The organism is Clostridium acetireducens DSM 10703 (assembly GCF_001758365.1).
Classification (GTDB): domain Bacteria; phylum Bacillota; class Clostridia; order Clostridiales; family Clostridiaceae; genus Clostridium_C; species Clostridium_C acetireducens.
On record NZ_LZFO01000016.1, the window covers coordinates 1 to 51556 of the forward strand.

Annotated in this window: 49 protein-coding genes, 2 pseudogenes, 1 riboswitch and 2 other annotated features; of the genes and pseudogenes, 38 read left to right on the top strand and 13 right to left on the bottom strand. The window is 27.0% G+C overall.

Features of this window, described 5'->3' with window-relative positions; genetic code table 11:
- Window positions 1-363: 363 nt before the first annotated feature.
- The 6 genes from CLOACE_RS06455 (at window position 364) to CLOACE_RS06480 (ending at window position 5764) form a co-directional block, all read left to right on the top strand.
- On the top strand, window positions 364-918 hold the full coding sequence (locus tag CLOACE_RS06455; protein WP_084027568.1) for an HMA2 domain-containing protein: 555 nt from the start codon (window positions 364-366) through the stop codon (window positions 916-918).
- A 13-nt stretch (window positions 919-931) separates the two neighbouring features.
- Window positions 932-1315 (top strand): HMA2 domain-containing protein, encoded by a 384-nt coding sequence (locus CLOACE_RS06460; protein ID WP_070110289.1) that lies wholly within the window; start codon window positions 932-934, stop codon window positions 1313-1315.
- Window positions 1316-1327: 12 nt separating this feature from the next.
- The gene (locus CLOACE_RS06465) at window positions 1328-3526 is read left to right on the top strand and encodes a heavy metal translocating P-type ATPase (RefSeq protein WP_070110290.1); all 2199 of its coding nucleotides are present in this window, start codon (window positions 1328-1330) and stop codon (window positions 3524-3526) included.
- Window positions 3527-3531: 5 nt separating this feature from the next.
- The gene (locus CLOACE_RS06470) at window positions 3532-4359 is read left to right on the top strand and encodes a hypothetical protein (RefSeq protein ID WP_070110291.1); all 828 of its coding nucleotides are present in this window, start codon (window positions 3532-3534) and stop codon (window positions 4357-4359) included.
- Window positions 4360-4384: 25 nt separating this feature from the next.
- The gene (locus tag CLOACE_RS06475; RefSeq protein WP_070110292.1) at window positions 4385-4705 is read left to right on the top strand and encodes a hypothetical protein; all 321 of its coding nucleotides are present in this window, start codon (window positions 4385-4387) and stop codon (window positions 4703-4705) included.
- 468 nt (window positions 4706-5173) lie between these two features.
- Window positions 5174-5764, top strand: coding sequence for a DUF2238 domain-containing protein (locus CLOACE_RS06480; protein WP_070110293.1), 591 nt, complete (start codon window positions 5174-5176; stop codon window positions 5762-5764).
- Window positions 5765-5973: 209 nt separating this feature from the next.
- On the opposite strand, the gene CLOACE_RS06485 is transcribed toward CLOACE_RS06480, so the two are convergent.
- A complete protein-coding gene (locus CLOACE_RS06485) occupies window positions 5974-6219 on the bottom strand; it encodes an alpha/beta-type small acid-soluble spore protein (RefSeq protein ID WP_070110294.1) in 246 nt (81 codons plus the stop codon).
- A 214-nt stretch (window positions 6220-6433) separates the two neighbouring features.
- Window positions 6434-6636, top strand: a binding site (T-box leader).
- Window positions 6637-6689: 53 nt separating this feature from the next.
- On the opposite strand from CLOACE_RS06485, the gene CLOACE_RS06490 reads away from it, so the two are divergent.
- Window positions 6690-8003 carry a sodium-dependent transporter gene (locus CLOACE_RS06490; protein WP_070110295.1) on the top strand — a complete coding sequence of 438 codons (1314 nt, stop codon included), beginning with the start codon at window positions 6690-6692 and terminating at the stop codon, window positions 8001-8003.
- A gap of 320 nt (window positions 8004-8323) precedes the next feature.
- Here CLOACE_RS06490 and CLOACE_RS06495 read toward each other — a convergent pair whose 3' ends face one another.
- A complete protein-coding gene (locus CLOACE_RS06495) occupies window positions 8324-8875 on the bottom strand; it encodes a Uma2 family endonuclease (protein WP_070110296.1) in 552 nt (183 codons plus the stop codon).
- A gap of 707 nt (window positions 8876-9582) precedes the next feature.
- Between CLOACE_RS06495 and CLOACE_RS06500 the strand changes: the two genes are divergently transcribed.
- The 7 genes and pseudogenes from CLOACE_RS06500 to CLOACE_RS11960 form a co-directional block, all read left to right on the top strand.
- Window positions 9583-10080 carry a CPBP family intramembrane glutamic endopeptidase gene (locus CLOACE_RS06500; RefSeq protein ID WP_070110297.1) on the top strand — a complete coding sequence of 166 codons (498 nt, stop codon included), beginning with the start codon at window positions 9583-9585 and terminating at the stop codon, window positions 10078-10080.
- Window positions 10081-10148: 68 nt separating this feature from the next.
- Window positions 10149-10661, top strand: a complete 513-nt coding sequence (locus CLOACE_RS06505) for a GNAT family N-acetyltransferase (protein ID WP_070110298.1) — start codon at window positions 10149-10151, stop codon at window positions 10659-10661.
- Window positions 10662-10818: 157 nt separating this feature from the next.
- Window positions 10819-10925: riboswitch (SAM riboswitch) on the top strand.
- 124 nt (window positions 10926-11049) lie between these two features.
- On the top strand, window positions 11050-11943 hold the full coding sequence (gene metF / locus CLOACE_RS06510) for a methylenetetrahydrofolate reductase [NAD(P)H] (protein ID WP_070110299.1): 894 nt from the start codon (window positions 11050-11052) through the stop codon (window positions 11941-11943).
- 4 nt (window positions 11944-11947) lie between these two features.
- Window positions 11948-12616, top strand: coding sequence for a vitamin B12 dependent-methionine synthase activation domain-containing protein (locus CLOACE_RS06515; protein WP_101495398.1), 669 nt, complete (start codon window positions 11948-11950; stop codon window positions 12614-12616).
- Window positions 12606-14975, top strand: a complete 2370-nt coding sequence (locus CLOACE_RS06520; protein WP_070110301.1) for a homocysteine S-methyltransferase family protein — start codon at window positions 12606-12608, stop codon at window positions 14973-14975. Before CLOACE_RS06515 ends, CLOACE_RS06520 begins: the two co-directional genes overlap by 11 nt.
- Window positions 14976-15510: 535 nt before the next feature.
- Window positions 15511-16383: pseudogene (locus CLOACE_RS11955) on the top strand (cell wall-binding repeat-containing protein); the annotation flags it as partial.
- A 156-nt stretch (window positions 16384-16539) separates the two neighbouring features.
- Window positions 16540-17055 (top strand): annotated as a pseudogene (locus tag CLOACE_RS11960) (N-acetylmuramoyl-L-alanine amidase); the annotation flags it as partial.
- A 156-nt stretch (window positions 17056-17211) separates the two neighbouring features.
- Here CLOACE_RS11960 and CLOACE_RS06530 read toward each other — a convergent pair.
- The 3 genes from CLOACE_RS06530 to CLOACE_RS06540 form a co-directional block, all read right to left on the bottom strand.
- A complete protein-coding gene (locus CLOACE_RS06530; RefSeq protein ID WP_070110303.1) occupies window positions 17212-17553 on the bottom strand; it encodes a hypothetical protein in 342 nt (113 codons plus the stop codon).
- Between the two features lie 147 nt (window positions 17554-17700).
- Window positions 17701-18060 carry a hypothetical protein gene (locus CLOACE_RS06535; protein WP_070110304.1) on the bottom strand — a complete coding sequence of 120 codons (360 nt, stop codon included), beginning with the start codon at window positions 18058-18060 and terminating at the stop codon, window positions 17701-17703.
- Between the two features lie 29 nt (window positions 18061-18089).
- Window positions 18090-18527 carry a hypothetical protein gene (locus CLOACE_RS06540; protein WP_070110305.1) on the bottom strand — a complete coding sequence of 146 codons (438 nt, stop codon included), beginning with the start codon at window positions 18525-18527 and terminating at the stop codon, window positions 18090-18092.
- Between the two features lie 423 nt (window positions 18528-18950).
- On the opposite strand from CLOACE_RS06540, the gene CLOACE_RS06545 reads away from it, so the two are divergent.
- Window positions 18951-20396: an MFS transporter gene (locus CLOACE_RS06545; protein WP_070110306.1), complete on the top strand. Its 1446-nt coding sequence runs from the start codon at window positions 18951-18953 to the stop codon at window positions 20394-20396.
- A 385-nt stretch (window positions 20397-20781) separates the two neighbouring features.
- Here the strand turns inward: CLOACE_RS06545 and CLOACE_RS06550 are convergent, their stop codons facing one another.
- Window positions 20782-21483, bottom strand: a complete 702-nt coding sequence (locus CLOACE_RS06550; protein WP_070110307.1) for a FadR/GntR family transcriptional regulator — start codon at window positions 21481-21483, stop codon at window positions 20782-20784.
- A 762-nt stretch (window positions 21484-22245) separates the two neighbouring features.
- Between CLOACE_RS06550 and CLOACE_RS06555 the strand changes: the two genes are divergently transcribed.
- Complete coding sequence (locus CLOACE_RS06555; RefSeq protein WP_070110308.1) at window positions 22246-23202, top strand: L-lactate dehydrogenase; 957 nt, start codon at window positions 22246-22248, stop codon at window positions 23200-23202.
- Window positions 23203-23521: 319 nt separating this feature from the next.
- Window positions 23522-25183 carry an L-lactate permease gene (locus CLOACE_RS06560; protein ID WP_070110309.1) on the top strand — a complete coding sequence of 554 codons (1662 nt, stop codon included), beginning with the start codon at window positions 23522-23524 and terminating at the stop codon, window positions 25181-25183.
- A gap of 140 nt (window positions 25184-25323) precedes the next feature.
- Here the strand turns inward: CLOACE_RS06560 and CLOACE_RS06565 are convergent, their stop codons facing one another.
- The 5 genes from CLOACE_RS06565 to CLOACE_RS06585 all read right to left on the bottom strand — a co-directional run bounded on the left by CLOACE_RS06565 (window position 25324) and on the right by CLOACE_RS06585 (window position 29707).
- The gene (locus tag CLOACE_RS06565) at window positions 25324-26211 is read right to left on the bottom strand and encodes a glycine betaine ABC transporter substrate-binding protein (protein ID WP_070110310.1); all 888 of its coding nucleotides are present in this window, start codon (window positions 26209-26211) and stop codon (window positions 25324-25326) included.
- A 78-nt stretch (window positions 26212-26289) separates the two neighbouring features.
- Window positions 26290-27111, bottom strand: a complete 822-nt coding sequence (locus CLOACE_RS06570; RefSeq protein WP_070110311.1) for an ABC transporter permease — start codon at window positions 27109-27111, stop codon at window positions 26290-26292.
- The gene (locus CLOACE_RS06575; protein WP_070110312.1) at window positions 27111-28298 is read right to left on the bottom strand and encodes a quaternary amine ABC transporter ATP-binding protein; all 1188 of its coding nucleotides are present in this window, start codon (window positions 28296-28298) and stop codon (window positions 27111-27113) included. The genes CLOACE_RS06570 and CLOACE_RS06575 overlap by 1 nt, the downstream gene beginning before the upstream one ends.
- Before the next feature lie 326 nt (window positions 28299-28624).
- Window positions 28625-28999, bottom strand: coding sequence for a fluoride efflux transporter CrcB (gene crcB, locus CLOACE_RS06580; protein ID WP_070110313.1), 375 nt, complete (start codon window positions 28997-28999; stop codon window positions 28625-28627).
- A gap of 162 nt (window positions 29000-29161) precedes the next feature.
- A complete protein-coding gene (locus tag CLOACE_RS06585) occupies window positions 29162-29707 on the bottom strand; it encodes an NADH peroxidase (protein WP_070110314.1) in 546 nt (181 codons plus the stop codon).
- A gap of 314 nt (window positions 29708-30021) precedes the next feature.
- Between CLOACE_RS06585 and CLOACE_RS06590 the strand changes: the two genes are divergently transcribed.
- The 4 genes from CLOACE_RS06590 to CLOACE_RS06605 all read left to right on the top strand — a co-directional run bounded on the left by CLOACE_RS06590 (window position 30022) and on the right by CLOACE_RS06605 (window position 33351).
- Window positions 30022-30414: a bactofilin family protein gene (locus CLOACE_RS06590; protein ID WP_070110315.1), complete on the top strand. Its 393-nt coding sequence runs from the start codon at window positions 30022-30024 to the stop codon at window positions 30412-30414.
- A gap of 549 nt (window positions 30415-30963) precedes the next feature.
- On the top strand, window positions 30964-31350 hold the full coding sequence (locus tag CLOACE_RS06595) for a GntR family transcriptional regulator (protein WP_070110316.1): 387 nt from the start codon (window positions 30964-30966) through the stop codon (window positions 31348-31350).
- Between the two features lie 20 nt (window positions 31351-31370).
- Complete coding sequence (locus CLOACE_RS06600) at window positions 31371-32267, top strand: ABC transporter ATP-binding protein (protein ID WP_070110317.1); 897 nt, start codon at window positions 31371-31373, stop codon at window positions 32265-32267.
- The gene (locus tag CLOACE_RS06605; RefSeq protein ID WP_070110318.1) at window positions 32248-33351 is read left to right on the top strand and encodes a hypothetical protein; all 1104 of its coding nucleotides are present in this window, start codon (window positions 32248-32250) and stop codon (window positions 33349-33351) included. Before CLOACE_RS06600 ends, CLOACE_RS06605 begins: the two co-directional genes overlap by 20 nt.
- Window positions 33352-33567: 216 nt before the next feature.
- Here CLOACE_RS06605 and CLOACE_RS06610 read toward each other — a convergent pair whose 3' ends face one another.
- Window positions 33568-34122, bottom strand: coding sequence for a biotin transporter BioY (locus tag CLOACE_RS06610; protein ID WP_070110319.1), 555 nt, complete (start codon window positions 34120-34122; stop codon window positions 33568-33570).
- Window positions 34123-34551: 429 nt separating this feature from the next.
- On the opposite strand from CLOACE_RS06610, the gene CLOACE_RS11775 reads away from it, so the two are divergent.
- The 17 genes from CLOACE_RS11775 (at window position 34552) to CLOACE_RS06690 (ending at window position 50121) form a co-directional block, all read left to right on the top strand.
- Window positions 34552-34713 (top strand): hypothetical protein, encoded by a 162-nt coding sequence (locus tag CLOACE_RS11775; protein WP_175429444.1) that lies wholly within the window; start codon window positions 34552-34554, stop codon window positions 34711-34713.
- Between the two features lie 116 nt (window positions 34714-34829).
- Window positions 34830-35843: a 3-deoxy-7-phosphoheptulonate synthase gene (gene aroF, locus CLOACE_RS06615; protein WP_070110320.1), complete on the top strand. Its 1014-nt coding sequence runs from the start codon at window positions 34830-34832 to the stop codon at window positions 35841-35843.
- A gap of 13 nt (window positions 35844-35856) precedes the next feature.
- Window positions 35857-36702, top strand: coding sequence for a prephenate dehydrogenase (locus CLOACE_RS06620; protein ID WP_423230262.1), 846 nt, complete (start codon window positions 35857-35859; stop codon window positions 36700-36702).
- Window position 36703: 1 nt separating this feature from the next.
- Window positions 36704-37771, top strand: coding sequence for a 3-dehydroquinate synthase (gene aroB, locus CLOACE_RS06625; RefSeq protein ID WP_070110321.1), 1068 nt, complete (start codon window positions 36704-36706; stop codon window positions 37769-37771).
- A 151-nt stretch (window positions 37772-37922) separates the two neighbouring features.
- Window positions 37923-39200, top strand: a complete 1278-nt coding sequence (gene aroA / locus CLOACE_RS06630) for a 3-phosphoshikimate 1-carboxyvinyltransferase (protein WP_070110322.1) — start codon at window positions 37923-37925, stop codon at window positions 39198-39200.
- Window positions 39178-40257, top strand: a complete 1080-nt coding sequence (aroC, locus tag CLOACE_RS06635) for a chorismate synthase (RefSeq protein WP_070110323.1) — start codon at window positions 39178-39180, stop codon at window positions 40255-40257. Before aroA ends, aroC begins: the two co-directional genes overlap by 23 nt.
- A gap of 21 nt (window positions 40258-40278) precedes the next feature.
- Window positions 40279-40539, top strand: a complete 261-nt coding sequence (locus CLOACE_RS06640; RefSeq protein ID WP_070110324.1) for a chorismate mutase — start codon at window positions 40279-40281, stop codon at window positions 40537-40539.
- A 35-nt stretch (window positions 40540-40574) separates the two neighbouring features.
- Window positions 40575-41375, top strand: coding sequence for a shikimate dehydrogenase (gene aroE / locus CLOACE_RS06645; RefSeq protein ID WP_101495399.1), 801 nt, complete (start codon window positions 40575-40577; stop codon window positions 41373-41375).
- Window positions 41376-41461: 86 nt separating this feature from the next.
- Window positions 41462-41977 carry a shikimate kinase gene (locus tag CLOACE_RS06650; protein WP_070110326.1) on the top strand — a complete coding sequence of 172 codons (516 nt, stop codon included), beginning with the start codon at window positions 41462-41464 and terminating at the stop codon, window positions 41975-41977.
- Window positions 41974-42411 (top strand): type II 3-dehydroquinate dehydratase, encoded by a 438-nt coding sequence (aroQ, locus tag CLOACE_RS06655; protein WP_070110327.1) that lies wholly within the window; start codon window positions 41974-41976, stop codon window positions 42409-42411. The genes CLOACE_RS06650 and aroQ overlap by 4 nt, the downstream gene beginning before the upstream one ends.
- Window positions 42412-42452: 41 nt before the next feature.
- Window positions 42453-42723: a binding site (T-box leader), on the top strand.
- A gap of 54 nt (window positions 42724-42777) precedes the next feature.
- The gene (gene trpE / locus CLOACE_RS06660; protein ID WP_070110328.1) at window positions 42778-44208 is read left to right on the top strand and encodes an anthranilate synthase component I; all 1431 of its coding nucleotides are present in this window, start codon (window positions 42778-42780) and stop codon (window positions 44206-44208) included.
- Window positions 44209-44433: 225 nt separating this feature from the next.
- Entirely contained in the window at window positions 44434-45462 is a 1029-nt protein-coding gene (gene trpD / locus CLOACE_RS06665) for an anthranilate phosphoribosyltransferase (protein ID WP_070110329.1), read from the top strand.
- Window positions 45463-45488: 26 nt separating this feature from the next.
- A complete protein-coding gene (trpC, locus tag CLOACE_RS06670) occupies window positions 45489-46280 on the top strand; it encodes an indole-3-glycerol phosphate synthase TrpC (RefSeq protein WP_070110330.1) in 792 nt (263 codons plus the stop codon).
- A 3-nt stretch (window positions 46281-46283) separates the two neighbouring features.
- On the top strand, window positions 46284-46895 hold the full coding sequence (locus CLOACE_RS06675; RefSeq protein ID WP_070110331.1) for a phosphoribosylanthranilate isomerase: 612 nt from the start codon (window positions 46284-46286) through the stop codon (window positions 46893-46895).
- Window positions 46896-46897: 2 nt separating this feature from the next.
- Window positions 46898-48094: a tryptophan synthase subunit beta gene (gene trpB / locus CLOACE_RS06680; protein WP_070110332.1), complete on the top strand. Its 1197-nt coding sequence runs from the start codon at window positions 46898-46900 to the stop codon at window positions 48092-48094.
- Window positions 48095-48096: 2 nt separating this feature from the next.
- Window positions 48097-48864, top strand: coding sequence for a tryptophan synthase subunit alpha (trpA, locus tag CLOACE_RS06685; RefSeq protein WP_070110333.1), 768 nt, complete (start codon window positions 48097-48099; stop codon window positions 48862-48864).
- Between the two features lie 150 nt (window positions 48865-49014).
- Window positions 49015-50121, top strand: coding sequence for a helix-turn-helix domain-containing protein (locus CLOACE_RS06690; RefSeq protein WP_070110334.1), 1107 nt, complete (start codon window positions 49015-49017; stop codon window positions 50119-50121).
- A 349-nt stretch (window positions 50122-50470) separates the two neighbouring features.
- Here CLOACE_RS06690 and CLOACE_RS06695 read toward each other — a convergent pair whose 3' ends face one another.
- Entirely contained in the window at window positions 50471-51406 is a 936-nt protein-coding gene (locus CLOACE_RS06695; RefSeq protein ID WP_070110335.1) for a type II restriction endonuclease, read from the bottom strand.
- Between the last annotated feature and the right edge of the window lie 150 nt (window positions 51407-51556).

A 51556-nucleotide genomic window follows, 5' to 3' on the forward strand; every position in this document is an offset into this window, starting at 1 on the left:
AAACTCCGTAATTCATCACAGGACGTGATGAGCCAATTTCCGCCCCAAGGACGGGGCATAAATTGGGTAGGAGTTTTTTTATTTTTTATTCTTAGAGTGTCTTAATGAAATGACTTATTTACAAACTCTCTTTATGCCCTACTGTGCTTATTATTTTTAATCATTTTATATATTTAAATTATCTCAATGATTTTTTATTTAACAAACTATGTAAAATTATAAGGATTTTAATAGAAAATAAATATAAGGGGTATTTACAATATAAGAAATATGTGCTAAATTAATTTATGATAATGATTATCAATTTCACGATGTGAAAGGATTAAAGAGAATTGTAATTTACTAAAGAAGGGAGGAAATACTGTGTTATCAAGATTTATATTATATGGCTCTATATTGTCTTCTATAGTGCAACATCATAAAAATGATAAGAATTCTAAAGATAGATTACCTAATTTTAAAAATATTTTAGAAGTAAAGCATTTTTTACCAGGTAGGTTAAGGCTTTATTCTCCTAAAATTAAAAATAGGGAAGATATTAAAGAAATGCTTATATCTCAATTAATGAAAATACAATACATAAATTATGTAGAATTTAATACTATAACAGGAAGTGTGCTTATAAAATATGATAAAGAAAAATTAGATGCTGTAATTATTATTGCGGTTATTGTGAAATTATTAAACTTAGAAAAAGAAATAGAAAAAAAGCCTAAATCTATTATAAAAAAAGAAATAGTTAATATAAAAGATAGCCTAAATAGAGCAATATATGAAAAAACAAATGGAATAGTAGATTTAGAAACTATAATTTTATCACTATTACTTATTAGTGGAATTTATAGAGTAAAGACTAGACCAGATGTTATGCCTGGAGGAATTACTTTGCTTTGGTGGGCTAATTCTAATTTACGTTAGGAGTTATACAATTATGTTTGATTTAAAATTACTTATATTTAAGCATTTAAATAAAATTAAGGTAGTGCACAGTATACCTGGTAGATTAAGAGTAAAAGTTCCTTATTTAAAAAATTTATCACAGGAATTTAGAATATACGAAAAATATATTATTAAAGCTATAAAAATTCTTCCTGGAGTAGATGAAATAACTATTAATTATGTATTAGGTACTGTTTTAATAATGTACCAAAGTAATATTATAACAGAAGAAAAAATATTATCTTGGATAAAAAAAGTTGTGTCTTTTCAAGTAGATAACTTTGATTTTATAAAAGATAATATAGAAAGTAATTTTCAGATGGTTGTGGAATATTTAGAAAAAAACTTAAAAGAAGAAGTTAAATATATAAAATAAAAGGGTGATACTATGATTAAAAAAAGAATGCCTTTATTTAAATGTAATGTAATTCATAGTATTCCTGGAAGAATAAGATTAGGATGTAGGGCTTTAAAGTATCTTGATTTATATAAAGAAAAAATAAAGTTTCAGTTAGAGAATATTAGATATATAAAACAGTGTAGAGTTAATATAATAACTAAAAATTTGTTAATATATTACGATGATAAGCTTTTAAGTGACTGTGAGATATTAGAAATAGTAGAAGAAAGTTTATCCCAATATTCTTTAACAGCGTATAAATTGGAAAGAGAAGAATTGTACGAAAATACTATTAAAGAAAGAAGTATAGAAAAAGAGTCTGTAGGGGGTATTGCTAAAAGAATAACATTAACTGCAGGAGCACTTACTTATTCTATATTTAATAAAAAACAAGTAGTAGCATCTACTGTTTTAGAAAAGTTCACTACAGTTCCAGCTGTGGCTAGTATTTATTTATCTCTTCCATTTTTTAAAAGTGGATTATCAGCTTTAAAAAATTTTTTAAAACCTAATGCAGATACTTTAACGGCAACTTCTATTGTAGCTAGTATATTAGCAGGAAAAGATGTATCTGCTTTAACTATAATATTATTATCTGATGCAGCAGAGTTATTAACATCTTATACTATGGAAAAAACTAGAAATTCTATTAAGGATATGCTTTCTTTAAATGAACAATATGTGTGGAAAAAGTTAGAGGACGGTTCTGTTAAAAAGGTGAAAATAGATTTAATTAAAAAAGGGGATAATGTAGTTATACACACAGGAGAAAAAATATGTGTAGATGGTAATGTTTTAAGTGGAGAAGCAGTAGTGGATCAATCTGCTGTAACAGGGGAATTTATGCCTGCTATAAAGAGAACAGGGGATAAGGTATTTGCAGGTACTGTAGTTAAAAATGGAAATATAACTGTAGCTACAGAAAAAGCAGGAGATGATACTGTAGTATCTAGAATTGTAAGTCTTATAGAGGATGCTTCTCATAAAAAAGCTCCAATTCAAAATTATGCTGATAAATTTTCTAGTTATTTAATTCCTTTTAATTTTATGTTATCGGGAATTACATATTTAGTAACTAGAAGTGCAGAAAGAGCTTTAAACATGCTTGTTATAGATTATTCTTGTGGAATAAGATTGTCTACAGCAGCAGCATTTTCAGCATCTATAAATACAGCAGTTAAAAATGGAGTACTTGTTAAAGGTGGAAATTATATAGAAGCATTGTCAAATTCAGATACTTTAATATTAGATAAAACAGGAACATTAACCGAAGGAAAACCTCAAGTATCAAGTATAGAAACAGCTTCTACAGATATAACTGAAAAAGAGGTTATTGAAATAGCATCAGCAGCAGAAGAAACATCAAAACATCCAATGGCATTAGCAGTTTTAACAAAGGTTAGACAAAAAGGATATATTATTCCAAAGCATGGAGAAACTAAAACATATATTGCTAGAGGTACTGAAACTAATATAGGAGAAGATATAGTAAGGGTTGGAAGTAGAAAATTTATGATTGAAAATTATGTTAAAATAAATGATGTATTAAAAGATAGTGAACAGTATTTATTAGCAAAGGGTGAAAGTGTAATATATGTGGCTAAAAATGATTTGGTTATAGGTATTTTGGGTATACAAGATAAAATGAGAGAAAATATGAAAAAATCTTTAAATAATTTAAGATATCAAGGTATCAGTGATATTGTATTATTGACAGGAGATTGTAAAGAACAGGCAGAAATAGTAGCAGATAAAATGTATGTAGATAGCTTTGAAGCAGAATTGCTTCCAGAGGATAAAGCTAAGTCTGTTTTGAAACTTCAATCCAAAGGTTCAAAGGTTATTATGGTAGGAGATGGAGTTAATGATGCACCAGCTTTAGCGTATTCAGATGTAGGAGTGGCTTTAGGAAGAACTACAACAGATATAGCTATTGAGGTTTCAGATGTAACAATTCAAGGAGACGACCCTATGGTTTTACCTACAGTAGTGGATATGTCTAAGAAAACTATGAATATAATAAATGAAAATTTTGGACTAGTTATAAGTATAAATACCATAGGGCTTTTACTAGGAGCGGTAGGAGTACTTCCTGTATTTTGGGGAGCAGTACTTCATAATTCTAGTACTATATTTGTAATAGCTAACTCTTTAAGATTACTTTTTTATGATATGGAAAGAGGGTAGATAAAGTGGAATGTGCTTCTATTATAATAGTCCATACTTTACCTAATAGGATAAGAGTTAAAATATCCGAGCCTATAAAAAACATAGAAAATTTTCAGAGTATTTTTACAAAAGTGTCAGGAATAGAATGCTTCAAGTACAATAATATAACAAAATCTATATTGATTTATTTTAATCCAATTTATGTAGGAATGGACGAGTTAATAGTGAATTTAGCTTTAATATTTTCAAAAGAAAATAGATTAAAACCTATAAAAATAATATATAATTATCCTAAAAAAGGTATGTCTAATTTAGCATATTATTCTTTAATATCTATTTTAGTAGCAGGTGTATATAAAATAGCAAGTCCAACTAAAACTGCTGAAAATCTTTTAAATTGGATTGCAGTAGGAAGTACCGTAGCAGCCATTGGTAAGCATGCTTTAGTAGAAATAAGTGAAAAAGGTTCTTTTGACCCTGAAATAGTATCTGTTATGTATCTTATAAACTCAATAAATAAAGATAATTTCATAGAGGCTTCTGCAGTTACATGGTTAGCGGCTTTTGGAAGACATTTAATTGACTTTTCTTATGACCAAGTAACTCTTCAATTCAGAGAGCTAAGAGATACTTATACAGAGGAAGTTTATTACGATGTATCTTTATTAAGAGGAAATCAAGCATATGATAAAAAAGATTTTATGGAAACTTTAATTTCAAAGGTTATGGAAAGTGAAAATAAAGGTTTTTGTGATGTGAAAAATGTATTTTGCGGAAAAGGATTAAAACCTCAAAATGGACAAGCATTTTTTAGATTAAAAGCCAATAAAAAAGGCTTTCAATATATTTAAATTCATATAAAAAGGAGTGATACATATGTTATCAAGTATTAATAAAGACCATATTAAAGGAGCTTTAGTAGGCGTAGGTGTATGCGCAGTAGGTTATTATATTTACAAAAAAAATCAAAATCAAGTAGATAGTTTTTTAAGAAATCAAGGAATAAATGTTCCAACTTCTAGTTCAAAAGACTATTCAAGAATGTCTATAGAAGAACTTATGGAAACAAAAGAACTTTTAGAAGACATTATTGCAGAAAAAGAAATGAGCTGTAGTGAACAACAAGCAGCAGCACAAATTGAAGAAGCACCTTTACAAGAAGTTAAAGAAGAAACTGTAAACATAGAACAAGAATAATCTAATAGCTGTTGGTACTAGTATCAACAGCTATATATTATTTTAAATTGATATAAATAGAGAGAAAAAATAATTAAAAATAATCTATATAAAAATAATAAGCCTAGACCCATAAAGAGAGTTTGTAAATAAGTCATTTCATTAAGACACTCTAAGAATAAAAAATAAAAAAACTCCTACCCAATTTACGCCCCGCCCTTGGAGCGGAAATTGGCTCATCACGTCCTGTGATGAATTACGGAGTTTTTTTATTTTTTATTCTAAGACTGTCTAAAATTCATTCAAATCATTTATAAACTCTCTTTATGGGTCTAGGCTTATTATTTTCATATAGATTATTTTTAATTATTTAAATTATACAGTGAATATGTATTTTTGTAAAATTTAATAAATATTAAGTGAAATTTTAATAAAATTCTGTTAAAAGCATAAAATAAATTTAAATATTAGGAAAGTTTGAGGAATATTATGATTAAACTAAAGATTAATTTATATAATTTTTTGATTTTTGCTATTAGAGTTTTAGTATGTTTCAATATTATTAATAGTATTTTAACTAAAAACTATTATTTTTTATTAATTGGAATAGTTACATTATTTTTAACATTTCTCCCTAAAATATTAGGAAGATTACTAAAAAAAGAATGTAATAAAATTCTTTCCTTTTCTATAATATTTTTTGTATTTATATCCTTGTATCTTGGAACTTTAAAAAATTTTTATAGATATACTTGGTGGGATACAATGCTCCATATATTTTCTGGAGTAATACTTGGTGTTATAGCATTAATTATTATTGATAACTTTAATAAGTGTACAGATAGTAAAAATTTAATTTTAAATCCTATTTTTGTATTGATTTTTATAATTTCTTTTGCTACATTTTGTGGCGTTATTTGGGAAATATATGAATTTGCTATAGATAATTTAGTAGGTTTAGATATGCAAGGTGTAAAATTTTCCGGTGTTTCCGATACCATGGTAGATTTAATAGCAGATTTGTTAGGTTCTATAATACCTGGAGTATATGGATATATTATATTTAAAAAAAGAATGTAGCGTAATTTGAGAAAAAATAATTAAAAATAATAATACAGTAGCATAAAGAAATTTTGTAAATAATTCAAATAAATTTTAGACAATCTTAGAAAAAAATAAAAAAACTCCATAATTCATCACAGAACGTGATGAGTCAATTTCTGTACCAAGGACGGTGCATAAATTGGGTAGGAGTTTTTTTATTTTTTATTCAATAACCTAATTAAGTGTTACTTATTTTTATTTATTAAATTTTTTTCTGCTTCTTCTACCATTCTTCTAACCATTTCACCACCTACGTTACCGGAGTTAACTATTTTATTTACCATATTTGAAGGTAAATTTCCCATGTAAGGTCTATTTTTAGGCTTTGGGGAATTAAATTTATCTTCTAGTCCCATTTCACTTGCTACTTCCATTTTAAATTTATCTAATTCCTTTTCTACACCAGGAACTAAAGGTCTTTTTCTTGACATAAATTTTCTCCTTTCTTTAATTAAATTTTTTATAAAATATGTTAAAGTATGCTTATTTCTAAGGTTTTACAATAATTTAAAGAAGCATTATATATATTTTTTACTTATTACATTTTTATATGTAGGTAAAATTTTTAATTTTTTAGTATACAAATTCAATTTTTTATGATATAATTCAGGTATATTTATATAAAAAGTAAAATGGTAGTATAGAAGAATAACTAAGAAGGAATTAGTAACAATTTTTGTGTATTATGTAGAGAGCATAGTGGTTGGTGAAAATTATGTGTTACAAAAATTTGTGAATTGCGGTTCTGGAGTTTTAATGTGAAAGCATTACGGCTGTCATTCGATAAGTGACTAAGAGGCATTTAATATGCGAATTAAGGTGGTACCACGGGAGTTCTCGTCCTTTAAGGATAAGAGAAGTCTTTTTTTTTTATAAAAAAATATTTTAGGAGGAAGGCAGTATGGTAGAAAGAGAAAATTTCACTAGTAAAATAGGCTTTGTGTTAGCCTGCTTAGGTTCAGCCATAGGTTTAGGAAATATATGGATGTTTCCTTGGAAATTAGGACAATATGGGGGAGCAGCTTTTTTAATACCGTATTTTATATTTGTTTTTTTATTAGGAGTTACAGGACTTATAGGTGAATTTAGTTTTGGTAGATCAAGAAGAAGTGGATCTCTTAAAGGAATTAGAGAAGTATTTAAGGAAAAAAATAAACCTTTTGGAAATCAAATTAGTGTAATACCAACATTAGCCGTTTTTGGAACACTAATATTTTATGGAGTAGTAGTAGGATGGGTTTTCAGATATTTCTTTGCATCAGTAAAAGGAAGTTTTAATTATGTAGATATTCCAAAATACTTTGAGAATTTTGCAGGAACACAACAAAGTATAATTTGGCACTTTATAGCGGTAGTTTTCACTATAGCAATTGTAATATTAGGTGTCACCAAGGGAATTGAAAGAATGAATAAAATTTTAATGCCAGGACTATTTATAATATTTTTAATTTTATTAGTAAGAACTCTTACATTGCCTGGAGCAATGAAAGGTGTTGAGTACTTATTAATTCCAAGATGGTCATACTTATTAAAACCTGAAACTTGGATAATGGCTTTAGGACAAGCGTTTTTTACAGTATCCTTAAATGGAGCAGGAATGGTAGTTTACGGAAGTTATTTAAAAGATGATGTAGATATACCAAAGGCAGCAATTCAAGTAGCAATATTTGATACATTAGCAGCACTACTTGCAGCATTTGTAATTATACCGGCAGTTTTTGCATTTGGATTAGATCCATCAGCAGGACCATCTCTATTATTTATAACAATGCCATTTATATTTAAATCAATGCCACTAGGATACTTATTTGGAGTATTATTCTTCTTAAGCATAATATTTGCAGCAGTATCATCCTTAATTAATATGTTAGAAGCAAGTACTGAAGCTTATATGAATAGATTTGAAGTTTCAAGATTTAAAGGCTGCATAATAGTTGGATTAATTGCTTTTGCTATAGGAGTACCTTTAGATTTAAGCATGGCTAGATTTGGAATATGTGCAGACTTTATTACAATATTCTTAGCACCATTAGGTTCTATAATTGCTTCTATATGTTTCTTCTGGGTATACGGTTCTAATAAGGCTAGAGAAGATATAAATATTGGAGCAAAAAAGCCTTTAGGAAAGTGGTTTGAACCAGTTGCTAAATATGTATTTACAGGTGCAGGGATTTTAGTTCTAATACTTGGAGCTATATATAATGGAATAGGATAATAGATGTAATTTAGAATTATTGCCACATTAGAGGTAGGATATTATTATATGAAAATAGATTGGAAATTTTGAGGATATATAGCTAGAGTTCACCTTAAAAAAATTTGTAGCTTAAAAGCTAAAGCATAGAAAAAAACTTTTGCTAAACTTTTAAAACTCACGTTTGTTCAAACAGTTAAAAGTTCTTCACGCAAAAGTTTTTTTCTAGGGTAAGTTTTTATAGCAACAAATTTAATACAGGTTAATCTACCTATATAGCCTCATAATTTTTAAGCCATTTTTGTCTAATAATATCCTAATTTAAATTATAATAATCTATTCTAGAATTTAAATATATCTTCTAGGTTTATAGAGATATTTGGAAAAACTGTGCTTATATAATTATCATTATTCTTAAAAACATTTGTTATTTTATACTGATTATCTATTAATGAATATTGCACTATATACCCGTCTTGTTCAACTAGATTATATTCAAGAACACCAAATCTTTGATAAACATCTAACTTTGTTATATAGTCATGAGTGGCAGTACTTTTTGAAATAACTTCAAATATAACCTTTGGAGATGATGTGAAACTTTCACCTTGTCTATTAGATTTTTCACACATTACAAATACATCTGGTTTAAACTTATATACTTCTTCATTATTTCTAAAAATCACTTCAATAGATTCCGTATATACATCACATTTACTTTTATCAAGAAATGTCATTAATTTAAAATTTAATCTTGATATTATTTTATTATGCTGAATGGAAGTATTAGATGATAATATAATATATCCATTACTATATTCAGCTTTACCATTATAATTAGCCTGAATATTTTCAAAATCATCCTCTGTGTAATGTATATTCTTAGCATACATATTACTTCACCTCTCCATTACTCACTTTTTTATGCTATACACAATAACTACAATAATTATAACATAAAGACAATTTCTAAATCATCTTAACAGAAAAAATAAAAAAGAACTACATAACTTATTGCTTTAAGTGTTGTTATTTCATTTTCATTATCTATAGATCCTCTATACATAATGATACAAAACTTGATATATAGGCATTTATAGTATCATAAACTAAAGGAAACTCCTACTTCGCTACTCTACGTAGGAGTAAGTTCCGCTAACTAAATCAAAGATTTAGAGCGTCACTTAAATTATAGTTTATCTATGCACTAATTATAAATTAAGTAATAACAGTTTTCAACTAAATGACTATCGTCGTAAATAATTTTAAAATATAAAGTACTGTTATTAATCTTAGAAAATCAATAGCCCCAAATGCTATCGCATGAATTTTCTTATGAAAATTTTTTATAATCGCTGCCTTATTAATAACGAATCTTATCCAATAGATAGCGGAAAAGAAGAAAACATTGGTTTATTATAATAGTAAGAAATATCAATACTTCTTAATTAATTCGATAAAAAATGATACATACCTTTTAAATTTATTTAACTTTTTTATTACTCTTGCTCCTCGAATATACTACCGTTAATACAAAAATAATGATATTATTATTATGTAGGAAATATATAATTAAATTATAAAATTATAGGAGGAATATATGAATGAGAGATTAAGAAAAGTTAATAGTTATTTAAGCAGTTTATCACCTATAAAATTTATTATTGTAATGACAGCTTTAACATATTTAATAATAATTCCTTTTATACCGTTGTTTTATTTAGCTGAAAAACATATAGGTCCAATGGGGGGAGCAGCAGAGGATATAAACCAACTTTCGTTTATAGGTAAAATTTTAATTGCATCTATTTTAGCACCACTTCTTGAAACATTAGTATTTCAATATGGAGTTATTGAAGTATTGGATTTTATAAATTTTTCTAAGTATAGACAGGCTATTTTGATTGTTATATCATCTATTGCCTTTGGAATGTCGCATTGTTATAGTGTTATATATATGGTGTATGGGTTTTTAATAGGATTAGTATTGGCATATTCTTATATGCTTTATAAGAAAAAGGATTTTTCAGCTTTTGGGGTTGTGTTTTGGATACATTGTTTGAGAAATACAATTTCAACTTTGCTATATTTAATTTAAAATTTTAGTTTACATTGATAGCATATTATACTTAATAAATAATACCAATTGTTATGGGAGGAGTTAATATGGGAAAAGTTATAAATACAAGTATAGAAGGATATAGATTAAGATTTGCAGAGGAAAAGGATGTACCTTTAATACTTAAATTTATTAAGGAATTAGCGGATTATGAAAATCTTTTACATGAGGTTGTTGCAACGGAAGAAATACTTATGGATTCTTTATTTAAACGTAAGGCAGCAGAAGTTATTATTGGAGAATATAATGAGGAGCCAGTGGGTTTTGCATTGATTTTTTATAACTTTTCTACTTTTACAGGAAAGCCAGGAATATATTTAGAGGATTTATATGTAAGACCAGAAATGAGGGGAAAAGGATTTGGAAAGTGCTTACTTTCATTTTTAGGTAAATTGGCAGTGGAGAGAGATTGTAAAAGAGTTGAGTGGTGGTGCCTTGATTGGAATGAATCATCTATAGAGTTTTATAAAGAAATGGGAGCAATTCCTATGGATGAATGGACTGTTTATAGAGTTTGTGACGAAGGCTTAGACAAGTTAGCTAGAGAATTTCATAAATAAAAGGAAGTTTCTTTAAAAAATTAAATTTTAAAAATCATTTGACATATAATTATAGAAGTAATATAATTAACAAAAATAGATTAGTATTAGTTATAAAGTGTTTTTTATTTAATATATAAATATTTTAACATATTAATACATATAAAATATAATAGAGTTCTTATCAAGAGCGGTGGAGGGACTGGCCCTATGAAGCCCGACAACCGGTATTTATAATACATCGGTGTCAAATCCTGCAGAATCTTTGATTTTGAAAGATAAGAAAGATAGCGTTATTCAAGAAATTAAGCTGCTTTTCTTACTGAAGAGCAGCTTTTATTATATTTAAAAATATTGCAATTTTAATTAATAAGTATTTATTGTTTTTTTATTAAAAGGGGGATTATTTATGAGTTTAAAAAATTTATTTTCAAGTAAAAAACCAGTTATTTCTTTTGAGATATTTCCACCTAATAAGGCTTCTTCAATTAACACTATATATAAAACTATAGATAATTTAGCTGTTTTAAACCCAGATTATATAAGTGTAACCTATGGTGCTGGAGGAAGTTTAGTGGATAATAAAACTATAGAAATAGCATCTATAATTAAAAATCAGTATAATATAGAGCCTTTAGCACATTTAACTTGTGTTACTTCTACTAAGAAAGATATAAATTATGTGCTAGAAAAACTTCAGGAAAATAATGTGGAAAACATATTAGCTTTAAGAGGAGATTTACCAGAAGATGATAGTTTTGAATTTCCTAATCCACTTCACTTTACTTATGCTTCAGATTTAATTAATCATATAAAAAATAATAAGGATTTTTGCATAGCAGCAGCTTGTTATCCAGAAGCACATATAGATTGTAAGGATTTAAATACAGACTTAAAAAACCTTAAAAATAAAGTAGATATAGGAGTAGATTTTCTTATTACTCAGTTATTTTTTGATAATAAATTTTACTATGATTTTGAGAAAAGAGCTAGAGCTTTAGATATAAAAACTCCTATAGAAGTAGGAATTATGCCTGTGGTAAATAAGAAACAAATTGAAAGAATAGTAAAACTTTGTGGAGCATCTCTTCCAGAAAAATTTATTAAAATAATGAATAAGTATGAAAATAATCCAGAAGCTTTAAAAGATGCAGGTATAGCTTATGCAGTGGAACAAATAGTAGATTTGCTATCTTCAGGGGTTAGCGGAATTCATATATATACTATGAATAAACCAGATATAGCTAAAAGAATAGTGGATAGTATATATTCTATAGTTAAAGCTATAGAAAGGAGCAATTAAAATAGTGCATGTTGATAAAAAAGAAGTTTTAAGATATTTAGGATATAGAAATCAATATATTGATAGTAATTTAAATAATTTAATAGATGAGTCTATTGAAGAAATTAAGGCATATATAAAACCTAGATATACTTTTAAAATGTTTGATGTTGAAAAATATTTTAATGGAATAAAGCTTTTAGAAAGTAATTTAGTATTAAAAGGTAAAGATATAAAAAATCATTTAAAGAATTCAAGTAAATGTGCTGTTTTTGCTGCTACTTTAGGAAGTGTGGTAGATAGTAAAATAAGATATTATGAAAGAATAAATTTAACTAAAGCCTTGGTTTTAGATGCTTGTGCTACTGCTTATATAGAAAGTTTTTGTGATTTTGCTGAAAAAGAAATAGAAAAAGAAGCAAATAAATTAAATTTAAATATAACTTATAGATATAGTCCAGGTTACGGAGATTTGACTATAGATATTCAGGGAAATATATTAAATATGTTGGATGCTTATAGAAAAATAGGACTTACAGCTACAGAAGATTTTATTTTAATTCCAAGGAAATCTGTAACTGCTTTTATAGGATTTCAAAGTAAAAGTATTAAAAGGCAACATCCTAGTTGTAGAAATTGCAATAAGTACAGTAGTTGTATTTATAGAAAAGGAGGAAGCTATTGTGGGAATTAAAGAAGATTTATTAAATAAATTTTTATTCTTTGATGGCGCTATGGGTACTATGCTTCAAAATAGAGGGCTAAAAGCGGGAGAAATACCAGAGACTTATAACATATTACATCCTGAAATAATAAAGGATATTCACGAAAAATATATAGAAGCAGGGTCTAATATTATAATTACAAATACTTTTGGTGCTAATGAATTAAAACTTAAAAATACAGGTTATTCTGTAGAAGAAGTTATAACTGAGGCAGTTAATATAGCTAAAAGTGCTAAAGGAGAAAAATATATAGCTTTAGATATAGGACCTATTGGACAACTAATGGAACCTATAGGAACTTTAAAATTTGAAAAAGCTTATGAAATATTTAAAAGACAAGTTGTAGCGGGAAGCAAAGCAGGTTGCCATGTTATTTTAATAGAAACTATTTCTGACATTTATGAAGCTAAAGCAGCAGTATTAGCAGCTAAGGAAAACAGTAATTTGCCTGTATTTTGTACAATGACTTTTGCAGAAGATGGAAGAACTTTCACTGGCACAGATCCAATTACTATGGTAACAGTACTAGAAGGACTTGGAGTGGATGCTTTAGGATTAAATTGCTCTTTAGGTCCTAAAGAGATTATGCCTATAGTAGAGGAAATATTAAAGTATTCATCTATTCCAGTTATAGTACAACCTAATGCAGGATTACCTAGAGTAGATGGAAATAAAACAGTATATGATATTACAGAAGAAGAATTTGCTAGTTATATGAAAACCATAGCAGAAAAAGGTGCTAGAATTTTAGGAGGATGTTGTGGCACTAATGATGATTTTATTAGAAAAACTGTAGAAAAAGTTGAAAATATTAAAGTAAAAGAAATTGAGAAAAAAGAATTTACAGCTATAACATCCTATTCAAAAACAGTTTTATTAGGGGAAGAAGTAAAAATTATAGGAGAAAGAATAAATCCTACAGGAAAGAAAAAGTTTAAAGAAGCTTTAAAAACAAATAATATGGATTATATATTAAATGAAGCAATAATGCAAAAAGAAGCTAAAGCAGATATTTTAGATGTAAATGTAGGGCTTCCTGAAATTAATGAAGAAGAAGTAATGATTAAAGTTATTAGGGAAATACAATCTATTATTGATTTACCATTACAAATAGATAGCTCTAATTCAAAGGTTATAGAAAAAGCAGTGAGAATTTACAATGGAAAACCTATAATAAACTCTGTTAATGGAAAAGAAGAGGTTATGGAATCTATATTTCCTATTGCTAAAAAGTATGGAGCAGTAGTAATAGGTTTAACTTTAGATGAAAAAGGCATTCCTTCTAAAGCAGAAGATAGAGTTAAAATTGCAGAAAAAATCATAAATAAGGCTAATGAATATGGAATAGATAAAAAAGATATAATAATTGATTGTCTTGTACTTACAGTATCTGCTCAGCAAAAAGAAGTTATGGAGACAATAAAAGCAGTAAAAATGGTAAAAGATAAATTCAATGTAAAAACTACTCTTGGTGTAAGCAATGTATCTTTTGGACTTCCAAATAGAAGCATATTAAATAAAACTTTTTTAGCAATGGCTTTAGCTCAGGGACTAGATGCGCCTATACTAAATCCTAATAATAAAGATGTAATAGAAACTATAAATGCTTTTAAAGTTCTTGCAAATCAAGATAAAGATGCAAAAGACTATGTAAAAAATTATTCTAATATAGATGATAAAAAAGAAGTTAATAAAGAAAATAATACTAAAGATTTAAAAAATATAATAATAAGCGGAATAAAAGAAGAAGCAAAAGAAAAAACAAAGGAACTTTTAAAAATAAAGCAAAGCATGGAAATTGTAGATGAATATTTAATACCAGCCCTTGATATAGTAGGTAAAAAATATGAAAAAGGAGAAATATTTTTACCACAACTTATACAATCAGCAGAAACAGTAAAAAATGCTTTCGAAATTATAAGAGAAAAAATATCGATTGAAGGAAAAGTCAGCATATACAAAGGAAAAATTATTTTAGCTACTGTACAAGGTGATATACATGATATAGGGAAAAATATTGTTAAAGTTATTTTAGAAAACTATGGCTTTGAAGTTATAGATTTAGGAAAAGATGTTCCTATAAAAGTAGTAGTTGAAAAAGCCAAACAAAATAATATTAAACTAGTAGGACTAAGTGCACTTATGACAACTACTGTAAAAAGCATGGAAGAAACAATAAAAGCTCTTAGAAAAAATAATATTAATTGCAAAGTTTTTGTAGGTGGAGCAGTACTTAACGAAGAATATGCAAAAATGATAAAGGCAGATTATTATGCCAAAGATGCACAAGAGGCAGTTAAAATAGCTCAAAAAGAATTTAGATGTTAATAAAAAATTGATATAATTTAAAAGAAAAATAATTAAAAATAGTTTGTATAAAAATAATAACACAGACTCATAAAGAGATTTTGTAAATAAGTCATTTCATTAAGACAATCTAAGAATAAAAAATAAAAAAACTCCTACCTAATTTATGCACCGTCCTTGGTGCGGAAATTGGCTCATCACGTCCTGTGATGAATTACGGAGTTTTTTTATTTTTTTATTCTAAGATTGTCTAAAAGTCATTCTAATTATTTACAAAATCTCTTTATGAGTCTGTGTTATTATTTTTATACAAACTATTTTTAATTATTTTTCTTTTAAATTATATCAATTTTTTTATTAACATCTAAATTCTTTTTTTATAAATTATTAAAGAAATTAATATTTGTGTCGAAATATAACATAGAGTTATACAAAAAAAATGATTACATTTTTTTACTTAGGTATATTTAGAAAAGGAGGATTTATGTTGAATAAATTTTGTATGTTTAAAAAAAATTTAGCATTTGTGGTGTTTATTTTAACAATGGCTATAAGCATGAAGTTTAATAATGTAAGTGCTAAATACAATTTTCAAAAGATTAAGGGTCAAAATAGGTATGAAACATCTTTTGGTATTGCAAATGAATTTCAAAAGGGAAAGGTGGATAATGTTATATTAAGTAGCGGAAAAGATTTTCCAGATGCTCTTTCAGGAAGTGTGCTTTCTAAAAAATTAAATGCACCTATTCTTCTTGTGGAAAACAATTTATCAAAGAATTCTAGTGCAATAAAGTACATAAAAAATCATTTAGATAAAAGTGGAAAGATATATATTTTAGGGGGAAATGGATCAGTAAGTTATAGTTATGAAAGTTATTTTAAAAAGTTAGGATATAATAATGTGGAAAGGCTATGGGGAAAGGATAGATACGAAACTAATAAAAATGTAGTTAGAAAATTAAATGTACCTAAAGGAACACCTGTAGTAATAGTTAATGGACAAGCTTTTCCAGATGCTTTAAGTGTGTCTAGTGCTGCATCTATAAATGGATATCCTATATTATTAAATTCTAAAGGAGATTTATCTAATCAATGCAAAGAAATTTTAAAGAGTGTAAATCCTGATAGAGTATATTTAATAGGTGGACAAGGAGTATTAAGTAGTAATATAGAAAATGAAATTAAAATTTTAATAAGTAAAACTCCTATAAGAATATATGGAAAAGATAGATATGAGACTTGTTTAAGTGTAAATAAATATTTTAATACTAATTCTAGCAATGTTATATTAGCTAGTGGAGAGAATTTCCCAGATGCTTTATCTGGTACTTCTCTTGCATCTAAATTAAAAGCACCTATAATTTTAACTAATGGATATAATTTATCTAATCAAAAACAATATATAGATAGTATAAAATGCAGTAATATTATATTATTAGGTGCAGTAAATGAAAATATAGTGGATAAATTATCAAAAGTAGAAATAAAGCCAGAACCAAAACCAGAACCTAAGCCATCACCTAAGCCAGAGCCTAAACCAGAACCTAAGCCTGAAGAATTAAATTCAAAGCCAAAAGAATCTAGATTATTTAATGTAAATCCTGGACATACATTAACGGGAAGAGATACTGGAGCTCAAGGTATTAATGGATTAAGGGAAGAAGTATTAACTAGAGAATTAAGTGAAGAATTAATTAAAGAACTAAAAGCTGCAGGACAAAGTACAAATTTAGTCCGTGTAGACCATGCGGATTCTTTAGTAGAATCATTAAATAAACAAGTGGCTATTTGTGAATCTGTAAATGCAGATATGAATGTGGTAATACATTTTAATGTTTCTGGAGGTCAAGGAAATGGCATAGAAATATTTACTTATAGAGGACAATATGTAAAAGAAGCAGATAGGGTATTAAAAGAAATGGAGAAGCTAGGTTTTACAAATAGAGGAATAAAAAATAGATCTTTAGCTTTAATAAACAATACTAAAGCTACGACTATATATATAGAAGTTTGTTTTATAGATAATCCTCATGATGTGGAACTTTTAAATAAATATGGAATGAATGGAATAGCTAAAGCTATTGTAAGAGGTTTACTAGGAAAGTAACTAATATTATAAAATATATAAGCAGCCAATGTGTATTTAATATGTTTGCTAAATATACATTAGCTGTTTACATATTTTATAATACTAAAAATCTAATAGAATGTGATGTATTTTATTCTATTAGATTTTTTTATGATTTAGTATTAAGTTTTAAAATGGAATACATCTTTTACATATTAATAACAATATAAGTAGAATACATAAAATATCATTATTACAACAATGTTGACTAATTTCATTAACTTTAGTATGAGTAGGGGTTATAGAACTTAAAGAATTTATTAAACAAGCCATAGCTTTTTCTTTACAAGAGTAGGCACATAATATTTTTTTTATAATTTCTGCTTTTTTTTCAACACAATCAATTTTTTTTATGTCATGTACTAAATCACAGCAAAATAATTCGCTTAAGCATTTAGCCATTTCCGATTCAGATTTTAAAATATCAGTAGTATATTTTTCTTTACAGCTAATATTGCTAGGAATAGTCATTTTAAAACCTCCTATTTATAATAATGAGTCTATTTAGGCTATACTAAAATAGCCTAAATAGACTTTTTGCTAATGATAAAATTAATTTGTCACCAGCTTTATAATATCTATATCAAATATAGAATAATTCTATATTAATTTTCAAATTTAACAACCCATTTTTTGATTAAAATTAGATCTAGATTCATGTCTAGTCTTTCCACAGCATTTGCAACATACTTCACTTGGATCTAAGCCACAGTCTGCAGCATTCTTTCTAGCAGCTGCCATTATTACTTCAGCTATAGCTTTTTCTTTAGCAGAAAAACCACATAAAATTTTCTTTAATATTTTACCTTTTTTCATTACATCTTTATCTGAATATGCAAGATTATAACTTAAGTTACCAAATAAATCTACCATATCATCAAGTATTCCAGCTTCAGAGTATAGTATAAAATAAGTCATTAATTTATCCATATCGCATTCACCACAGTAACATCTTGATTTATTATAGTTATTTTCCATATACAATTACCCCCAATTTATTTATTAATTTAAAAATTGCAATCACAGTGGCAATCTGATTTTATTAGTCCTTTATTTACTGCAATTTTGCAAGCAAGGGAATTTAAAACATCAGCTATGGCTAGTTCTTTACATGCTAAAGAACATAAAACATCTTTTGCTACTTCAGCTTTTTCTTCTATGCATGGCAAGCACTTAATTTGATATAAGAAACCATAACTAAATAAAAGATACATATAGAAAAGCATTGTGGCTTCAGAACTAGCTATCCAATCTATTATACAAGATTCAGGCCACCATATTGCACCATATTTTTTATCAGCACTGGCAGATTTCATTTTGTCAACTTCAGATTTTACTTTATCAAAATGAGAGGAGAATTTTTCTGCATCAGATTGATATTTTGACATAAATTCTTTCATTAAATCAAATTCAGCTTCGTTTAAATTTATATCGTTATTTTCCATATACAATTACCCCCAATTTTTTCTATTTTAATAAAAAAACTTTATTTGTTTTTCTAGTATATAATATCAAGGTAATGAAAAATTGTTACATTAAATTTCATCTAGCGTATGAATATTTATAAAAGCATTAACATTTTTCGCAAATATCTATTTAAATAAGTGTTTTTGTCTACTAGTATAAAGAGTTGAATTTATTGTTTGAGTAAATTCAATAGTATTATATGTTTTTATAGAAACTATGTTATTTAAAATTTGTTTATTAGTGTGTAATTTTTTTAAATTCCTAAATATATGTGTAATACTATTCTAATTAACAAGAATATGGTTCACATAAATATGACTAAATGATATAATGTGGTAGTAATAAACGGATAATAAGTATAATATTTTAGCTTAAATTGATTAGCAATTAAGGAGGTTTTTATGGAAGCAAACTTACAGCAAGATAAAATTTATAAAAACAGATGGTTTATACTAGCTATAGTAGTAATGCAGCCTTTTATGGCTTGTTTAGATGGAAGTATAATAAATGTGGCGTTGCCAGTAATGGCTAAAAGTTTTAATGTATCCATGGCATCTATAGAATGGGTAGTTACTACATATCTTATAATGATATCTGCTACCATTTTAATTTTTGGAAGAATAGCAGATATAAAAGGCAAAGGAACTGTATTTAAATGTGGTCTTGTAATGTTTGCATTTGGATCTTTACTTTGTGGATTTCCTTTTTCATTAGAATTTTTAGTTTTTTCTAGAGTGGTACAGGCTCTTGGAGCATCTATGACTATGGCTACTAACCAAGGAATAATAACTCAAGTTTTTCCAAGCAATGAAAGGGGAAGAGCATTAGGGATTTCTGGAGTTTTTGTAGCTTTAGGTACTATGACAGGACCACCATTAGGTGGACTTATAATTTCTTTTTTTCATTGGAAGTATATATTTTTAATAAATGTTCCTGTAGGAATAATAACTTTTATATTTAGTATGAAGATACTTCCAAAGAATGAATTTCAAGATGAAAAAATGGATAGTAAGGGTGCATCTTTATTTTTTATATGCATAGTTACTTTATTTTTAGCTATGATAACAGGGCAGCAAGTAGGGTATAATAACATATTTATTATTATTTCATTTATACTTTCTTTATTTTCTTTTATATATTTCATATCAGTAGAAAAAAGGTCAGAGCAGCCAATGTTGGAACTTAGTATATTTAAAAATAAGGTTTTTTCTATAAATGTATTTTTAGCTTTTATAGCTTATAGTTCTTTAAGTTGCATAAATATAATACATCCTTTTTATTTGCAAGATGTTTTAAAAATATCACCGGGAAAAGCAGGATTAATAATGATAACTCATCCTGTAGTACTTTCTTTAGTAGCACCTATAAGTGGTTATGTGTCAGATAAAATAGGCTCAAAAATACTTACTTTAGCAGGTTTATTTTTTCAGGGTGCTGGAATATTTTTGCTGTCTACTTTAAAAGAAAATTCTGATTTAGCTTATATAATTGCGTTTATAGCAGTTTCAGCTTTAGGAAGCGGGTTATTTGAATCCCCTAATAATTCTTTAGTTATGTCTACTGTTCCTAAAAATAAGTTAGGAATAGCAGGAAGTATAAATGCTCTTGTAAGAAATCTTGGATTTATATTTGGAGTTTCTTGCGCTACTACTATTTTATATAACAAAATGAGTTATAAAATAGGATACAAAGTGCTTAGCTATGTACCAGGTAGAGATGATGTATTTATTTACGGAATGAAGTGGGTATATATATCAGCATCAATATTTTGCTTTATTGGATTTACCATATCCTTAATAGACAAAATTAAAATTAACAGCAAAAAATCCTCTGGAAAAGTAGCATAAAAAATTAGTGCCTTTTTCATTTAAAAAAATTCTGTAAATAAGTTACACCCAAAAATTGACGTAAAAAATTACAAAGTTAATAGTCAGTAAGTAATGTTGTAAATATTTGAATAAATTCTAGAGAGTCTTAGAAGAAAAAATAAAAAAACTCCGTAATTCATCACAGGACGTGATGAGCCAATTTCCGCCCCAAGGACGGGGCATAAATTGGGTAGGAGTTTTTTAATTTTTTATTCTTAGACTCTCTTAATGAAATGACTTATTTACAACATTACTTACTGACTATTAACTTTGTAATTTTTTACGTCAATTTTTGGGTGTAACTTATTTACAGAATTTTTTTAAATGAAAAAGGTACTAATTTTTTAGTACCTTTAAATAAAATTTAATGTATTCCTTTTTTCATTTGAGTATTAACGTATTGCAAATGTGTTGACATAGCTTTTTCAGCAGCATTGGAATCATGATTTTTTAATGCTGTGAAAATAGTTCTGTGTTGCTGTATAAGCATAGCTTTGTGTTCTTTTTCTGTTAGTATATTCTTTCTAGTGTTTTTAATAAAAGATTCAATTAAAAAGGATATAGCATTTAATATACTTACTATAAGAAAATTTTTAGAAGCTTGAGCTATTTTGTAATGGAAAGTTATGTCTACTTTAACTAACTCTTCTTCAGAATTTGAATTTTTAGCATTTTCAAAAAGTAAATCTATTTCTTCTAATTCTTCATGGGTTATTCTTTCTGCTGCTAATATAACAGAGCCTCTTTCAATAATATGTCTAAGTTCTAATATTTCTTCGGGATTACTTTCTTTTAATAGAAATATAGTTGATAAAGGTTCAAATAAATTATTTTCAAAGTTGTCTTTTATAAAATTTCCTTCACCTTGTCTAGATTCTATAATTCCCATTATTTCTAATTCTCTAAGAGCTTCTCTTATAGAAGTCCTACTAACTTTTAAACTTTCAGCCATTTCCCTTTCAGAAGGAAGTTTGTCACCCTTTTTAAAAGTACCTTTAGCAATCATTTCTTTAATTTGTTCTATAACTTTTTCATATACTTTTGTATTTTTTATAGGACTAAACATAAATATTCATCCCTTCTTAACTATATTCTTAACTATACTGATGAAAATGTTTTTATAAATATACAATGTAAATAATATATATTGCCCAATTCGAAATATTTATCAAGAATATTAACTATTTATCAATATATATTAATGTTTTTTAACACATTATAAAAATACTAATTATATTATTGTTAAATATTTATCGTTTATATTAAGATTATACTCTAAGCTTTAAGTTTGTGTCAAGTATATTAAAATAGGTTTTTTAGCATAATAAAAGCTTGCACTTTCCAGTGAAATGAAGGTTTCAGGTGCGTATTTTCTAAAGTTACACAATTATATTATTTCCAAATTATATAAAAAATTTCTATTATATTAATATCTAAAATGCATAAATATATAAAAAATTCCTATAAACAGACAATTATAATTATTGATTAGATAATATTACAGGTTTATTTGTGATAATTAAAATGTTAAAATTGTTACGTTTATAACAAACTTTCTTGATTTTTTAGTTTAAATAGTAGTATTTTATAATTTTTTTAATTTTTAATTAACTATGTAAACCATATTATTTCTTATAAATACCAAAAATAATATATAAAAAAATTAGTGTTAATTAATTAACTATTGTAGAAATTTATAAAATAATGTGATATTATATAAACAACGAGCTGGTAATACCACTAAACCGTAATACCAGTAAACCATAATACCAGTATTAAATTAAGATTAAAATAAAATTAAATTTAAATTTGCAGGGGGTAATTAAAAATGATGAAAAAAAGAAATACTACTAAAATTTCAGTTGTAGGAGCAGGTTCAGTAGGAGCAACTACTGCTTATGCATTAATGTTATCTGGAGTTGCTACAGAATTAGTATTAGTAGATGTTAACAAAGCAAAAACAGAAGGCGAAGCTATGGATTTATCTCATGGAGCAGATTTCGTAAAACCTGTAAACGTAATAAGCGGAGACTATAAGGATACAGAAGGTTCAGACATAGTTGTAATTACAGCAGGTCTTGCTCAAAAACCAGGAGAAACTAGACTTCAACTTGTAAACAAAAATATAAATATATTTAAATCTATAATTCCAGAAGTAGTTAAATACAATAAAGATGCTATATTATTAGTAGTTTCAAATCCAGTAGACGTATTAAGTTATGTAACTTATAAATTATCAGGATTCCCTAAAGAAAGAGTTATAGGATCTGGTACAGTTTTAGATACATCAAGACTTAAATATGAAATAGGAAAGAGATACGATGTAGACCCAAGAAATGTAAATACTTACATTATGGGAGAACATGGAGATTCCGAAATTGCTACTTGGAGTGTAACTAACATTCAAAATATTAAAATTGATGAATATGCTAAGAAAGAAAATCTTCCATACGATGATACTTTTAGAACAGAAGTTTATGAAAATGTTAAAAATGCTGCTTATGAAGTTATCAATAGAAAAGGTGCTACTTTCTATGCTATAGCTTTAGCAGTAACTCGTATTGTAGAAGCTATATTAGGAGATGAACAAACTATATTACCAGTTTCTACTCTAGTAGAAAATTACTATGGAATTAATGATGTTTATCTAGGATTACCATGTGTAGTAGGTGGAAATGGTGTTGAAAAAGCATTAGATATATCCTTAAGTGATGATGAAGTTGAAAAATTAGTTAAATCTGCAGATACTTTAAAAGAAACTTTAAATAATGCAGAAGGACTATAATATTAAATTGACAATATAACAAAAAAAATTGTAATAGTTTTGCAATTTCCCATACCTCTCCTTTGATTATATAAATTATAAGATTATAAAATTTAAAATTACTTTAAGAATAAAAAATTACTTAAAAAAATAATTCTGTTTGATGTTTGATAGCTGAATTTTTAAATTCCTTAAAAAATAATTGGTAGTGGGAAATTGCAAAATTTTATATGAAATTTTAAGTTGAAAATATAAAATTTTTGGTGAAAACCTTTAAATAGTTATTTGAAAAATTTGTATGTAATGTTGTTGTTTTTGAATGAAAGGAGGATATATTACTATGTTCGGACTTATTGCATTTATGCCAATTCTAGTAACAATAATCCTGATGGTAGGTTTTAATTGGTCTGCTAAAAAAGCTTTATCGCTAGCATGGGCTATTGCTGCAGTAATAGGATTAACTCTTTGGAAAATGACGTTTCACAATATTATGGCATATTCAGTATTTGGTTTGTTTAAAGCAGTAGATGTTATTATTATTATTTTTGGTGCTATATTAATTTTAAATACTTTAAAACAATCCGGTGCTATGGCTGCAATTAATAATGGTTTTAGTAATATTACAAAAGATAAACGTATACAAGCTATAATTATTGGATGGATGTTTGCAGCTTTTATAGAAGGGGCAGCAGGGTTTGGAACACCAGCAGCTTTAGCAGCACCACTTCTTGTAGGACTTGGGTTTCCTCCATTAGCAGCTGCTATGGTTACTCTTATTATGAATAGTACTCCAGTTCCTTATGGAGCAGTAGGTACTCCAACAGCTGCGGCAATGAGTACTATAGCAAGTAATATTAAAGCTATAGGGGTAAATCCAGAATTGTTTACAATTACTACATCAAAATGGATTGCTTTAATACATGGAACTATAGGAATATTTATTCCGTTAATAGCTATATGCATGATGACAAAATTTTTTGGAAAAGAAAAATCTATTAAACCTGCTTTAGAGGTGGCACCCTTTGCTATTTTTTCAGGATTAGCATTTAGTGTTCCTATGTTTTTAATAGCTAGTGTAGCAGGTCCAGAATTACCTGCATTATTAGGTGGTCTTATAGGACTTGTTATTACAATATTTGCTGTAAAAAAAGGATTCCTTATGCCTAAGAAAGTATGGGATTTTCCAAATCCATCTGAATGGGAAGAAGAATGGAAAGCTAAGAATAATGTAGAAGAAGAAAGTGATGAACAACCTGCCATGTCTTTAGTAAAAGCTTGGATTCCTTATGTATTAATTGCAGTAATATTAGTGTTAACACGTATTCCAGCTTTTGGATTAAAGCAAATATTAGTTAACCAAAAGATTGTAATACCAAATATATTAGGTACTAAAGGGTTAAACTATGAATTAGGTTGGGCTTACCTTCCAGGAATAATTCCATTTATGTTAGTTGCTTTAATTACTCATGTAATTCATAAAATGGATGGAAAGAGAGTAAAAGCATCTTGGTCAAATACTTTTAATCAAGTAAAAGATGCTGCAATTGCATTATTTGCAGGAGTGGCATTAGTACAATTAATGCTTAATTCTAATGTGAACGCTGCAGGACTTAGTAGTATGTTAACTGAAATGGCTAAATCTATTGCAGGTGTTGCAGGACAAGGATATGTTTTTGTTTCACCTCTTATAGGTATATTAGGTTCATTCATGTCAGGTTCTGCTACAGTATCAAATATCTTATTCTCATCTTTGCAATTTGAGACAGCTTCTATTTTGAATATGTCAAAAGTACTTATTATTGCGTTGCAAGTTATAGGTGGATGTATAGGAAATATGGTATGTATAAACAATATTGTTGCAGTTTGTGCAACAGTAGGTGTAGCTGGAGTTGAAGGAAAACTTATTAAAAGCAATTCAGTACCAGCTATAATTTATGCTGTAGCTTCAGCAGTGGCAGTAGCAATAATGATATATATGGGATTTAATCCCTTAAATATATAATATAAATTAAGTTAGCTAAAGAATATTTTATTCTTTTGCCATATAACTCTTAAATTTTCTTACACAATATAATTATATAAATAATTTTCTTACAAAAGAAAAAAAGGAGAACCCCTCCTTTTTTCTTTTTACATTTAAATTTATTTTTTTGGAATCCAACTATTAACTACATCTTCATTTTGCTTAATCCATTCCCTACAAACTTCTATAGGTTCTTTGTTAGGATTGTCATTTATCATTTTTAATAAAGTATTTAATTGTTTGTCATCCATTTTAAAATTTTTATAGAATTGGTATACTTCAGGCATATCTTCTTCTAGACCTTTTCTCGCTAATGTATGAACATCTTCTGGTTCACCATACATTTTTTTAGGGTCTTCTAAGAATTTTAAATCCCATTTTGCAAATTTCCAATGAGGTTTCCAGCCAGTTACCACTATAGGTTTTTTCTTATCTATAGCTGCTTTTAACATAGCTATCATAGTTGGTCCACTGCCTTCTACTAATTCAAAATCTAAGTTATAATCTTTTATAAGATTTTCTGTAACTTTCATAATACTTGCACCAGAATCAATACCTATAATTTTTTTATCAAATTCATCTTTCATAGAATTTAATTCCTCTATACTATTTATTTTAACATAAGAAGGAACTACCAATCCTACAGGTGCATTTTTATAGTTTATTCCTAAATCAACTATGCTATCTTTATACTTTTTCATGTAATCTGCATGAAGTTTAGGAAGCCAACCATCTAGGAAAACATCAGAATCTCCTTGAGATAATGATGTAAATATTATACCTACATCTCCCATAGTAGTTTCCACAGTATAGCCCATTTTATCTTCTAATATTGCTTTTGTTAAATTAGTAGTAGCAATACCTTCTACCCAGTTAGCGTATACAAGCTTAACAGTTTTCTTTTTACTGTCTGCTTTTTTTGAAGCACTATTACATCCTGCTGTAATAAATATCATAAGTATACAAACAGAAAATAATGCAATAAGTTTTTTTAGTTTTTTATTCATAAAATAACATTCCTCCCATAAAGTAATATTATTATTTAATAAGACTGTCTAAATTTATGACAGTCTTATTTTTAAAAGTTATTTTCTTACACCTAATCCTTGAGTAATCCTATCTAATATCATAGCTAAAATTACTACAGCAAGTCCACTTTCAAAACCTAATGCTATATTTAATTGAGTAATACCTGTTAGTACATCTTTACCTACACCACCGGCACCTATCATTGCAGATACAACTACCATGGATAAAGCTAGCATTATAGTTTGGTTTACACCAGCTAAAATAGTTGGAAGAGCAATAGGAAGCTGCACTTTGTAGAGCATTTGTTTTGATGTAGAACCAAAAGATTTAGCTGCTTCAATAACTTCTTTTGGAACTTGTCTTATACCTAAGTTAGTAAGTCTAACTGCTGGAGGCATAGCAAATATTACAGTAGCTATGGCACCAGGAACTTTTCCCATTCCAAAAAACAATACTGCTGGAATTAAGTATACAAAAGCAGGCATTGTTTGCATAAAATCTAAAATAGGCTTTACTATTTTATCTACCTTATCGTGTTTAGCTGCTGAAATTCCCAAAGGAATACCTATAACCAGAGCTATAAAAGTAGATACTAATACTAAAGCTAATGTTTTCATAGTTTGAGGCCATAATTCCATAGAATCAATAAATAAAAGCCCAAAAAAAGTAAAAGCAGTAACACCTTTAGTACATAACTTATAAGCTATTAATGTAAATATTAATATTATTACTATACTAGGTGGCCACAAAAGAATTTTTTCCAAGGATATTATTAAAAACTCATTTATTATTTTAATAATATCAAAAAAAGGTTCTATATTATCTTTAAGCCAATTTATTATTATTTCAAAAAAAGGACCTATATGAAAAGTAAACATTAATATTCCTCCTCCCCTAAAATACCAGCAATTATTGAAGATTTTTTTATGATTCCTAACATAGTATTATTTTTATCAACAACTACTATAGGATAATTAGAATGAAGAGCTTGAGATAATAAATCAGAAATAGGGGTATCGGGAGAAGTTGTTGGAACATCTTTTATAATTATGTTATCTAAATAGTGAATTCCTTTTTTAATTAAATCCACCACATCTTCTATTTTTACAATACCTTTTAATTTTCTATCTTTATCAATTACATATATACTAGCAATACCTTCTCTTTTCATAAGTCTCATTGCCACTTTAGGACCATCCTTAATAGATACTATTGCCTCTGATTTTTTTATTATAGAAGAAGCAGTTATTATGTTAGTTCTATTTACATCCTGTAGAAAAGCTTTTACATAATCTGTAGCAGGATTAGTTAATATTTCTTCAGGAGCACCTATTTGCTCTATAGCTCCGTCCTTCATAATAGCAATTCTATCTCCAAGTCTCAGGGCTTCATCTAAATCGTGAGTTATAAATATTATAGTTTTTTTCATTTTAGACTGAAGCTCCAATATTTCTTCTTGCATTTCTCTACGAATTAATGGGTCTAATGCACTAAAAGCTTCATCCATAAGTAAAATATCAGGATTTGTAGCTAAAGCTCTTGCAAGACCTACTCTTTGTTGCATACCTCCACTTAATTCACTAGGCATACTATTTTCATAGCCTTTTAATCCTACCAATTCTAAAGCTTCATAAGATTTACTTTTTCTAGTTTTTTCATCTACTCCTTGTATTTCTAAACCATAAGCTACATTGCTGCAAACATCTCTGTGTGGAAGCAATGCAAAGTTTTGAAATACCATAGCCATTTTTTTTCTTCTAATTTGAAGTAATTCTTTATCTGAACATTTGTTTATGTCTTTTCCATCAATTAAAATTTCTCCATAGGTCGGTTTTATTAAACGATTAAGACAGCGTATCAGAGTTGATTTTCCGCTTCCAGAAAGGCCCATTACCACAAAAAACTCGCCAGAATTTACTTGAAAATTTACATTGTTTATACCGATAGTATGATTTGTTTTTTGATGTATTTCATCTTTCGACAATCCTTTTTTTACCAGTGAAATAATTTTTTTAGGATGTTTACCGAAAATTTTGTATAAATTATTAATTTGAATTTTGTACATTAAATCCCCCCATGTATATAAAGTTTGGATTAATTGTGTGTGCATGCCCTTGCAATTATAATACAATAAACTAAATAATATTTCAAACAAAAACAGGGAAAATGGTATTAAAAACTACTTATACAGAATTATAATGAGAATACAAAAAATATATTTTGAATATAAGTAAATATGATGTAATATTCGAAAATATAGTATATATTTAATTTAAATATAAAGTTAAATTAAATATTGTTAAAAAAATATGAACAAAATTAGGTAAAATATAATTTTGTTCATTTAGATTATAAAAAAATTAAATATCTGTGTTTGAATAAATTACAAAATTATAAAATTTGTATAATATATTTTCCTATAAATACAAATAATAAACTTAGAAATAAATTTAAGCTAGCATTTATTGAAGCTAAAATATAATTTCCCTTTTGAAATATATTTACAGTTTCGTAACTAAAAGTTGAAAATGTAGTAAGACCCCCTAGTATTCCAGTAGTAAGGAAAATACGTAAATTTGGAGAAATTAAATTATATTTTATACTAACTTCCATTATTGCTCCCATTAGAAAAGCACCTAATATATTAACTACTAATGTTCCATAGGGTATATAATTGTAAAAATATTTTGATGCCATATTAGATATTAAATATCTAGTAGAAGCACCAATAAATCCTCCCAATCCTACAAAAAATATTTTTTCCATAATAAGACTCCTATAATATTTAAAATTATATAAAAAACTCCTACTTAAATTAAGTAGGAGTTTTAGTACATTCACTTAAATGTGAATTTCTTCACTAAAAGTATTGTACTATATATTTATATAATTTTAAAGGGGGTTAAGGTTATTATAGATTAATTTTTACTATTTAAAATATCTATTTAACAATCCTCTAAAAGCTGAACCGTGTCTAGCTTCATCTTTACACATTTCATGTACTGTATCATGAATTGCATCGTAGTTTAATTTTTTAGCTAAAGTTGCTAAGTCTTTCTTTCCTTGGCAAGCTCCATGTTCAGCTTCTACTCTAGCTTCTAAGTTTTTCTTTGTATCAGCGTCTACTACTTCTCCTAATAATTCTGCAAATTTAGCAGCATGTTCTGCTTCTTCAAAAGCTATTCTTTTGTAAGCTTCTGCAATTTCTGGGAAACCTTCTCTATCAGCTTGTCTACTCATTGCAAGATACATACCTACTTCTGTACATTCTCCTGTAAAGTTAGCTCTTAATCCTTCTAAAACCTCTTTATCTACATCTTTTGCAACTCCTATTTTATGTTCATCAGCCCAAGCCATTTCTCCTTCAACTTTTTCTATAAACTTTTCCTTTGGAACACCGCATTGAGGGCACTTATCTGGTGCTGAATCTCCTTCATGAATATATCCACATACTGTACATACAAATTTTTTCATTATAAACTCCTCCTAAATTCATTTATATTTATAATTTATTTTATAATTTATATTTTGCTGTTCTTTACAGTTGTTATTATATAATAATTATTATTAAAATGCAATAGCTTTTATGAAATTTATAAAAAATTTTTCCAAGTTGTAATTTAAATTGATTTTTTTATGCAAATATCCTACTTTGTTTAATAAAAGGCTATAAATGTTGTTCAAAATATATTAATAAAATTATAATTTTATTATATTGAAAATATAGTGTTAAATCTGTATTATAAGATGTATAATAAATATATTGTGTATTTAAAGGAGTGAAATAAATGTTTTCAAGTGTTAAAAAAACTTCAAATGATGGTCCAAAGGTTGAAACTATAATAGGAACTACTACTAATATAACAGGAAATATGGAGGCTTCTGGATCAATTAAAGTAGAAGGACAATTTACAGGAGATATAAATGGAAAAGCAGAAGTTATAATAAGTGAAACTGGTTATGTTAAAGGAAATATAAATGCAGTAAATGTAAAAATTTTAGGAAAAATTGATGGAAATATAAATGCCAGTGGTATTTTGGAAGTGGCTCCCACGGGAAAAGTAACAGGAGATATTGAAACTGTTAATTTAGCTGTGGAAGATGGTGGAATAATTAACGGAAAGTGCAGTATGACTTTAGATGATATAAAGAGAATAATTTCACCAGATGAAAATATTTAATATGTATTTAATATTATTAAAGAGAAGATGTTTTTTTAGTTAAGAGTTGAGATGGAAGAGTTGAGAGTTTTGGAGAATTTTTCTCCATTGATATTACGAAAAGTTTTTAATTATGTTTAGTAGGGAATTTTTTTTAGAGGACGCTTTTTTAGATTTGACAGAGGACATTTTTTAGATTTGACATTTGACAGAGGATAGTAATTGAGATAGTGTGGGGGAGAAAATAATTAAAAATAATAGGCAAAATTTCTTTATGGGATTTGCTTATTATTTTTAATTATTTTTTTTCTTACATTATATTTATTTTATATATTTAAAATTTTTAAAAAATTTGTTCTATAATTAGTATGCCAGAAAACAACAATATAAAAGATAAGTATAAGAAGAATTTAAATTTTAAATAATCCCTCATAACGTCCTCCTAAAATGTATTTTAAAAGTGTATTTACAAAATCTTTTAATTACAGTATACTATAAGTGCACTAATTAAATCAATACACTTAATACAATTAATACGATTAATACATAAATTTTTGGAGGTGAGATTAGTTGATTAATATTGATGGTAGAAGTAGTACTCCTATATATGAACAAATTATAAATGCAATTAAAGAAGATATACTAAAGGGAATATTAATGCCAGGAGATAAGCTACCTTCTGTTAGAGAACTTTCTTTAATGGTTACAGCAAATCCTAATACAGTAAGTAGAGCTTATAAAGAACTTGAAAGAGAAAAGGTTATTGAAACATTAAGGGGTAAGGGCACTTATGTATCAAAAAATTATAAGCCTAAAATGGAGGAAGATAAAATGGAAGCTTTAAAAGAAAGTTTAAAAAAGATTATAATAGAAGCCCATTATGTTGGGCTAAAAAAAGAAGATGTTTTGAATATAGTAAATGAAATTTATAAAAATATAAAAGGAAATTCAAAGTGAATTTTAAGGAGGTGTGGATATTGATAGAATTAAAAGGAGTATGTAAAACATTAGATGATAAAAATATTTTAAAAGATATAAATTTAAGTATAAAAGAAGGAAGCATATTTGGACTTATAGGACATAACGGAGCAGGAAAAACTACATTAATTAAATGCTTAACAGGTATATATAATGTAGATAAAGGACAAATAAAAATAGATGATAAAGAAGTTTTTCAAAATAAACATATAAAAAATATAGTAGGCTATGTACCAGATTTTAATAACCAATTTTCTAATTTAAAAGTTAAAGAATTAATAAAACTATATGAACTAAGTTATACTAACTTTAATAAAGAAAGATTTTATAAATTAAATAAATTTTTTAAAATACCAGAAAACATAAGAAGAAAAAAACTTTCAAAGGGAATGAAAACAAGACTTGCTATAATGTTAAATTTAAGTATTATGCCTAAGGTACTTGTTATGGATGAACCTACATCTGGATTAGATCCTTTAATTAAAAAAGTAGTTATGAATATTATTTTAGATGATGTATCAGAAAGAGGCACTACAGTTTTAATATCTTCTCATAATTTAAGTGATTTAGAAAGAATATGTGATAGTGTAGCTATTATGGGAGATGGAGAAATAAAATATAGTAATTCTATTGAAGAAATGAAGGAAAATATAAAAAAAATTCAAGTGGTGTTTAAAGAAGAAGCTCCAAAGGATTTGTCTATTTGGAAAGGTGTTATGAATATACAAAAAGTAGGACGAGTTTATAATATTGTTATAAATGGCTATAACCATGAAATTTTAAGTAAGTTAAAAAATTCCAATATAGTTTTCCATGAGTTCATAGATTTAAGTTTAGAAGACATGTTTATTTATTCTGTAGGAGGTGACTCTGAATATGAAGAACTTTTTAAATAAAGCATTGTTATATAAAGAATGGAAAGATGGAAAATGGGCTATGCTTATATTTTTTATGATTCAATTTTTCACTATAACATCCAGTTTTTTAAATAGTATGGATAGAATGATGTGGGATATAAATCATAACCATTTAGCAGAAAATATTTTAAATAATAATGAAAAATATTATAATATTTTTTGGGGACTTTTTGGAGGAAGTTCAATAGTTCTATTAATAATTATAGTAATAACTATTTCATTTATTATTATGGGATCAGATAGAAATAATAATTTTGAATATTTAAGTACTATGCCTTTTTCTAGAGAAGAAATAATAAATACTAAATTTTTTATAGGAAAATTAACTATAGCAGTACCAACTTTAATTAATTTTGCAATAATTTCTTTTTCTTATTTCAAAAATTTACCTGTTGTAAATGCATATATAAAAGCCAATTCACTTCCAGCATTTTTTGATTATAGTATTATATTAAAATGGTTTTTATTGAATTTTTTAGTTTATATTTTTGTTTTTGCATTATTAATGCTTATGCATTCTATATGTGGAAATGCCTATGCAGCCACTCTTTTAGGAACTATAGCATTAGTATTTCCAGGAGGAATTTTACATCTTATTTGGGAATTTATTAGAATCAATATGGGAAGTAATTTTTCTTTTCAAAAGTATCAATGGCTACAAGTAATACAATCTAAAATAATTAAGTGGCTAACTTTAGCATTATATGGTCAGATGGATTATAATGGAAGTGAAATTGCATCATATAGTAATTTTGGATTAAAATGTATAATACTAGTAGTTGTAATAATTATACTATATTTTGCTACTAAATACTTGTTTAAAAAGAATAATTTTGAAAGAACAGGCAATATACTTATGTTTAAGATTTTAGAACCTGTATTAAAATACGGATCAGCAATATGTTTTGGACTTTTTATTGCTTGTATTGCACCGAATTTTATTTATAGAAACTATGAATATTATTTATTAAAGGAAATTATTTTAAGTGATATTTGTTTTGTAGTATTTTCTATTGTATTTTATTTTACAACAAGTAAGCTGATAAAATCTTTTAGAAATTAGAGGGGAAGTAAAAAAATTGCGATGCAATTTTTTTAGTTGAGAGTTGAGAGAGAAGAGTTTTTTTAGTTAAGAGTTAAGAGAGAAGAGTTAAGAGTTATGGAGAATTTTTCTTCATTGCATTACGAAAAATTTTTAATTTTGTTACTAATAATTATGATTTCTTGAGGTACGAAAGAAATCCTCCATAACTCTTAAATCTCAACTCTCAACTCTCAACTAAAAACCTTTGGATTTATTTAAAGTTGGTATTATTTTTTTGCCTAATGCTGCTGTTAATAAGCATTTAGCTAAATCGCCAGGTAAAAATACTATACATCCAACTTTTATGGCATTTATAAATCCTATGTCTTTATGCACAACATATTTTAATCCTAAATATAAATAAGGAACCCCTATAATGTAAATAACAATAGTTCCTATTAAACAAGCAAAAAATAGGTTATAAGTGGATACTTTTTTATAGTGTTCTGCAATTTTGCCTATTATATAAGCACCTAATATAAATCCTAAAAGGTAACCAAAAGTAGGTTTTAATATGTAAGAAAATCCACCGCCTTCAGTGAAAACTGGTATGCCTACAAGTCCTAAAAGTACATATATTAATTGAGATAAAGCTCCTAATTTTGAACCTAAAAGCACACCAGCTAAAGTGGTAAATAGAAGTTGTAATGTTATAGGTGCTGGACCTATAGGTATTTTAATAAATGCTCCAATAGCAGTTAATGCTGCAAAAATAGATACTAGTATAATATCTCTTGTTTTCATGTTCATAATAATAGTCCTCCTATATAGTTAACATATAAAATAATTTCAGTTGACAATTAAAGAATATAACAATGTATATTAATTGTCAACTGAAATTTTATATACACATAACAATTAAGTGCGATTTAATCGCACTTAAATAATAAGTAATGTATATATAAAATTTATGAGGAGGATTTATTTAGTAATATTGACATAAAAATAAAATATATACAAGATATTATAAAAATAAATATAATACTAAGTCATTTAAATTGAAATAGTATAAAATTAAAATTAATATTCAACAACCTAGGTATTAATAGATAAAATGGTATTAAGTTTGTTTTTTACTGAAATTTTTGAATTTTTGCTATTGATTTTTATTAATTATTTGATATAATAGAAAAAAACGAATTTAAAATAAAATTATTATAAAAGATAGGAGAAATTACAATGGAAAATATTATTAGAAAGGGAATAGTAGAACAAGTTTATAATGTTTATTATTACTGGAGCTTTTATTATAGCGCTGGTTATTTGTTCTACAAAAAAATAATGCATATTCCTTTTTCTAATGAGTTTAATAGAGAAGCAATTGTTTTCCATGGTGCTTAACTGGAAAATAATTTAAATTAGTGTATTTTGTGTGCTAATTACGTGTTGATATATAAAAGAAGGCTCATTATGAGTCTTCTTTTTTTTATATAAAAAATTAAAAGGAGGATATTATTATGGTGATTTTTATGAAAGAAAACACACCTAAAACAGAAATTGAAAGCATTAAATGCAAGTTAGAATTATTGCATTGTAAGGTCCATGTGTCTAAAGGGGAAAATAGTTTTATATTAGGATTAACAGGTGACAAAAGTGAAATTAATACTATGGAAATACAATGTAATAAAAATGTTGAAAAAATATTATCTGTAAAAGAACCTTTCAAACTAGCCAATAAGGTTTTTCATCCTGAGTGCACTAATATACAAGTTGGTCACAGTAGTATAGGAGGAAAGCAAATAGCCATAATGGCAGGACCTTGTTCTGTAGAAAATAAAGAACAAATTATGACTATAGCTGAGGATGTAAAAAAAGCAGGGGCTACTTTTCTAAGAGGTGGTGCTTACAAGCCAAGAACATCTCCTTACAGTTTTCAAGGATTAAAAGAAGATGGATTAGAATTATTAAAATTAGCAAAAGAAAAAACAGGTCTTCCTATTGTAACAGAAGTTATGTCTGCAAATTTAATTGAAAAAGTTTCACAAGTTGCAGATGTTTTGCAAATAGGAGCAAGGAATATGCAAAATTTTGATTTATTAAAAGAAGTGGGAAAAGCAAATAAACCTGTGCTTTTAAAAAGGGGATTATCTGCTACTATTGAAGAGTTTCTTATGTCTGCAGAATATGTAATGTCAGAAGGAAATGAAAATGTAATTCTTTGTGAAAGAGGAATAAGAACTTTTGAAACATACACAAGAAATACCTTGGATTTAAGTGTAATACCTGCAATAAAGAGATTAAGTCATCTTCCAGTTATAGTGGATCCAAGCCATGCAGCAGGAATATGTTGGATGGTAGAACCTCTTTCAAAAGCAGCTATAGCTGCTGGTGCCGATGGTTTAATTATAGAAGTGCATAACAATCCAGAAAATGCTAAATGTGATGGTGAACAATCCATTAAACCTGAAAAATTTAATGAATTAGTTAAATCTTTATCAGAAATAGCAAAAATAAACGGTAGAGCCATATAAAGAGGTGGTAAAATTGATAGAATTAAATATAACTGTTGTAGGATTAGGATTAATAGGTGGTTCTTTGGCTATGGCATTAAAAGATTTAAAGCCTAAAAATTTATGGGGAATTGATATAGAAAAAAGCACTATTGAAGCTGCTGAGAAAAAATGCATAATTCACAAAGGCTATACTAAACCTGAAATTCCATTAAAACATTCTGATATAGTAATAATAGCATTGTATCCAAATTTAACTGAAAAGTTTGTAAAAGACAATATTAAAAATTTTAAAAAAGGAGCTATTATCACAGATGTAGCAGGAATTAAAGAAAATTTGGTGAATAATATAAATTCATTTATTCCAAAGTCATTAGATTTTATTGGAGGGCATCCTATGGCAGGTAGTGAAAATAAAGGATTAAGCTTTGCATCCAAAGATATATTTAATGATGCAAATTATATAATTACTCCTGTAGAAAAAAATAGAGAAGAAAATATTAAAATTTTAGAGAGTATTGCAAAGAAAATAGGATGTAAAAATGTAGTTAGAATTACCCCTAAAGCCCATGATGAAATTATAGCTTTTACAAGTCATTTAACTCATGTATTAGCTGTAGCTTTAATTAATAGTGATATTTTAAATGTAGAAACATCTTTGTTTATTGCAGGAAGTTTTAAAGATGGTACAAGAGTGGCAGATATTAATTCATCACTTTGGGTGGAGCTATTAACTTCAAATAGAAAAAATATAATTAATAAAATAGAAGTTTTTGAAGAAAAAATAGAAACTATTAAAAATGCTATAAAAGAAAACAATAAATCTATTATAAAATCTGAATTTGAAAAGGCAAGTTTAAGAAGAAAGGAGCTAGTGTAGTATGCATACATTAACAGTAAATCTTTCTGATAAAACTTATCCTATATATATAAAAAAGGGATTGTTAGATAGTATAGGAAAAGAAATTAAAAAAATATATAAAAATAAAAAAATAGCCATAATAACTGATTCAAATATTGAAAAGTTATATGGCGAAAGAATAAAAAATAATTTAATAAAAGAAAATTTTTTAACCAATAAAATTATAATAGAACCAGGAGAAAAAAGCAAATTCTTTAAAGTGTTAGAGCAGGTTTGCAATAAGCTTTTAGAATTAAAACTTAATAGAGGAGATTTGATAATTACATTTGGCGGTGGAGTAGTTGGAGATTTAGGCGGGTTTGCTGCTTCAATGTTATTAAGAGGAATTTCTTTTATACAAATACCAACTTCTCTTATAGGTCAAATTGACAGTAGTATAGGTGGAAAAGTAGCTATAAATACAGATTATGGTAAAAATCTTATAGGAAGTTTTTATCATCCAAAGGCAGTATTTATAGACCCAGAATTACTAAAAACATTAGATGAAAGATATTTATATGATGGTATGGCAGAGATGATAAAATATGGTGCTATTAAAGATAGAAAATTATTTAATAATCTTTTACAATATAAAGGGAAGGAAGATTTATTTAATAATATAGAAGAGCTAATTTATACTTGCTGTAGTATTAAAAAAAATTTAGTAGAAAAAGATGAAAAAGACAATGGCGAAAGAATGCTTCTTAATTTTGGTCATACAATAGGTCATGGTATAGAAAAATACTTTCAATACAAAAAATTTACTCATGGAGAAGCTGTAGCTATGGGAATGTATGCAATTACTAAAAATAGCGAAGATTTTGGATTAACGGAAAAAGGTACTTCAGATTTAATAAAAAAAATAATAATTAAGTATAATTTGCCTTGGAAAATTCCAACTATAGATAAAAGTGAAATTATAGATATTATTAGTAGAGATAAGAAAAATAATTGTGAAAATATGAATATAATTTTACTTAAAAATATAGGGAATGGATTTATTAAAAAGATAAATATTAAAGATATGAATAAAGTGAAGTTTATATAAGTTTTTAATATAATTAGGCATTACAAATGATTATAGATTTATTAATGTGCTAAAGAAATCATTATTAAAGTAAGAAATTTAGGAGTATAAAAATAATTATTCATTGACTTAAATTAGGTAGTTGTGGATAAAATAGAAAGGAGGATTTTATTTGAATTCTGTAAAAATAACACCGAGAAATCTATATGGTGAAATTAAAATTCAGCCTTCAAAAAGCCTTTGTCATAGAGCAATAATAGCAGCTAGTCTTTCAAAAGGCATAAGTAATATAAAAAATGTAACATTTTCTCATGATATTAAAGCTACTATTGATGGAATGAAAGCTTTAGGAGCGGATATTAAAAGAAGTGAAAATAATTTATGTATAAATGGAAGTGAATTTTTAAATTTAAATAAAAATGAAATTAATTGTATTGAATCTGGATCTACATTGAGATTTTTAATTCCTATTGCTCTTTTAACAGGAAATCAAATAACCTTTAATGGAGAAGGAATGTTAAAAAACCGTCCATTAAATCCTTACTATGAAATATTTAAAAAACAAAATATAAATTACAGTAGTCATAATGGATTGCCTCTTAGTGTAAAAGGATTGATTACTCCTGGGGATTTTGAAATAGAAGGTAACATAAGTTCTCAATTTATAACGGGACTTATGTTTGCACTTCCACTTTTAAAGGGAGATTCAAGAATAATTTTAACTACAAAATTAGAATCAAAGGGTTATGTAGATTTAACCATAGATACTTTAGATAAATTTTCTGTAAAAATAGAAAGTAATAATTATAATGAATTTTATATTAAAGGCAATCAAAAATATATGCCTACAGACTATAAAGTGGAAGGTGATTTTTCACAATCTGCATTTTGGTTAGTAGCGGGAATATTAGGTGGAAAAATTCAATGTACTGATATAAATATAAATTCTCTTCAAGGGGATAAAGCTATTGTAGACATAATAAAAAAAATGGGAGGAAATATAAGTGTATATAAAGATAAAATAGTTACTGAAACTTCAAAAACAAAAGGTATAACCATTGATGCTTCAGATTGTCCAGATATTGTACCTATTTTATCTGTACTAGCAGCTTTAAGTGAGGGAACTACAGAGATAATTAACGCAGAAAGACTTAGAATAAAAGAATCCGATAGATTGAAGGCAATGTGTACAGAATTAAATAAACTAGGTGCAGACGTAAAAGAAACAAATCAAGGCTTAATAATTAATGGAAAAGATAAATTAAAGGGTGGAACTGTTGAAAGCTGGAATGATCATCGCATTGCTATGGCGCTTTCTATTGCTTCTATAAAATGTAGTGAACCAGTAATTATAAAAAACAGCCATTCAGTAAAAAAATCTTACCCTGAATTTTTTAAGGATTTTTCAATGTTAGGAGGAGTTGTCCATGAGTGGAGTTTGGGGAAATAATATTAAATATTCTATTTTTGGTGAGTCTCATGGAAAAGCCATAGGCATAACTATAGACGGTATTCCTGCTGGTATAGAAATTGATTTAGAACATATTAAATTTGAGATGAGTAGAAGAGCTCCAGGAAAAAATCAGTTTTCTACAGAAAGAAAAGAAAAAGATAGTTTTGAAATATTAAGCGGATATTTTAATGGTAATACTACAGGAACTCCTTTATGTGCAATTATAAGAAATAAAGATGAACATTCAAAGGATTATTATAAAATTAAAAGTATAATAAGACCAGGACATGCAGATTATACTGGTAATGTAAAGTATTTTGGTTTTAATGATTATAGGGGAGGAGGGCATTTTTCAGGACGATTAACAGCTCCTTTGGTTTTTGCAGGAGCTATAGCAAAGCAAATTTTAATGAAAAAAAATATTATTATAGGAAGCCATATATATGAAATAGGAAATGTGCAAGATGAAGAATTTGACAAAGTAAATATTAAAAGTGATTTTTTGAAAAGTCTTATAAATAGAGAATTTCCTGTTATTAATGAGGAAAAGGCTTTAGAAATGAAGAAAAAGATTTTAGAAGCAAAACAGGATTTGGATTCTATAGGGGGGATTGTGGAAGCAGCAGTTTTAAATTTGCCAGCAGGTTTAGGTTCACCTTTTTTTGATTCTATTGAAAGCAGTTTAGCTCATATTTTATTTTCTATTCCTGCTGTAAAAGGAGTAGAATTTGGGGAAGGTTTTAATATATCAAGAATGAAAGGTTCTCAGGCAAATGATGAATTTTACATGGAAGAGGACAATGTACACACATTTACTAATAATAATGGTGGTATATTAGGTGGAATTACTACAGGAATGCCTTTGATTTTTAGAGCTGCTTTTAAACCAACGCCTTCTATAGGTAAAATTCAAAAAACTGTGGATTTACTAAAAAAAGAAAACACAGAAATTCAAGTAACTGGTCGCCATGACCCTTGTATTGTACCTAGGGCTGTTCCAGTAGTAGAAGCAGTAACTGCTATGACAATTTTAGATTTTATACGTGGTAAATAGTTTTTAGGGCAGGTGGTGTAAATGGAGGATATATCAAAATTAAGGGAAGAAATTGATAGTATAGATGAAGAAATTGTAAAATTATTGGAAAAACGTATGGAAATATCATTGAAAATTGGTAAATGTAAAAAACAAAATAATATTAATGTGTTAGATAAATCTAGAGAAAAAGAAATTATTAAAAGTAGAGTGGAATTTTTAAAAAATAATGATTTTAAACAACCTCTTGAAAAACTTTTAAAATTAATTATGGAAATTAGTAGAGAATTGCAGTATAAATAATCATAAACTGAAAAATGAAAAGAGGTGAATTTAAATTGGGAAGTTTATATGGACTTTTAGGTGAAAAATTAAAACATAGTATTTCCCCTAAAATACATTCATTAATATTTAAAGAAGGAAATATACAAGGATATTATCATTTATTTGAAGTAGAAAAAGAAAATTTAGGAAGTGCAGTAGAAGGATTGAAAGCATTATGTGCAAAAGGAGTAAATGTTACTATACCTTATAAAGTTTCTGTAATGGAATATTTAGATGAAATTTCTATTGAAGCAAAAAAAATAGGTTCTGTAAATACAATTTGTTTTAATGGGAATAAAACTATAGGGTATAATACAGATTACTATGGTTTTGGAAGAATGCTTGAGAAAAACAATATTACTGTAGCAAACAAAAGTGCAGTTATACTTGGAAGTGGAGGAGCTTCCAAGGCTGTTTTGCAATACATTTTAGATAAAGGAATAAAAGATGTGAAAATAGTAAGTAGAGATGTTAGCAAAATTAAATGCACACATAAAATAAAGTATTTTAATTTAATAAGCTATGATGAAATTAAATATTTAAAGGGGAAAGACATTATTATTAATTGTACTCCTTGTGGCATGTATCCTAATTTGCAATGTAGCCCTGTGGAAAAAGAAGTTATTTCTGATTTTTCTGTAGCTATTGATTTAATATATAATCCATCAGAAACTCTTTTTCTAAAGTATGCAAGAGAATTAGGTATAAAAGGAGTAAATGGCCTATACATGTTAGTAGGTCAAGCTGTAGCAGCAGAGGAATTATGGAATAATATTAGTATTTCAGTAGATAAAATATATGATAAAATTGTTTAAAAATTTACGAACCTACAGAAGAACAGACTAAATAAAAAAATGAAATGTATGGTAAAATTGTTTAAAAATTAACGCGAGGATATAATATGAAAAATATTAATATAAATAAAAATATAGTGTTAATAGGCACACCTGGTGCTGGTAAATCAACCATAGGAGATATTTTAGCTAAAAATATTAATTTGCCCTTTTATGATGTAGATAGCTATATTGAAAATAAACAAGGAAAAAGTATAAATAATATATTTGAAAAGGGAGAAGAGTATTTTAGAAATATTGAAAGTGAATCCATAAAAGAAATAATTAAAAAAACACCTTCTGTTATAGCAACTGGTGGTGGAGTAGTTAAAATACCTGAAAATATGAAAGTTTTAAAGGAAAATTCTATTATTATATTTATAAACAGACCTGTAGATAATATAGCTAAAGATATAGATGTATCTACACGTCCTCTTTTAGCAGGAAATGTATCAAAGATATACGAACTTTACAAAGAAAGATATGATTTATACAAAAAATATTGTGATTATGAAGTTTTTAATAATAAAGATGTTAATTATGCTATAAATAAAATTTACGATATATTGGAAGTGATATTTTGAAAGTATTAATAATAAATGGACCTAATATTAATCTTTTAGGCATTAGAGAAAAAGGTATATATGGCAGCATAAGTTATAGTGAAATGTGCAAATATCTATATGAAAGTTCTAAAGAATTATCAGTAGATATAGATATAGTTCAAAGTAATATAGAAGGAGAAATTATAAATTTTATACAAAAGGCTTATAATAAATATGATGCTTTGGTAATAAATCCTGGTGCATATACTCATTATAGCATTGCTATATATGATGCCATAAAAGCGGTAAATATTCCAACAGTAGAAGTACATATAAGCAATATACATTCAAGAGAAGAATTTAGAAGAAAGTCAGTAACAGCAGCGGCTTGCATTGGTCAAATATCAGGATTTGGATTGTATGGATATATTATGGCATTAATGGCTTTAATTAAAAATAAAAAAAACATTTGACAAAGTAAGTATTTTAGAATATAATGAATAAAAAATACATTGATAAATCAGTGAATAAGAAGAGTAGGTATGTTTAACAATTCCAGAGAGTTGGGAATGGTGGGAACCCAATATTTAAAAACATATTGAATGGGCTTATGAGTGGAATCCGAAATATGAAATGTAAAGTAGGTGACACGGGCATCTCCCGTTATAGAGATAGGATATCGGAGTTTATTAAAATTTCCCGTATCTGAAAAAGCGGATTGTAATTTCTAAAAATAGTTTATTACAATCAATTGAGGTGGCACCACGGTGAATATCGCCCTCTATGCATGAAAATGTATAGAGGGTTTTTTATTTTTCAAAATATTAGGAGGTGAAATAATGATAAACATAACAAAAGAACAATTTAATAGATATAAAAAAGAAAATATAGTTTTTCCTGTTGTAGTAGAAATTAATGGAGATGAAATTACACCTATAAGTATTTTTTATAATTTAGAAGGCAAAAATAAATTTTTATTTGAAAGTTGTTATAATGGACAAGAATCTGGAAGATATTCATTTATTGGAGTAAATCCTTATAAAACTATTAAAAGTTATGGTGATGAAATTCAAGTTATAGAAAAGGAGGGAATTGAAAAGTTTAAAGGGCAGGTATTGGATTATATTAAAAAGTTTGTAACTGTAGATTATAATTCAAAAGAAATAAATATTCCTTTCACTGGTGGTGCTGTAGGATATGCTGGTTATGATATTGTAAGACAATATGAGAATTTAAAATGTAACAATATTGATGAAATAAATATACCAGAAGCATATTTTATGTTTTATAAAACAATTATATGTTATGACCATTTTAGGCATACTTTATCAATAATTTATAATGTGTTAAAAGAAAGTGATGAAGATTATTACAGCATAATTAATGAAATTAATTTGTTAATTAGCAAAATTAAGATTAAAAATAATATACATGAAATTCCTAAAATAACTGAGGAAAAAGAATTTAAATCAAATTTTAGTGAAGAAGAATTTTGTTCTATTGTAAATAAAGCAAAAGAATATATTAAAAAAGGAGATGTGCTTCAAGTAGTACTATCTCAAAGATTAATAGCTGATTTTAATTCAAATCCTTTTGATGTATATAGAAGACTAAGAAGTAAAAATCCTTCGCCTTATCTTTTTTACATTGATTTTCAGGATTTTCAAGTAGTAGGTTCTTCACCTGAAAGTTTAGTTAGTGTAAAGGGTGATAAAGTTATAACCAATCCTATTGCTGGTACAAGACCTAGAGGTAGAAATAGCGAAGAAGATAATAATTTAAAAAAGGAATTACTTTCAGATGAAAAGGAAATATCAGAACACATTATGCTGGTAGACCTTGGAAAAGAAGATATAGGGAATGTAAGCGAATTTGGAAGTGTTAATGTTGAAAAGTATATGGAAGTAGATTTTTATTCTCGTGTAATGCACATAGTATCAAAGGTTTCAGGTAAATTAAAGAAGGATTATTCCTGCTTTGATGCACTTAAATCTTGTCTTCCAGCAGGCACAGTTTCTGGAGCACCAAAGTTAAGGTCAATGGAAATAATTGATGAACTTGAAAATGTAAAAAGAGGATTATATGCAGGAGCAGTAGGATATTTTTCTTATAATGGAAATATGGATACATGCATTGCTATTAGAACAGTTATTTTTAAAGATAAAAAAGCTTATTTACAAGCAGGTGCAGGAATTGTAAGTAATTCCAATGCTAAATCAGAATATATAGAAACATTAAATAAAGCTTTGGGAGTAAAAGAAGTGATTTAGAAAATTAATATTAATAAAAAAGCAGTGATAATTGATTCAAGTATTGAAAAAAATTATAGAGTGAAAGTATTTAAAATACTTCAATAAGAGAAAATTTTTAACCAATAAATAAAAATAAAAAACTATAAAAGTATAGTTATAAAGAAATTTTAAGATATTTATAAATTTAACATGTAAAAATATATTAAATATGTATTAAAAATCAATAAAAGTAGGTGAGATTATATGAGCGTAATTCAATTAAGGGAAAGTTTACAACAAGTAATTCAACGTAAAGATTTAAGTTTTAATAATGCTTATGAAAGTACATTGAGTTTAATAAGCGGTGAAGTAAGTAATACTGAAATAGGAGCTTTTTTAGTAGCACTAAAATCAAAAGGTGAAACTGTTGATGAAATTGCTGGAATGGCTACAGGAATTCGCGAAAAGGCAGTAAAAATAAACACAAAACAAAAATATGTAATAGATACTTGTGGTACAGGGGGAGATGGCGCAGGAACTTTTAATATTAGTACTACAGTAGCTTTTGTACTAGCTGCAGCAGGAATTGTAGTAGCTAAGCATGGAAATGGCTCTATATCTAGCAAAAGTGGCAGTGCAGATGTGTTAAAAGCTTTAGGAGTTAATATTAAAAATCAAATTAGTGATATAGAAAATCAGTTAAATACTATTGGAATAGCCTTTATATTTGCTCCTAATATTCATCCAAATATGAAATATGTTATGCAAGCTAGAAAAGATTTAGCAATTCCTACTGTTTTTAATGTACTAGGTCCTTTAACTAATCCTGTTAATCTTCAAGCACAAATATGTGGAGTATACAAAAAAGAATTAGTTTTGCCTATGGCGCAGGTGCTTAGAAAACTAGGTAGAAAAAAAGCAGTAGTAGTGCATGGTGCAGGAAACTTAGATGAAATTTCTTTAGCTGGAGATAATTATATAGCATTTTTAAATGAAGATGAAATACAAGAAAATATAATAAATCCAAAAGATTTTGGAATTAATTTAGCTGCTAATTCAGAAATCATAGGAGGAAATGCTTATGAAAATGCACAAATTACTTTAAATATTCTAAAAGGAAAGAAAGGACCTCATAGAGATATAGTATTATTAAATTCAGCTTTAGGTATGATTATTGGTGGCAAGGCTACCAATATAGAGGAAGGTATAGAATTAGCCAAAGAAAGTATTGATTCAGGGAAAGCTTTAGAAAAATTACAACAACTTATTAAGTTTACTAATTTAAATAATTAAATATTTTTTAAGGGAGAAGAGGTTATATGGAAGACTTTTTAACTAGGATTTTAAAGGCTAAAAGATTAGAAGTAAAAAAGCTTAAAGAAAACTTTAATTTTGAAAGAGAGCTATGTAATTTAAATAGAAAAAGTAAAAAATCTTTTATTGATAAATTAAATAAAAGTAATTACATGGGGATAATTGCTGAGATTAAAAAAGCATCTCCTTCTAAAGGATTAATTAGAGAAAATTTAGATCCAGTAGTACAAGGAAAACTTTATGAAAGCTATGGGGCTTTAGCAATATCAGTGCTTACGGATAGAGAATTTTTTAAGGGTTCTTTTGAATATTTGAAAAAAGTAGCTCAATCAACTTCTTTGCCAATATTGTGTAAAGATTTTATTATAGATGAAATTCAAATACAAAAGGCAAAAATTTGTGGTAGTGATGTAATTTTATTAATAGTAGCAGCTTTAGAAGAGAAACAATTATATAAATTATTTAATTTTGCAAAACAATTAGATTTAGAAGTATTAGTTGAAGTTCATAATGAAGAAGAATTGGACAGAGCTATTGAATTAGGGGCTAAATTAGTAGGTATAAATAATAGAGATTTAAAGACTTTCAAAGTAAATTTAAATACTAGTTTAGAAATTGCACCTAAAGCTCTTAAAAATAATATTACTTTAATAAGTGAAAGTGGCATAAAAACAAAAGCCCATGTAGAGAAATTAGCTAAATCTGGAATAAAGGGTATTTTAGTAGGAGAAAGCTTGGTTACTGCAACAAATCTTGAAAGTAAATTTAATGAATTAAAAGTAGTAAAGGAATTTTAGATTATGGTTAAGGTTAAAATTTGTGGTATTAAAGATAGGGAAACAGCTATAGAAGCTTGCAAAGCCGGGGCAGATGCTTTAGGATTTGTTTTTGCCAAAAGCAGTAGACAAATAACAGTAAATGAGGCAAAAAATATAATAGATAAATTACCTTCAAAAGTTGTTAAAATAGGAGTTTTTGTAAATGAATCCTTAGAAAAAATGGAGTATATAGGCAAAGAATGTGGATTAGATTATTTACAACTTCATGGTAATGAGAATCCAGAAATTTGTATTAAATCTAAAATACCTATAATTAAGGCTTTTAGAGTAGCTACTTTACAGGATATAAAAGCAATGGAAAATTACAAAGCTTCAGCTTATTTAGTAGATAGCGGAAAAGGAAAATATTTTGGAGGCAATGGAACTACATTTGATTGGAACATAGTTAAATGTATAAATAAATCAATTAAAACACATGTAATTTTAGCAGGTGGATTAAATTGCAATAATATTCATAAGGCAATGGATATAGTAAAGCCTTATGCTGTTGATGTTAGCAGCGGTGTTGAAACTAAAGGAAAAAAGGATGTAATTAAAATAAGACGATTTATAAAACTAGTAAAGGAGAGATAATTATGGAAAATTATAATATGCCTGATAAAACAGGTCACTTTGGAATATATGGAGGTAGATTTATACCAGAAACATTAATGACATCAGTATTGGAACTTGAAAAATGTTATAGACAGTTTCAAAAGGATGAAGCTATGCAATCTCAGGTAGATTATTACCTAAAGAAATATGTAGGAAGAGAAACGCCACTTTATTATGCTGAAAATTTAACTAAACTATGTGGTGGGGCTAAGATATATTTAAAAAGAGAAGACCTTAATCATACAGGGGCACATAAAATTAACAATACTATAGGACAAGCCTTATTAACACTTCGTATGGGAAAAAAGAAAGTAGTAGCAGAAACAGGAGCAGGTCAACATGGAGTGGCAACAGCTACAGCTGCAGCATTATTTGGACTTGAATGTATAATTTTTATGGGAGAAGAAGATATAAGAAGACAAAGATTAAATGTATTTAGAATGAAATTATTAGGAGCAAAAGTTGTATCTGTTACTTCTGGAAGTAGAACATTGAAAGATGCTGTTAATGAAGCATTAAGATATTGGGTTGCCAATGTGCGTGATACTCATTATATTATGGGTTCTGTACTAGGACCACATCCTTTCCCTGAAATTGTAAGAGATTTTCAAAGTGTTATTGGAAAGGAAACTAAAAAGCAATATTTAGAAGAAGAAGGAAAATTACCAGATGCAGTAGTAGCTTGTGTAGGTGGAGGAAGTAATTCTATGGGAATGTTTTATCCATTTATAGAATGCAAAGATGTTAAACTCTATGGTGTAGAAGCTGGAGGAAAAGGAGTGGACACTACAGAACATGCTTCTACTATGGCTAAAGGTAAAGTAGGTGCATTGCATGGTTCTATGATGTATTTACTTCAAGATAATGATGGACAAATTCATGAAGTTTATTCTATTTCAGCAGGTTTAGATTATCCTGGTGTTGGTCCTGAACATTGTTATCTAAAAGATACAGCTAGAGTAAAGTATGATTCTATTACGGATAAAGAAGCACTGGAAGCATTTCAAACATTATCTCAAGTAGAAGGCATTATTCCTGCTTTAGAAAGTGCTCATGCAGTAGCTTATGCTATGAAAATTGCTAAAAATATGGGAAAACATGAAGGCTTAGTAATTTGTTTATCTGGTAGAGGGGATAAAGATGTACAAAGCGTATCAAAAATATTGGAGGTAGAATAAAAATGGGAGTATCAAGAATAAATAAAGCTTTTAAAAATTTAAAATTACAAAATAAAAAAGCTATTATACCTTATATAATGGCTGGAGATAAAGGAATGGAGTTTACTGAAAAACTTGTTTATACTTTAGAAAAATTAGGAGCTACTGTTATTGAAATAGGTGTTCCATTCTCAGATCCAGTTGCAGATGGACCTACTATTCAAGCAGCAGGCAAAAGAGCTTTAGAAAAAGGAGTAAATATTAAGCAAATATTAGATTTAGTTAAAAAAATTCGAAACAATTCATCTATACCTATAGTTTTAATGACTTATTTGAATCCAGTGCTTCAATATGGCGTTGAAGAATTTTGCAATAAGTGCAAAGAAGTTCAATTAGACGGATTGATTATACCAGATTTGCCTTTAGAAGAGTTAGAAATTGTGGAGCCTTTTGCAAAAAAAGCTGAATTAGCTATTATACCTTTAGTGACTTTAACTAGCGGTAAAGAAAGAATAGAAGTAATTTGCAGAAGAGGTGAAGGCTTTATTTACACCGTTACAGTAACTGGAGTAACAGGAGCTAGAAAAGAAATGGACAGTGATTTAACTAAACTTCTTAAAGAGGTTAAATCTATTAGTAAATTACCTGTAGTAGCGGGATTTGGCATATCCACTAATGAGCAAATTAAAGAAATTACTAAATATGTAGATGGAGTAGTAGTAGGAAGTAAAATTGTAGATTTAGCTTATAGAGAAGATTTTAATGGAATAGCTGAGTTAATGGGAAATTAATATTAACAAAATAAATTTAATAATTATTCCATATTAACTTATAGTTAAATTTTTGATAATATATTCAACTATGCATCCATTGGTATAAGGATAGCATTAAGTTATACTAAGTGTATAAGGTCTTATAATAAAATTATGGAGTGGTAAATTATGAATAGATTATCAATAGGTGAAGTTATTTTTGAATTAAGAAAAGAAAAGGGTATTACTCAAGATCAATTAGGGAATTTTGTTGGAGTATCAACAGCAGCGGTATCAAAATGGGAAAGTGGAATTTCCTATCCAGATATAACTATGTTACCAGTACTTGCAACTTTCTTTAATGTTTCTATAGATAAATTATTGAATTTTAAAGTAGATTTGTCAGATGAAGAAGTTATGAAAATATTTAGTGAATGCGAGGCTATATTTAGTAAAGGTGATTTATATGAAGCAATTAATAAAAGTAAGGAATATGTATTAAAGTATCCCACAAGCTATTATTTAAAACTTAGAATAGGATTTTTATTTAATGTGTATTCATGGAAAGAAAATAATGAAAAAAAACGTATGGATATTATAGCTTTTTCTATTAAATTATTTGAAGATGTAGCTAAAAATTGTACAGAAATAAAAATTGTTGATCAAGCTTTATTCCAACTTGGAGCTCTTTATCAAGTAATAGAAGAAGAAGATAAGGCTATAGAAGCTTTAAATAAAATTTCTAAAAGCGAACTTGAAACAGATATTGTACTTGCAGGTATATACATCAAAAAAAATAAATTTAAAAAGGCTAGAGAGTTGCTTCAAACTAAACTTTATAAAAATATAAATGAAATAACTTTTGTGTGTATGGGATTAGCTAATTCATATATTAAAGATGAAAAAAATTTAAGTATGGCAGAAAAATATAATAATCTATCTATTAATATAAAGAAAGCTGTTTCTTCTAATAAAGATTCAGTGTTAAGCTTATCAATGGAGTATTTAAATTTTGCTGAAAATTACTTGAAATTTAATGAGAAAGAAAAAGCAATTAAAATGTTAAAGAATATGGTAGATGATATAAAAAATAATGACATTAATAAACCAGATAAATTTAGAGACATTTGGTGCTTTAATGAAGTTCCAAAATCAGAACGTACAATAACAATGAATTTATATGAGAATATATTTAAAGTTTTTGAACAACCAGTATTTGATTCAATTAGGGAAAGTGAGGAATTTACAAGGATTATAAATGATTTAAAAGATTTGGAGAAAAAATCATTAAGCTAAAAATAATTGAGAATGAAGTTAAAGGAGAATCCCTAGTAATAACTAAAAATAATCTGTATAAAAATAATAATACAGTGGCATTAAAGAGAGTTTGTAAATAAGTCATTTCATTAAAACACTCTAAGAATAAAAAATAAAAAAACTCCTACCCAATTTATGCACCGTCCTTGGTGCGGAAATTGGCTCATCACGTCCTGTGATGAATTACGGAGTTTTTTTATTTTTTATTCTAAGAGTGTCTAAAATTCATTCTAATTATTTACAAACTCTCTTTAATGCCACTGTATTATTTTTTTTATACAGATTATTTTTAGTTATTACTAGGGATTCTTTTTATATTTTAGATTATTTATTGTGATAAAACTTCCATAAGAACTCCGTCAGCAATCATATATAAATTAAATAAATAATCATTATGTAAAAAGGTTTCTTTAAGAGCAGTTTTAGCTGTAGTCCAACCTTGCCCATCTGTAATCCATATAAAAGGTATATCTTGAGAATTTAAAAGATTATATAATTCCTTATATTCTCCAGCAGTTGCCTTTAGTTTTGAGCCACCAGAACTATAATAATTAACTTCCATTAAGAATAATTTTTTATTGGAAGTTAATATAGCAAAATCAAAGCGTCTATCTATTTTATCTACTTGTATTTCTATATTCCATTTATCATAAATTTTATTTTTAGTAGCTTGAGGAATATATGAAAGATTATATTTATTACTTAAATTTATAATATAATTTTCTATTAGACTTTCCATAGCAGTGCCTGTCCTATTTTTTCGTGCATTGGTATCCATTCCTACTTCTATTCCTTTGCAGTAGTCAATAATATTAGAAATATTTTTATTTATAAAAAGATTCCTTAATCCTGTAAGCTTAAAGAATTTTAAAAGTTCTTTGGATAAATCTTCATTTATTTTTACTTTGGGATTAAATAAGTCTTTTTTTATTGAAGCAGATAGTGTATTTATATCATCTATTATAGGTAAGGAAGAGAGCTTTTTATATCTAAGGGCTATTAAAATACATAGACATTTTCTTGTTTGGGGATATTTCTTTAATAAATTTATAAATTCCTCATTTAGATTATTTTTATCTACAGTTAATAGTGAATTTAAGACTTCTAAGTCTTTTTCTACATTTTTTACATTTGTAATTGCTTTATCAAAATCTACAAAGTAATTCCAAGTAAAAATACTATCTTTTAACGTGTCTATTAAAAAATTAAATACCTTATTAGGTGAATTAAGATTTTTTTTAATATAGTAATTTGTGTTTTTCATAATTACCTCCTGAAATTAAATATAGTTCTGTTAAGTTATATGAACATTGCTTCCCCTCAACCTATGAAATATAATAGATTTACCATAAAAATATTACCTCCCAGAAAGGAGAGAGGAAACAATGAACAAAGCTAATAAAAAAATCACCTG

Coding starts and splice junctions, on each gene's coding strand:
- aroB (WP_070110321.1), top strand. CDS start 36,704: ATGCATACATTAACAGTAAATCTTTCTGATAAAACTTATCCTATATAT.
- CLOACE_RS06485 (WP_070110294.1), bottom strand. CDS start 6,219: ATGTCAAGAAAAAGACCTTTAGTTCCTGGTGTAGAAAAGGAATTAGAT.
- CLOACE_RS06545 (WP_070110306.1), top strand. CDS start 18,951: ATGGAAGCAAACTTACAGCAAGATAAAATTTATAAAAACAGATGGTTT.
- CLOACE_RS06465 (WP_070110290.1), top strand. CDS start 1,328: ATGATTAAAAAAAGAATGCCTTTATTTAAATGTAATGTAATTCATAGT.
- CLOACE_RS06605 (WP_070110318.1), top strand. CDS start 32,248: ATGAAGAACTTTTTAAATAAAGCATTGTTATATAAAGAATGGAAAGAT.
- CLOACE_RS06560 (WP_070110309.1), top strand. CDS start 23,522: ATGTTCGGACTTATTGCATTTATGCCAATTCTAGTAACAATAATCCTG.
- CLOACE_RS06540 (WP_070110305.1), bottom strand. CDS start 18,527: ATGGAAAATAACGATATAAATTTAAACGAAGCTGAATTTGATTTAATG.
- CLOACE_RS06565 (WP_070110310.1), bottom strand. CDS start 26,211: ATGAATAAAAAACTAAAAAAACTTATTGCATTATTTTCTGTTTGTATA.
- CLOACE_RS06690 (WP_070110334.1), top strand. CDS start 49,015: ATGAATAGATTATCAATAGGTGAAGTTATTTTTGAATTAAGAAAAGAA.
- CLOACE_RS06640 (WP_070110324.1), top strand. CDS start 40,279: ATGGAGGATATATCAAAATTAAGGGAAGAAATTGATAGTATAGATGAA.
- CLOACE_RS06675 (WP_070110331.1), top strand. CDS start 46,284: ATGGTTAAGGTTAAAATTTGTGGTATTAAAGATAGGGAAACAGCTATA.
- CLOACE_RS06505 (WP_070110298.1), top strand. CDS start 10,149: ATGGGAAAAGTTATAAATACAAGTATAGAAGGATATAGATTAAGATTT.
- CLOACE_RS06500 (WP_070110297.1), top strand. CDS start 9,583: ATGAATGAGAGATTAAGAAAAGTTAATAGTTATTTAAGCAGTTTATCA.
- CLOACE_RS06495 (WP_070110296.1), bottom strand. CDS start 8,875: ATGTATGCTAAGAATATACATTACACAGAGGATGATTTTGAAAATATT.
- aroC (WP_070110323.1), top strand. CDS start 39,178: ATGAGTGGAGTTTGGGGAAATAATATTAAATATTCTATTTTTGGTGAG.
- CLOACE_RS06570 (WP_070110311.1), bottom strand. CDS start 27,111: ATGTTTACTTTTCATATAGGTCCTTTTTTTGAAATAATAATAAATTGG.
- CLOACE_RS06695 (WP_070110335.1), bottom strand. CDS start 51,406: ATGAAAAACACAAATTACTATATTAAAAAAAATCTTAATTCACCTAAT.
- CLOACE_RS11775 (WP_175429444.1), top strand. CDS start 34,552: ATGGAAAATATTATTAGAAAGGGAATAGTAGAACAAGTTTATAATGTT.
- CLOACE_RS06555 (WP_070110308.1), top strand. CDS start 22,246: ATGATGAAAAAAAGAAATACTACTAAAATTTCAGTTGTAGGAGCAGGT.
- CLOACE_RS06610 (WP_070110319.1), bottom strand. CDS start 34,122: ATGAACATGAAAACAAGAGATATTATACTAGTATCTATTTTTGCAGCA.
- crcB (WP_070110313.1), bottom strand. CDS start 28,999: ATGGAAAAAATATTTTTTGTAGGATTGGGAGGATTTATTGGTGCTTCT.
- trpB (WP_070110332.1), top strand. CDS start 46,898: ATGGAAAATTATAATATGCCTGATAAAACAGGTCACTTTGGAATATAT.
- CLOACE_RS06480 (WP_070110293.1), top strand. CDS start 5,174: ATGATTAAACTAAAGATTAATTTATATAATTTTTTGATTTTTGCTATT.
- CLOACE_RS06550 (WP_070110307.1), bottom strand. CDS start 21,483: ATGTTTAGTCCTATAAAAAATACAAAAGTATATGAAAAAGTTATAGAA.
- aroF (WP_070110320.1), top strand. CDS start 34,830: ATGGTGATTTTTATGAAAGAAAACACACCTAAAACAGAAATTGAAAGC.
- trpC (WP_070110330.1), top strand. CDS start 45,489: ATGGAAGACTTTTTAACTAGGATTTTAAAGGCTAAAAGATTAGAAGTA.
- trpD (WP_070110329.1), top strand. CDS start 44,434: ATGAGCGTAATTCAATTAAGGGAAAGTTTACAACAAGTAATTCAACGT.
- metF (WP_070110299.1), top strand. CDS start 11,050: ATGAGTTTAAAAAATTTATTTTCAAGTAAAAAACCAGTTATTTCTTTT.
- trpE (WP_070110328.1), top strand. CDS start 42,778: ATGATAAACATAACAAAAGAACAATTTAATAGATATAAAAAAGAAAAT.
- CLOACE_RS06530 (WP_070110303.1), bottom strand. CDS start 17,553: ATGACTATTCCTAGCAATATTAGCTGTAAAGAAAAATATACTACTGAT.
- CLOACE_RS06475 (WP_070110292.1), top strand. CDS start 4,385: ATGTTATCAAGTATTAATAAAGACCATATTAAAGGAGCTTTAGTAGGC.
- CLOACE_RS06575 (WP_070110312.1), bottom strand. CDS start 28,298: ATGTACAAAATTCAAATTAATAATTTATACAAAATTTTCGGTAAACAT.
- CLOACE_RS06590 (WP_070110315.1), top strand. CDS start 30,022: ATGTTTTCAAGTGTTAAAAAAACTTCAAATGATGGTCCAAAGGTTGAA.
- CLOACE_RS06460 (WP_070110289.1), top strand. CDS start 932: ATGTTTGATTTAAAATTACTTATATTTAAGCATTTAAATAAAATTAAG.
- CLOACE_RS06650 (WP_070110326.1), top strand. CDS start 41,462: ATGAAAAATATTAATATAAATAAAAATATAGTGTTAATAGGCACACCT.
- CLOACE_RS06535 (WP_070110304.1), bottom strand. CDS start 18,060: ATGGAAAATAACTATAATAAATCAAGATGTTACTGTGGTGAATGCGAT.
- CLOACE_RS06585 (WP_070110314.1), bottom strand. CDS start 29,707: ATGAAAAAATTTGTATGTACAGTATGTGGATATATTCATGAAGGAGAT.
- CLOACE_RS06490 (WP_070110295.1), top strand. CDS start 6,690: ATGGTAGAAAGAGAAAATTTCACTAGTAAAATAGGCTTTGTGTTAGCC.
- trpA (WP_070110333.1), top strand. CDS start 48,097: ATGGGAGTATCAAGAATAAATAAAGCTTTTAAAAATTTAAAATTACAA.